We start from the raw sequence: 57,671 nt of genomic DNA on the forward strand, positions 1-57,671 counted from the left end.
TTTCCTTATAATTGTTCAGAAATTTCTCTAATAAATAAAAAATTGTACAAACTTGTCTTAAGGTCTAATGGATATAAAGCTCTATATAATTTAAATAATGATTTTGCTGAGGAAAAAAATTTAATAAATGAGAGAGTTTTTAGTTCTATATTATCAGAGTACGAAATGGACTTACCCCGCTATTTGATGACTTGGAAAACATGGTTGGAGAAAAAGTGATGGCATATATTTTATGGTTGCTTATTGCAATTTTTGCATTGCTATCACGCATTTTCATGAAAAGTTGGTTTGCACCTGGTGCATTTTTTTCAATAATCTGGTGTTTCTACACTTTGCTCCCTTTATTTTTAGTGCCCTCTTGGGAATTTCATCCTTTAGGTTTACTATGGATATTATTTGCCTGTTTTATAGTTTTTACAGGTAGTTTAACAGGATATACTTTCAATTCTCGCTCAATTTCTCAAAATGGAATGATTAGAGAAAAACTATATAATTTAAATAAATCAGCCATTACCTATTCTATCTTTATTTTTACAGTAATGAGTTTTGGTGGGATATTGGTCCTGATTTTAAATGCTGGATATAACCTTTCTTCATTATTTTCATTAACTTATTTATCTGAAATTTCTTATTTTTATTCTTTTGCACGATATACTGACCCTTCTTATAGAGAGCCTATTTTGAGCATTTTTCTATCAAGTTTTACTTATAGCGGTGCTTTTTTGGGTGGAGTTTTATATGCTATCCCGAAAATAAATATTCGGCAGCGTTTATTTTCAATACTTCCTTTGTTAGTTGCACTTCTATATTGTCTGGTAGAGGGAACCAGAGCGAGCATCTATTTTCCTATTATTATGTGGATATCATCTTATATTTCTACAAAAATTTTACATAAAAATAAAATTTCTCTTTTTAGTTTAAAAAATATTTTTTTGTATGTAATTGGAATACTCGGAGCTTCAGGAATTTATATTTTCGTTCAGTTATTAAGGTGGGGACATGAAGAGTTTAATATAAATAATCTCTATAGAGTTTCTCCTATTTTTTATTCTGCTTTTTTAGGTCCCCCTGTATTATTCTCACAATGGTTCTCAGAGCACTGGTATAACATGACAGATGCAACCTTTGGTTTATTTACAAATCCTTTATTAAGGCTTATTTTCTCCAGTCCTCGCTTAAGGTTTGAATCTACATCGCTTGAGGATACTCCAGGTGCGGAATCTACAGTTTTTACTTTGTTTGCTGAGATAATTCAAGATTACACTGTAATTGGAGCTATATTTTGGCTTTTTATTTTAGGATTTTTTGCTGGCTGGACATATCGCCAACTTTTAAATGGAAAAATTATATATGTGCCATTTATGGCAATATTTTATAGTGTTGTCATATGCAGTCTCACTGGCTTTTTATTTTCATATACAACAATAATATTTGCATGGTTTATGTTTTTATTTTGCTATAAATTTGCAATTCACAAAAAGATATGAGCTATAATAGATAGTGCAGAAAAAAAATAGTATAAATCCAAGTATTGTTACAATTTGTGTTAATTATTTAAATGAGGAAGATACTTTATTATTTGTAAATGATTTAATAAACTTAAAAGGATATGAAAATGGAATAGTAATAATTGTAGTAAATAAAGAAGCCTCTCCCTTATTAAGAGGTTTTATGGAAGAGAAAAAAGTTGTAATTAAATATCCAGACAAAAATTTAGGATATTTTGGTGGTGCTAATTGGGCACTTCAAGAATATTTACAAACAGCTCCCTTACCTGAATGGATTATAATATCAAATACTGATATTCGTTTTGAAGATAAGGACTTTTTTTTAAAATTAAAAAATTATTACACTAATAAAATAGATAACATCGGTATTATTGCACCAGATATTGAATTAAAAAGCAGAGAAGGGTTGCCGTCTTCATATAAGCATCAAAATCCTCATATGGAATATCCTCCAAAAAGATGGAAGTTAAATTTTCTTAAACTAATTAGCAAATCTTATATTTTTTATATTGTATTTCAAATATTTTCTTCTTTGAGATATATGATTCTTAACAAATTTTTTGTTCGTAAACTGCCGAATCATCCGATTTCAATTTATGCTCCTTTTGGTGCTTTTATAATATTTCATAAAAACTACTTTGAGAAAGGGGGAAACTTGAATTTTAAAAATTTTCTTTTTGGTGAAGAAATATTTGTGGCTGAAACAGCAAAAAGGCTTGGGTTAAAAATTATATATGATCCAAGGCTAAAAGTTTATCATTATGAACATGGAGCACTAAAAAAACTACCATCCCGAAAACAATTTTTTTATTTTCGGAACGCAATAGATTATATTTTATCCAATTATAAATAATTTTATGTGCGGAATATTTGGATGTATAAATTTGAATGGTTTTTTCACAAAAGAAGATTACCACAGGTTTATTCATTTAACCGAAATGGTTTCATATAGAGGACCAAATGCTTCAGGCTATGTAATATTAAATATAAAAAAATCTGCGAATGAGAATTACTTTGATGCTTTTTTAGGACATAAAAGACTCTCAATAATAGACTTAACTAATACAGCAAATCAGCCAATGGAAGATAAAGGAGTTTGGATTATATTCAATGGTGAAATTTTTAATTATTTGGAGTTAAAAGAAGAGCTGAAGAAAGATGGCTTTATATTCAATACTAACTCAGATACAGAGGTAATTTTAAAGCTTTACAGAAAATATGGAGAATCAGGCTTTGAAAAATTAAATGGTATGTGGGCATTTGCTATAGTAGACTTACCTAAGAAAAAAGTTGTTTTAAGTAGGGATAGGTTTTCAATTAAACCCTTATATTATACACAGATTAATGGGCAATTTTATTTTGCAAGCGAAATTAAACAGCTTTTACCTCTTATACAGAAAAAAGAAATAAATCCCAATATAATGTATAATTTTTTGCAACAAGGGCTTTTGGATTATAATAATGAAACATTTTTCAGTGGAATATATAAGCTTGAGCCAAAGACAAATTTGATTATTCGTCTAATTGATAAAAAGATAGATTATAAAAAATACTGGGATTATACAATTGAAGATATTCCTAATATAAACTATGCAGTAGATAAATTTAGAGAGATTTTTATTGACAGTGTAAAAATTAGACTAAGAAGTGATGTAAAAGTGGGAGCATTACTTAGTGGCGGGCTTGATTCATCAAGCATAACAGTTATTGCAAATCATATACAGAATGGAAATTTTGAATCTTTTTCAATAGTAAGTAAAGATAAAAAATATAGTGAAGAGAAATTTATAGATATTCTATGTAAAACAAAAAACATTAAAAACCAAAAATTGTATTTTGAACCAGATATTGCTTTAAGCACTCTTGAGGAGGTTATATATCACAATGATGAGCCTTTCTGTGGTTTAAGCGTCGTTGCGCAATATAATATTTTAAAAAAAATAAAGGAGGAGACAGACATAGTAGTTGTTTTAAGCGGACAAGGTGGAGATGAAACTCTTATGGGATATCTCAAGTATTTCTTTTTTAATTTAAAAGAATTAATAAAACAGAAATCTCTAATATCCGCTCTTGCTCAAATTTTTTTATCTTTATTAAATCGGACAGTAATATGGCAATTCAATATAAAAGAGGCAAAGAGATATATCCCTTACATTGACAAAGATAAAAATTATTTAAAAATCAAAGGAATTTTAGAGCCAATATGGCAGTGTAACAATATAAGAGAGAGGCAGATTCTTGATATAGATAAATATTCCGTCCCTGCTTTAACACACTATGAAGATAGAAATTCAATGGCACATTCATTAGAAATAAGACTTCCTTTTTTAGATCATAGATTAGTAAATCTACTTTTGAGTCTTCCACCACAAATGAAGATTAGAAATGGATGGACCAAGTATATTCTTAGAAAATCCTTATTTGAGTTACCCAATGATATAAGATGGAGAAGAGATAAACAGGGATTTATCACTCCAGAGGAAAAGTGGTTAAAGAGGGATTTAAGAGAAATTATTGAAAACGCATTCAAAAGAAGTATTTTGGCTGAGTTAGGAATAATAGATAATAAATTATTCTTGAATTACTATTATGATTTTCAAAATAATAAAAGGAATATCTGGTATGCTGATATCACAAGGACTTTTATTGCAGAATTGTGGGCGAGGATTTTTATTGGAAACCAGCAGAAAGTAGAAGAAATGAATGGTAAGGAGGATAAATTTTTATGAATGAGATGAAAAAAAAATTGAACATCTGGCTTATTCAAACTGATGAGCCCTCGCCATTGGATAAAAAGGCTAAAAAGATGCGAACCGGACTTTTGGCTGAAAAGCTTCTTGAAAGGGGGCATAGTGTTCTTTGGTGGCTTAGTGCATTTGACCATTATAAAAAGGATTGGAGGTTTAGAGGGGATAAGGAATTTAAAATAGACGACAGATTCAGTTTTTTTGCAATTAAAGGAACTGGTTATAAAAAAAATATTTCTATATCTCGTTTTATAGACCATAGAATTGTTGCATGGAAGTTTAAAAGATTTGCTCCCAAGATGCCAAAGCCTGATATTATAGTTGCTTCAATGCCACCTCATGATTTGGCTTATCAAGCGGTTATGTTTGCTAAAAAAAATAATATTCCTGCATTAGTTGATATCAGAGATCCCTGGCCTGATATATTTCTTGAACATGTGCCAAAAGCATTTCGTCAATTAGGAAAGTTATTGCTCTATAAAGATTTTCTAATGGTTAAAAAGACAATACAAATGGCAGATGGATTAATAGCAGTTACAAATACATTCCTTGAATGGGGATTAAAATACGCAGGAAGAAAAAAAGGTCCCTATGATAAGCTTTTTTATCTTGGATATAAAAAACCTTGCAACGTTGATATTTCAAAGGTTGAAGAGAAATTTTCATATTTAATTCGTAACCTTAACGATAAGTTTATTGTTTTTTTTGTCGGAACAATCGGAATAACTCATAACCCTTCTATACTATTAGAAGTTGCAAAAAAGATAAACAAGAGTATTCACTTTGTTATTGGAGGCTATGGTGATCTTTTTTATCAAATTAAAGAGACTTCTAAAGAAATACCAAATGTTACATTGACGGGCTGGCTAAATCAGGATGAGATAGAATTTTGGTTATATAAATCAAAAATAGGTGTATGTCCTGTTACGATAGTCCTTGATTTATTTCCAAACAAAGCGTTTACCTATCTTTCAGCAGGATTACCGATTATTTCGGCTTTCCAAGGTGATCTCAAAGAAATTATTGAAAAATACCAGATTGGTTTTTACTATCCGCCAAATGATGTTGATGCACTTGCAGATTGTATTATGGAATTGTATAATAATCAAGAGCTTTATAAAAAGATGTCTGAAAATGCAAAAAGGGTTTTTGATGATATGTTCGATGCGGATAAGATATATACTGAATATGCAGAACATATAGAGAGGGTGGTAAATGAATTCAGAAAAAGCTGATTACTTTCAAATCACAGAACATCCCGGGCTTAAGGCAACAAAGGAACAGGTAGAAAGAATATATCATAGATATCACTTTGCAAGAAAATTTGCTAAAGGTAAAGATGTGCTTGAGGTTGCTTGTGGAAGTGGAATTGGGCTTGGTTATCTTCAAGAAGTTGCTAACTCTGTTACAGGTGGCGACATTGATGAGAAAAATATTGAGATTGCGAGGAAATATTATAAAGATAGAATTAAGGTTGAAATAATGGATGCTCATTCTCTTCCTTTCCCTGAAAATAGCTTTGACCTTGTGCTTCTTTATGAAGCTATATATTATCTTAAAGAACCACAAAGTTTTATCAAAGAGGCATCAAGGGTTTTAAGAGACGAGGGAGTTTTAATCATATGCACTGTAAATAAGGATTGGGAAGATTTTCATCCTTCACCTTACACTTATAACTATTTTTCTGTGCCAGAGTTATACGAGGCTTTAAAGAATGAGTTTAGGGAAATTGAAATGTATGGAGCGTTTAAGGTTGAATACAAGGGAATGAAGGATAAGGTAGTCTCACTTATAAAACGACTGGCTGTTAATTTCAATTTAATTCCTGGAAGTCTTAGTGCAAGGGCATATTTAAAAAGAATCTTTATGGGAAAGCTTTTACCCATACCTGAAGAACTAAAAGAAGGGATGTGTGAGTATTATGAACCAGTGCCTATTTCATTACATAAAAAATGTGAAGAATTTAAGATAATATATGCAGTGGCTAAAAAAGGAGGAAATTGAAATGGAAGGAAAAAGAGTTGTTCCATTTTTTAATTATCCCTATGTTTTTACTTCTTATGAAAAAGAATTTTTATCTATTATAAAGGAGGTTGGAAGAAGAGGAGCTTTTATATTGCAGAAGGACTTAGAAGAATTTGAAAGAAATATTGCTAATTATGTTGGTGCAAACTATGCTGTTGGAGTAGGAAATGCAACAGACGGACTGCATATTGCTCTAAGAGCAGCTGGGATAGGAGATGGTGACGAGGTTATATTTTGCTCTCATACAATGGTGGCAACAGCATCTGCAATATATTTTTCAGGTGCCACCCCAGTTCCTGTTGATTGCAATTCCGAACATTTAATAGATATTGAAAGTGTTAAAAAAGCAATAACTCCACAAACAAGGGCAATAATGCCAACACAGCTAAATGGAAGGGTATGTGATATGGATGCTTTGATGGATATAGCTGAAAAGCATAATTTAATTATAATTGAAGATGCAGCTCAAGCATTAGGCGCTAAGTATAAAGGAAAGTGTGCAGGAACTTTTGGGCTGGCAGGAGTTGTAAGTTTTTATCCCGCAAAGACACTTGGTTGCTTAGGAGATGGAGGAATTGTTTTTACTAATGATGAAGAGATGTATAAAAAGTTAAGGATGCTTCGTGACCATGGAAGAGATGAATCAGGTGAGGTAGTAATGTGGGGATTTAATACACGGCTTGATAACATCCAGGCTGCTATTCTGAATTATAAGTTAGGGCTTTATAATAAAGAGATTTCAAGAAGAAGACAGATTGCCTCTATTTATAATGAGCTATTAAAAGATGTTAAAGAAGTCCTTCTTCCACCAGCACCTGACAGTGACTCTGAGCATTTTGATATTTATCAGAATTATGAGATAGAGGCTGAAAATAGAGATGAATTAAGAAAATTTCTCAGTGACAATGCTATAGGCACTATTATTCAGTGGGGTGGGAAGGCTGTGCATCAATTTGAAAAACTCGGCTTTAATGTTAGGTTATTATATGTTGAAAAGATGTTTGAGAGATGTTTGTTGCTTCCTATGAATACCTCACTTTCTGATGAAGATGTTGTATATGTTGCAAATAAAATAAGAGAGTTTTATGGATATAGTAAAAAATAAAATTAATGATTTTTTGAAAAGAGCTTTTGATATTATTGCCTCAACATCTGGTTTAATTATATTATTTCCTTTTTTGTTGATAATCGCTTATCTTATAAAAAGAGAAGATGGAGGTCCTGTTTTTTATCGGGGTTTAAGAGTAGGGCAATATAGCAAACCTTTCAGGATATATAAATTTAGAACCATGGTGGTGGATGCAGAAAAAATTGGAGGACCATCCACTGCAGATGATGATCCAAGAATTACGAGAATTGGAAAGATAATAAGAAAATACAAGCTTGATGAATTACCGCAGCTTATAAATGTTCTGAAGGGGGAGATGAGCTTTGTTGGTCCAAGACCTGAAGTCCAGCAATATGTTGATATGTTTACAAATGAAGAAAAGCAAATTCTTAATGTAAAGCCAGGAATAACAGATTGGGCATCTTTATGGGATTCAGATGAGGGTGCAATTCTGGCTGGCTCTCCAGATCCTGAAAAGACATATATGGAAAAAATAAGACCCACCAAACTTAAACTACAGCTTTATTATGTAAATAATAGGACTTTTTTTAATGATTTAAAAATAATTTTTCTTACAATATACGCAGTATTGACAAAAAAGTCTTTAGATGCAGATATGCTTTTGAATAAAAATATTATAAAACTAAAATCTGTTGTGCAGGGAGGAAATAAATGAAAACAAATCTTAAAACATTTGAAAAAAAGATTTTAAATTACAGTAAAATAGCAAGACAGGCACGCATAAAAGTTCTTGATATGATTTATAAAGCCCAGACTTCTCACATAGGCAGTAATTTTAGCTGTATTGATATAATGACAGTTCTTTTTGAAAAGGTTGATCTGGATAAAGATAAGGTAATTTTAAGTAAAGGCTGGGCAGCTGCCTCACTTTATTATTTTCTTTGGAGAAAAGGAAGGATTACAGATAAAGATTTAGGTAGCTATTGCATGCCAGGCAGTAAATTTATAGGACTGGCTGAACCTATTATTCCCGAAATTCCAGCAGCAGGAGGCTCAATGGGATTTGGTCTTCCTTTCGGAGTAGGATTTGCTTTATCAAAGAAGATGAAAAATGAAGATGGTATGATATATGTAATAATGTCTGATGGTGAGATGGATTGTGGTACAACATGGGAGTCAGCTTTAATTGCGTCTCATCATAAACTTAGTAATCTTTTAGTTTTTGTAGATTATAATAAACTACAAGCTATGGGAGCTGTAAACGAAATTTTAAACATTGAACCAATAAAAGACAAATGGGAAGCTTTTGGATGGGAGGTAGATGAAATTAATGGACATGACTATGAAGAAATAGAGGAAGCCTTTAATAGTTTTGGAAATTTTGATAGACCAAAGGTTGTTATTGCCCATACAGTTAAAGGTAAAGGAGTGAGCTTTATGGAAGGAAATAATATATATCACTACAAAGCACCTTCAGAAGATGAATATAAAAGAGCCTTGAAAGAATTGATGGAGGATTAATATGGCTGAGATTGTAAAGCTTCAAGATTCAAGAAGAACATTTGTTGAAACATTAAATGAACTCGCAGAAAATGATCCCAGTATTATTGTTATAATTTGTGATGTAGGATTTAATTATTTAGATGATCCTAACAATAAGTTCAAAGTCTTAAACTTGGGAGTAACTGAAGCAAGCTCAATGATTATTGCTTCTGCCTTGGCTTTATCTGGTTTTAAGCCATATATATATTCAATGATTAACTTTATAACTTTCAGGGTTCATGAAATGATAAGAAATGCAGTCTGTTTACATAATGCAAATGTGAAAATTATTGGAGTTAAAGGAAGTGAAAAATATAAATTTCTTGGTTTTTCTCATAATTTATTGTATGAAACAGAGGAAGTAGAATGGCTTGAAAGATTACATGGCATGAAATGCTTTTTACCAAAAAATAATGAGGAAGTAAGGGAAGTTATATTAAAAACCTATAATATGAAAAACCCTTGTTATATAAGACTGTAAAAGAAATTCATAATGAAACTTATTGAAAAAATTCGTATTCAGAATTCTAAGTTTCTAACTCCGACTCCATTAAAAAGATTATGTTTTTTTCTTATTGGAGATGCTTTAATTATTACTTTTTCGCTTTATTTTGCCTTTTTATTCCGTTTTGATTTTATTTTGCCTGATAAATATAGAGAGATTTTTTTTATAGCTGTTTGTTTTTTTATTTTTATTAAAATTTTTATGTTGTGGATTTTTAAAGTCTACAAGATTCCATGGCGGTATTTTTCTCTTGCTGATCTGCCAAAGCTTTTAAATTCTTTAACAATAGCCTCTCTTATGATTGTCCTTTTAGTTTTTCTTCTGAGAAGTTATCAGCAATTTCTATTTTTGCCTAAGAATTTTCAGGAGCTTTCATCCATTCCTGTAAGTGTTATATTTATTGATTGGTTTATATCCTTCATATGTATCTCATTCCTGAGAATATCCAAGAGATTTTACTTTGAGATTTTTAAAAAGAAAAGGAACAAAGAAGGTCTAAGAACACTTATAATTGGTGCAGGAAATATTGGAGAGATGATCTTAAGAGACATTAAAAGGCAAAATTTTAGCGAGTTTTTTCCTGTTGGTTTCTTGGATGATGATAAGAGAAAAATAGGAACTTATATACAGAATTTAAAAGTTTACGATCGTATTGATAATCTTGGGAAAATAATTAAAAGTTTAGGGATAGAGGCTGTAATAATAGCAATTCTTTCACTAAGTCATAAAAAACTTTCAGAGATATATATTTCTGCTAAAAATGCAGGTGTCAACACAATAAAAATAATTCCTAAGCTTTATCAGTTTGAAAAACCTGAAATAAATTTAAAAAAATTAGAAGATTTAAAAATAGAGGATCTTCTCGGAAGGCAGGAAGTAAATATTAATTTTGAAGAGATTAAGAAGTTTCTTCAGAATAAAAAGATTTTAATTACAGGAGCAGGAGGTTCCATTGGTTCAGAGCTTGTGATTCAAGCTGCCCAATTTTCTCCAAAGAAAATTATTTTACTTGACATTGATGAAACAGAATTATTTAATATGGAAGTTAAATTGAATAAATTTTTCCCTGAATTTAAAGACTTTAAATCCATTGTTGCTGATATCAAAGATCATGTAAAAATTGACCAGATTTTCAAAAAATTCCAGCCAGATATTGTTTTTCATGCAGCAGCCTATAAACATGTTCCTATTATGGAGCATAATGCTGATGAAGCAGTTAAGGTGAATATATTAGGAACATATTATCTTGCAAAGGTGGCTGTAAAATACAATGTGGAAAAGTTTATTTTAATATCTACAGACAAAGCTGTTAGACCCAAAAGTGTTATGGGAATGACAAAAAGAGTTGCTGAATATATATGTAAAGCCTTTAATGAATATGGTAAGACTGATTTTATTTCCGTAAGATTTGGAAATGTTCTCGGTAGTAGAGGAAGTGTTTTACCTTTATGGATTGAACAGTTAAAAAATGGAGGACCAATTACAGTAACTCATAAGGATATGCAGAGATATTTTATGACAATTCCTGAGGCTGTGCTGCTTATTCTTCAGGCTTCTACTTTTGGTAAAGCTGGAGAAATCCTTGTGCTTGACATGGGAGAACCTGTAAAAATAATTGATCTGGCTGAAAGATTTATAAAGTTACATGGATTTGAACCATACAAAGATATTGATATAAAATTTATTGGAATAAGACCTGGGGAAAATCTCTTTGAAAATATATTAACTGCAGAAGAAGGAGTGACTGCTACAAAACATGAAAGAGTTTTCATTGCTAAAGAAAATAATAAATTATTGTTGGATGATGTTGAATCATTTCTGAAAAAGCTTGAAGAGATGATAGAAGATGAAAAGGAAGAAAAAAATATGAATATAAAACAAGCTTTATATGAATTCATAAATTCCTGTAAAAGGAGTAATTGATGGAAGAGTTTATCTTGGTGTTTTCCATTGAAGAGCTTCCAGATCCTAAGAATACAGGTGTATTTTCTGTTGAGTATCAAGGAAATGTCATATTAGATAGAATTGTTACTCTTGACGAACAGGGTATAGATGATGCCTGCTTTTTAATAGAAGTGAATAAGAAGAAGCTTTCAGAAATTAAAGAAATTAGATTTTTTAATATTTCAGGGTATGCAAAAGACAAAATTTTAAAATCACTGAGTAAAATCAGAATAAGATAAGGAGAGGAGGATTATTTATGAATGCAGAGGAAACAAAAGAAAAACACTCAGATGAGATTGACCTTTATGATTTGGCTCTTGTTCTTAAAAAACGGATAAGGTATGTTGTGGGTGTATTTGTGCTCGGTGTTGTTATTGCAACTGTGATTAGTTTTCTTATGCCAAATATATATCAGGCAAGGGCAACGTTATGGATTGATTTTTTTTTAACTCAGCAAATGATTGAAAATCTTAAAGCGAATCAATTTGTAAGAGATGGTAAATTATCTTTTATAATTCCGCTACAGCAGGGTAGGTCTCAAGATGTAAATAGTCTCAGTCTGTCAATACTTAACAGCGTTGAGTTTAAAAAGAAAATAATAAATAGATTGAAGAAGACTTACCCTGATAGTGAAGATTTGAATAACATAGAGAAAGCGATAAATTTAGGTAAAGGCGAAGCACTTTTTAAAGCTGATATAGATAAAAAGACAGGAAGTATTATTATTATTACATCAGAGCAAAAAGGAAGAAAACTTGCAGAAGAGATTTTACAGAATGCTATTGAGGAGTGTAGAAAAGAGCTGGATAAAGCCTTTCTTGCCTATTCAGAAGTTCTTGCTTTAGAGAAGGCAAAGACTGATAAAAGCAAAAATTTTATTTTTTATATTGTAGAAAATCCAAATTCCTTAGAGAAACCTGTGAAACCTAAAAGAAAGTTGATTATTGCAGTGTCTGCCATAATCTCACTCTTTGCAGGAATTTTTCTTGCCTTTTTAGCTGAATGGTGGAGTAAGGCAAAAAGAGGCTGAGATTCCTCAGAATTACAAAAAAGATGCGGAATGACACCAATGCTAATTTTTTAATTTCTTTGTAAAAAAGAAAATTTTATGCTAAAATTTCTTTATGAAAAAGAAAGAAATCCTTAAAACTATTATCACAGAATTTCACTATTGAAAGATACAGCATCAAAGATACATTTGTGCTTAAGTATTTCATAAAGCAGGTAGCAGAAACAGTTTCAAAACCACTTTCTATAAATAAAATCTATAACGAAATTAAATCGCATGGTTTGAAGGTAGGTAAAAATATTCTTTATGAGTTCCTTGAGTACCTTGAGAATGCTTTTATCATAAGAAAGATCAAAAAAAAAGAGTCATTCAATACTTTGCTCTGAATTTACGGATAGAAAGGCTTATTTTATTGATAACGGGATTTTAAGAGCAATAAAAGTCTTTGAAGGGCAGGATTATGGCATTCTTTTTGAAAATTTAATTTTTAGAGAACTTTATAGAAAAAGCAAGAGTTTATTTTTTTATAGAGAAGATAAAGAGTGTGATTTTATATTAGAAGACAGCACTCCCATACAGGTTTGTTTTGGCTTTAGTGATCCTGAAGTAAAAAAGAGGGAGGTAAAAGGGCTTTTAGACTGCTGTAGAAGATTTAATTTTAAAAAAGGATTAATTATAACTTTTGAGGAAGAAGATGTTGTAAATGTTAATGGGTATACTTTTACAATAGTTCCCGCATATAAATGGTTGCTTACAAAATGAGTAAATCAATAGAGTTAAAGATGCGGAATGACGGCTCCAATCAGCAATTTTGGACTGGATAGGATAGATACATGAAAAAATTAGGTATAATATAAATAATATAAGTAAAAACTATTCATGGAGGATTTTATGGAGTGGGAAAAGGTAGTAGATAGGATTAGAGATTTGATTTTAGGAGAGATAAAGGAGGAGTTAAGGGATTTTAAAGCAACAGTAACAGGGCAGCTTCAAGGATTTACAATTGCTATTGAATCAATTAATGGAAGGATGAATTCAATTGAATCAAGAATGGGATCACTTGAATCAAGGCAGGCAAATATTGAGTCTGAGCTTAAAGACATTAGACGGTCTATTGATGAGACTAACAAACGTATTGATGAAACCAACAAACGCATTGATGAGACTAACAATAGAATTGATGAGCTTAGGGTAGAACTTAAAACAGAAATAATGATGAATACACAAAGAATTGATGAGACCAATAAACGCATTGATGAAACCAATAAACGCATTGATGAATTATTTTTAGAGGTATCAAAAATCAGAGGAGACCTTAACAAGGCTTTATCTCAGAAAGAAGCTATTGATGATATGAGATTGAGAATTCAAAGGCTGGAAGACAAAGTATTAGTTGCTGCATAAATCTGTCCCGTAAATGTCATCATAATAGGGCTAAAGAATATAAAGGAGATACTCAATGAAAACGGTCATACTTTCAGGAGGCTCGGGCACAAGGCTTTATCCTACAACTCAGGTGCTTAATAAACATCTTCTTCCCATTTATAACAAACCAATGCTTTATTATCCGCTTTCAATAAGCATGCTACTTAAAATAAGAGAGGTATTGATAATCGTTAATCCTGAAGACATTGAGATATACAGGAAACTCTTACAGGATGGTTCACATCTTGGTATGAAAATCAATTACAGAGTTCAAAACTCTCCTAAGGGGCTTGCTGATGGATTGATTCTTGCAGAGGATTTTATTGGAAGTGATACAATTTTTTATCTGCTTGGTGACAATATATTTTTCGGTCATGACCTTTTAAAGATACTGAGTGAGGCAAAGAAAGAAGTGGAAGAAAGTGGTGGCGCATATATATTTGGCTACTATGTATCAGACCCTCAAAGATTTGGAATTGTTGAGTTTGATAAAAATGGTAAGGTAATCTCAATTGAGGAAAAGCCAAAGAAACCAAAATCAAACTATGCAGTGGTGGGTATGTATTTTTATGACAATGAGGCAGTGAAAATAGCAAAAAACATAAAGCCCTCCCTAAGAGGAGAGCTTGAGATAACAAGCGTAAATGAGGAGTATCTTAAAAGAGGTAGCCTTAAGGTGAAACTTCTTGGAAGAGGATTTGCATGGTTTGATGCAGGGACTCATGATAGTTTTCTTGAGGCAGGAGAATTTGTAGCAACGATAGAAAAGAAAACAGGCCTTATGATAGGCTGTATAGAGGAGATAGCATACAGAAATGGTTGGATAAGCAGGCAACAGCTTAAAGAGCTTGCCCATCCTTTAAGGAAAACTGATTATGGAAGATATCTTCTTAAGATTGCAGAGGAGTAAGAATGTTTTTTGAATTTACAAGGCATGCGTATTTAAAATTAAATGAAAGAGACATAAAAGAATCAGAAGTTATGCAGGTTTTTCAACATCCTGAAGAAATTTTTTTAGATACGCAGACAGGAAATATAGTAATGGTCGGAGATAGAATTTCCAAATCCGGTCATAAATTAATAGTTGTGTTTTCTGAAGATATGAAGAAAATTATAACTTTAATTGATACATCAAAAATTGATCTCATAAATAACAGAAAGGAGAGAGGAAGATGGATAAAAATAAAGTAAAGGTAAGATATGATAGAGAAGGAGATATTCTTTACATCTCTTCTGGTGAGGGTTCTATAAAGGATACTGTGGAAATTGGTGAAGATGTTTTTATAGAAATAGGTGAAACAGATGAAATAATTGGCATAGAGATCTGGCAAGCAAGAAGAAATATTTTTAATGAATTATTTAAATATTTAGAAGAGCTAAAACAAAAAGTTTCAGCACAGTAAATATTATGCCTTTTGAATTTATAAAGCTTGAGATACCAGAGGTTGTTTTAATAAAACCCAGGGTTTTTGAAGATGAAAGAGGTTTTTTCCTTGAGTTTTTTAAGTATTCTGATTTTGCAAAGGCTGGCATAGATTATAACTTTGTTCAAGACAATCACTCAAAGTCAAAAAAAGGAGTTTTAAGGGGACTTCATTATCAGCTTAAGCCAAAAGCTCAGGGAAAGCTGATTAGATGCATAAAAGGCAGAATCTGGGATGTGGCAGTTGATATAAGAAAGGGTTCACCAACCTATGGGAAATGGGTGTCTGCCCTGCTTTCAGAGGAAAATAAATATATGCTATGGATTCCGCCAGGATTTGCCCATGGATTTGTAGCATTAGAGGATTGTGAGGTGATTTATAAATGCACCGAAGAATATGACCCAGCACTTGATAAAGGCATAATATGGAATGACTCTGAAATAAGTATAAAATGGCCTCTGTCCCAGCCAGTACTATCAAAAAAAGATGCAATTTTGCCAGAATTAAAAGAGGCAGAGAATAATTTTGTGTATAGGAGGTGATAAAATGATAAAAAATAAGAAAAGATTTTTAGCCTATATTGAATAGGATCTTGAAACAAAACTATATGTTGGTATTATTCCAGGAATTCCTGGAGCTCACACCCAGGCAGAGACATTGGATGAGTTAAGAGAAAATTTAAAAGAAGTATTAGAGTTGTGTCTGGAAGAGTATAAGGTAAAGACTTAGCCATTCCTCTACTTAGAGAAATTTTAAAAGAGATAAAATTAAGCGTTGAAGAGTTTATTGAAATATTAAACAAAATTTAATTGAGTGATAAACAGGAGATAGATTTATGAAACTTCTTATCACTGGTGGAGCAGGATTTATAGGAAGTGAGTTTGTGCGTCAGGCTGTAAAAAGGGGTTATGATGTGGTTGTGGTTGATGCATTAACTTACGCAGGAGACCTTGAAAGACTGAAAGAAGTAAAAGACAGCATTAAGTTTTATCAGGTTGACATATCTGAATATAAGGCTTTAAAGCAGGTTTTTGAAAGACAGAAACCTGAGATTTTGATTCATTTTGCAGCAGAAAGCCATGTTGACAGAAGCATTCTTGACCCCTATACATTTATAAAAACCAACATTGAAGGCACATTGAACCTGCTTGAGCTATCAAGGCATTATAAAGTTCAAAGATTTATAAACATATCAACTGATGAGGTATATGGTGAGCTTGGAAATGAAGGAAAATTTACTGAATCTTCACCCCTTATGCCAAACTCTCCATATTCTGTAAGCAAAGCATCTCAGGATATGCTTGGAAGGGCATACTCACGCACATATGGATTGCCTGTAATTACAGTAAGACCGAGCAATAACTATGGGCAATGGCAGTATCCTGAAAAGCTTATCCCTTTGACGATTGTTAAAGCATTAAAAGATGAGCCTGTTCCAGTGTATGGGACGGGCTTAAACATAAGAGAATGGCTTTATGTTTCAGACTGTGCAGAGGCAGTAATTGAGATAATGGAGCGTGGCAGTGTGAGCAAGATATATAATGTGGCAAGTGGAGTTGAAAAAAGAAACATAGATGTGGTAAAAAGCATACTTGATTTAATTGGCAAGCCTCATTCATTGATAGAATTTGTAAAAGACAGACCAGGTCATGACTTTAGATACTCAATGGATACAACAAAAATTGAGAGAGAGCTTGGCTGGAAAGCAAAGACAGATTTTGAAGAGGGATTAAGAAAGACAGTTCAATGGTATATTGAAAACATTGACTGGGTTGAAAGAAAAATGCAGCATCTGAAAGAATACTGGGAAAGGGTTTATAAAAGTTAAAATGAAGGAATTGATTGAAAAAGAAAAAATATTAAGCAAAATCAGAGATATACTGATAAAATACGGAAATTCAATAAAGTTTGCCTATCTTTTTGGTTCTTTTGCTAAAGATCAATCAGATGAATACTCAGATATAGATCTGGGAATTTTTTTTGCTGAAAACATATCAGATGAAGTTAAAAATTCTGTTAGATTTGAAATTATGGATGCTTTAGAACCATATAAAGTAGACATATGTTATCTTGACAAAGATGACATAGGTTCAGAAATTTTTCTTGAAGCTACAGATGGAATTCCAATCATCATAAACGATGAAGACAGCCTATATGAAGCTCGTATAAAACATATTCATCTATATGAGGAGCTAAAACTTGTCAACATTACCAGATAAAATAAAACAAATAGAAACATTTATCAAAAATGAAATAGATTTTTTTCAAACAATTACAAAGGATATTGATAGAGACCTTTACATAAGCAATCCAATATTAAGAAGAGCGATTGATAAAAGCCTAAATGATATAGTACTTGCTATTGTTGATCTTTCAATGAATGCACTGAGGTTTAAAAAAAGAAATATTCCGAAAACTTACAAAGACATAATTCTTGTTACCTTTGAATTTGTGGGTGATATAGCATATAAAATTGCACCTCTTACAAAATGCAGAAATGAGACTATCCATGGATATATGAATATAAACTGGGAAAATGTAAAAACAGTGAGGAATTCAATTAATGAAATCTTATCATTTGTTGAGAAATTAATTAATTGTGTTAGGCAAAAATGAAAATACTTATAACAGGAGCAAAGGGACAGCTTGCAACAGGATTTATAGAGAAATTTAAAGAAAAAGGCATTGAATATGTTGCATTAAGCCATGCTGAGCTTGATATAACTCAGTTTGATAAAGCTTACAGAGTTATAAAGGAAACCAGTCCAGATATTGTGATAAACTGTGCTGCCTATAACAATGTTGATGGAGCAGAAAAAGAGGCTCATCAGGCTTATAAAGTAAATGCATTGGGTGTTTATAATCTTTCAGTAGCCTGCAAAGACAAATCTATAAAGCTGATTCACTACTCCACAGATTATGTATTTGATGGAACAAAGGAAGGAATGTATATTGAAGAAGACAAGCCCAATCCAATAAATGAATATGGTAAAAGCAAACTTTTTGGAGAAATTTTCATTCAGGAAATTCTTGATAAATACTTAATTTTCAGAACAAGCTGGGTTTATGGAGATGGCACGCAGAATTTTCTCTACAAACTTGAACAATGGGCAAAAGAAAAAGATGTTCTAAAAATAGCGGTTGATGAGTTTTCTGTGCCTACATCCACAAAAACCATAGTTGAAGTTACCCTAAAGGCAGTTAATGTAGGTCTTACCGGGCTTTATCACCTCGTAAATTCAGGCTATGCATCGCGTTATGAATGGGCAAAGGAGTATTTTAGGATAAAAGGGATAAATAAGCTAATATATCCAGCCTATCAGGCTGATTTTAATCTTCCAGCAAAAAGACCGCGCTGGTCAGCTATGAGTAATGAAAGAATTAGCAGGGTATTAAGAATAGATATAAAAGATTGGCGGAAAGAGCTCCAAGAAGTTTTTAACTAAAGTCAGGAGGGGTCCCCAAAAAGTCAAGGACTTTTTGGGGTGCCCAAGTTGATATATCTGTGAACTAAATCTGAAAACAGAATAGGGTGTTTTCAAGGCTTGTGTATTCTTTTGAGATAATCCTAAAGTCTTTTAAACCTATATCATGAGCCAGTTTTTTCAGTTTAGAAACATCTGACGCATAGGGCTTTAGCTTTACTTCATAACCTTTTTCTCTGTTCAAAATAAAATCAATTTCAACTCCTGATTTTCTTTGATAGTAGTTCAATTCTCCTTTAAGTCTCAGATTCTGAAAAATAGCATTTTCAAAGATTCTTCCCTTTTCAAGTTTTGAAATTCTATTTAAAAGTCCGCAATCACATAGGTAAACTTTTGGCATCTTTCTTATCTCAATATCTTTCCCTCTGCTAAAAGGTTTTAATAATTTAATAAAATAAGTTCCTTCAAGAAATGAAAGATACTCTTTTACTGTTACATTGGAAACTCCAAGCTCACTTGACAGCTTTCCTATTTCAATCTTTGTTCCAACTCTTTGAGCAAGAAGCAGGATCATATCTCTTATTGTCTCATTTCTTTTAAAATCGCCAAGCTGTATTATTTCCAGCTGATAAAATGAGCTAAATATATCATCAAGTGCTCTTTGTTTTTCTTCTATCTCTTCTTTAAGCACAACGCCTGGAAAGCCTCCAAATTCAAGATACTCTTCATAAAGAGGCATTAATAAACTGTAAGTGCTCTGAGAAATAGGAGAATTTTCGTTAATATCAAAATTCTTATTCTTAAAATGGAGAAACTCTTTAAAACTTAAAGGGAAAAGCTCAAATATGTATTTTCTACCTGAGAGTGACTCAGTAAATAAATTTTTAAGATAAAAGCTTGCAGAACCTGTAAGAAAAAATTTAGCATTGTAATGGTCAATAAAGTACTTAACTACAGATGGAATTGTCTTTATGAACTGAATCTCATCAATAAAAATAAAAGCTCTTTCAGTAAATTTTAACCCCATAAATTCAAGATTTCTCTTAATTTCATCATAGTTTTCCGAGCTAAAAATCTTTCTATTTATGGGATTTTCAAGGTCAATGAAAATTTTATTCTTATGCTCTATCTTTTCGTAAGCCCACTTTAGCACTGTAGTTTTGCCAGTTCTCCTCATTCCTGTGATAACAATGGCTTCAGTTGACAGAATAAGAGGTTCAATTTTATCAAAAATTGCACGCCACTTTATCATAAGTATAGTTTAAAAAAAGTAGAACTTTTTGTAAAGTATAGTTTAAAAAAAGTATTTAGCTCTATTAATGCCTGTAAGCCAGCCTCAAAAATTTAACCTTTCAAGACTTCGGTATTGAATTGCTTCTGCTATATGAGGAGATTTAATGTTTTCAGAGCCTTCAAGGTCAGCTATTGTTCTGGCAACTTTAATTATCTTTGTATGAGCCCTTGCAGACAAGCCTAATTTCTCCATTGCAGACTGTAGGAGACTGTGGCAGTCTTCATCAATCTTACAAAATTTTTTTAAATGTTTTGTCTTCATGTGAGCATTACAGTATATTCCTTCATCCTTAAATCTTTTTAGCTGAATCTGTCTTGCTCTGATTACTCTTTCACGAACACTGCTTGAGCTTTCTAATGGTGTGTCATCTCTAAGCTCTTGATAGTTTACTCTCGGCACCTCAATATGAATATCAATCCTGTCAATAAGAGGACCTGACACTCTTGAACGATAACGAATTATCATCTGAGGAGTGCATGTGCAAGGTTTAAGACTGTCTCCATAGTGCCCGCAGGGACATGGGTTCATTGCCGCTATAAGCAAAAATCTTGAAGGAAACTGAACTGTGGCATAACTGCGTGCAACGGTTACAAAGCCATCTTCAAGGGGCTGTCTCAGCACCTCAAGAACATTCCTTTTAAACTCAGGAAGCTCATCAAGAAAAAGCACACCATTATGAGCAAGGGAAACCTCTCCTGGTTTTGGGATCTGTCCACCGCCAATTAAACTTATATCACTTGAAGAGTGATGCGGACTGCGAAATGGGCGATTGGTGATCAACCCTTTTCCATCAGGAATCAGTCCTGCAACACTGTATATCTTGGTTGTCTCTATTGCTTCATCAACAGTAATTGGAGGAAGTATTCCGGGAAGTCTTCTTGCAAGCATGCTTTTACCACTTCCAGGTGGACCAATAAAAAGTATATTATGCCCACCTGCTGCTGCAATCTCAAGGGCTCTTTTTGCCTGAAACTGACCCTTTACATCAGCAAGATCTTCATAATGACTAACATCGTCATCAAAATTAATTTCTGTTTTAAAGGGTTTAATTGTTTTTTCACCTCTTAAAAACTCCACTGCCTCTGTGAGATTATCCACAGGGTATACTTCTACATCCTTAACAACTCCTGCCTCAGAGGCATTGCTTTTGGGAATTATAATTTTTTTAATCTCACTATGTTTTAGCTTTGAGACAATACATAAAGTTCCCTTTATGCTTCTTACCTTACCTTCAAGAGAGAGTTCTCCAACAATAAGAAAATCTCTTAAAGCTTCCTTTGGAATATGTCCTTCTGCAGAGAGGATTCCTATGGCTATGGGAAGGTCAAAGGAAGAGCCTTCTTTTCTCAGGTCTGCCGGTGCAAGGTTAACTGTAATCTGTTTTATTGGAAAAGGGAATCCTGTATTTTTAAAGGCAGCTTTTATTCTATCTCTGGATTCTTTGACTGCTGTATCCGGAAGCCCTACAATGTTGAAATGGGGAAGTCCTCTTTGAGCTATATCAACTTCTACTTCAATAGCATAAGGCTCTATCCCTAATAAATGTGCACTTTGAACCCTGGCGAGCATTTCTCTCCTCAAGTTTTTTCTCTATATCATTCAAAATCTGCTGCTTTGACCGATTCCACTTAGGTGCAATAAGAATTTCCTCAGGGGAAGTGGCAAAAAGTCTCTGAATTACAATATCTGGACTGAGTCTCTCAAGAAAATCAACTACAAACTCAAGATACTCTTCGTATTCAAATACTGGAAAAGGCTTTTTCTCATAAATTCTTGCAAGAACAGTGTCTTTTACAACCTGAAGCTGATGAATCTTTAAAAACTTTATTGGATGACGGTTTATTTCATCTGCCATATGAAGGGATTCTTCTTTTGTCTCAGTAGGAAGACCGACTATTATATGAGCTCCCGCAGGAATTCCTTTTTCATGGGTATCATAGACTGCTTTGAGAAATGTGGCATAGTCATGACCTCTATGAATAAACTTGAGTGATTTATCATAAATTGACTGCATTCCGTACTCAATAATTATTAGATGTGTTTTTGAAAGTTTTCCTATGAGTTCAAGCTTTTCCTCATCAATACAGTCAGGTCTTGTGCCAATAGCAAGTCCTATAACTTCAGGAAAAGATAGAGCCTCTTTATAAAGCTTTTCAAGCTTTTCTACTGAAGCATAGGTATTTGTATAAGGTTGAAAATAAACAAGAAAAGCTTGAGCCTTGTATTTCTTTTTTACATGTTCTATTCCTCTTGAAATCTGTTCAGTCAAAGAAATTTCAGGAACACAGCTTGGAGGTCTAAATGAAGCATTATTACAATAAATGCAACCACCATATCCCAGAGTACCATCCCTGTTTGGGCATGTAAATCCCGCATCTACATTTACCTTGTAAACCTTTTTTCCGAATATTTCCTTGAGATATTCTCCAAAGGAGTAATAACGCTTTATCATAGTTTTTTCTAATATATTTCACTAAATTTAGTCAAATTTTTTAACAGGGATATCTTGAAATAAATTCACCGTTATTGCTATTATTTATATAGTAAAGCCGAAGTGGTGGAACTGGTAGACACGCACGTTTGAGGGGCGTGTGGGGAAACCCGTGCGGGTTCAAATCCCGCCTTCGGCATTTTTTTCAAATAAATTCCTCCTTTGTTATTTCTCAATAGCTTCCTTCATTTTTTATAGTTTTGTTGAGAAAAAAGTTGACAAAAGATTTAAAAACCCGTTATATTTCAAAAGTTTTGGGCGATTAGCTCAGGGGGAGAGCGCTTCCTTCACACGGAAGAGGTCGTGGGTTCAAATCCCTCATCGCCCATAGTAAAATCAAGGGTTTGCACCACATGACACACTCCTAAAAATTCCTGACTGTGTCAATTTTTGTGCTACCTGTTTCAAAGTTGTCAAAGATACTTACTGCTTGCTTAGTGTGTTCAGGGGATAAATGGCTTGTCTGATTTCAAAAAATTTTTTGGTATTGTTGACTAAGAAGTCAAGATAGGCTGAAGGCTTAAGGCTGAAGTTTTGATTTTTGAAAACTCCACAATAATTTACCTACTTCCTCTATTAACATCTTGGTCTCCTTAATTGCCGATTCATCTATATAACCTAATGCCACTGAAAATTCTAAAAGATATTCAACCTCTGCAATTGAACCGAGCGATATATCGATAAAGTGAATAAATTCCTTTTTGCTTTTCCTATTATAACCTTCAACTATGTTTGTTGGTATTGATAATACTGCTCTTCTTATTTGTGATGTTAATGCAAATTGTTCATGCTTGGGAAATTGCTCTGTTATCTTATAAATCATCAAAGCAAGTTGATGCGCTTTTTGCCATACAATCAAATTTCTGTAATTTGCCATAAAAAAATTATATCATTAATCACTTCAGCCTTCAGCCTAAAGCCTTAAGCCTGCCTTTAAGTCGCAATCCCTTTTAAATGAGGTCACGATTCCAACATCATAATCCGTGAGGATTACGAAACGGGGGATTGGGAAGTGTCGCAATCCCTTTTAAATGAGGTCAACATAGGCTGAAGGCTGAAGGCTTAAGGCTGAAGTTTTGATTTCTGAAGTGTCAACGTGAATTTCATTAATCACTTAAGCCTAAAGCCTTAAGCCTGCCTTTTGGTCGCAATCCCTTTTAAATGAGGTCACGATTCCAACTTGGGGAGTAACTCCCGAGGGGCAGATGCAAATGAAAGTCGCAATCCCTTTTAAATGAGGTCACGATTCCAACATCATAATCCGTGAGGATTACGAAACGGGGGATTGGGAAGTGTCGCAATCCCTTTTAAATGAGGTCACGATTCCAACTGTCGCAGTTCTCGTACAAATAGAGTCTCCCGATTGGGGTCGCAATCCCTTTTAAATGAGGTCACGATTCCAACTCCTGTTTATTTATGCCCAAAGGAGGAAGAAAAATGATGTCGCAATCCCTTTTAAATGAGGTCACGATTCCAACGGGGGGAAAAATGAAATTTAAAGGATTCGACCTCGACGAGTCGCAATCCCTTTTAAATGAGGTCACGATTCCAACAGCTATCCCTGTAACTCATTGATTTTTAAGATTTTTAAAGCCATATTTTCATAACCCCCTCTTGAAAGGGGCAAAATGTAAGTGATTACTTTAATTTTTTACCCCCTTTCTAAGGTTCCAAACTTGTCAAAGATCGTTGATACTGTAGTGAAAGCTCAAGTTGGTGATAACCTCTTCCAAACTTGAGTTTTAAATTTATATCATAACTCAATCTAATTCGTCAAGTATTTTTTCAGATAGGGTTAGCCCATATAGGTTTAACATTAAGATATTATCGCTCCTTGTTTTAAGATGTGATTCAAAAGTTTTTTAATAGGGGATACAAAACTACCAGTCTCTGATATGCTTTCAATGGCATCTTTATTCCCTACAACGATTAAATGTTTTCTGGCTCTGGAAACTGCTACATTTATAAGTTTTTTTTCTGTTAGAAGTTTACTTCGTTGAAATTCTTCTGCACTGCCACATACACAACTTAAGATTATAATATCTCTCTCTTCTCCCTGAAATGTATGAACAGTTCCTATGGTAAGGTTCTTAAAATTTTTTAGTCTGTTTTTTAATTTCTCCACCTGTAATCTATAGGGTGCTATGATTCCAACCTGTTTTAAATCTATTTGAGCGGCTAGTTCATGTATTAGATCTACAATCTTGTTGATTTCTTCTTCATTATATTTGCTTTGCTTACCTCTTGAATGCCCCCTTACATCTATGAATGTAAGATTTTTCTCAAAAATATTTGATATTGGAGAATGTTTTATGTCTAACCTGTCTTCTGTGGTTTCAATTATCAATCCATAGTTTATTAATTCATTGCAGAATTCTATGATTGATTTTGCACATCGGAAATGTTCTTTTAATCCAGTGTATTTATAGTTGGTTAAGGCTTTTACAACTTCATAGACACTTTTATCACAGGTAAGATGTGGTTCAATGTCAATCAATGGTATATAATCTATGTTTGTGATAACAGGACCAAGTTGATTGTCATCTCCTATTGCGATAAAATGCTTCCCCCTTATAAATAGAGAAAATGTATAACAGAAATGAGTTTGAGCTGCCTCATCAACTATTACATAATCAATTATATCAACATCGGGTTTGCAAACAGCAGGAGATGTAAGGGCAGTGGTAATTATAACTGGAGCAAGCTTAAATAAATAATCCTCTAAGCCCCAGAATTGGCCTTTTTCAATGAAAGCTTTTTTCTCTTCAATCTTGGTAAGCCATTTTTTATCATTTGCCAGTTGCCAATATTTTAGTTCTCTTTTTCTGAAGTAGTAAATCTCTCCAGCTTTTTTAAAGAGTTGCTCTATGTCATTCGTGTTTTCCTGTATAAGATTTTGCACTTCCTCTGCAAGAATTTCAATCTCTCTTTCAAGCTTATTAAACTCTGAAACTCTTTCCAGAAAACTGGATGTGTTCTTTTCACGCAAGTAGATTTCTTTACAACTTAAATATCTTTTATCCTTTAATGCTGGCAGAATTAGTCCTTTTTCCTCACAGAATTGTTCCAGTGCTTCTTTGTATTTCTTCCCTACTAATAAAGAAAATGGGAATAAATTGGCATACCAGGTATTGAGTTTTTTTAACAGGTAGGTAAAGGTTGATAAATGTCCGTAATCAAATTTTTTTATTGATGAAGTATCTTTAAAGTAGTTTTCAAATTCAGCATTAGAGAAGTTCTTTTTTAAGGTATACTTTTCAAAAAAGCTTTCTAAAGTGGCAACTTCTTTACTTAGTTGAGCAATGTTTTCTTCAATCTCCTGAGGAGTTAATTGTTCTAATTCGTTGATAAAAGTAAATAGATGCTCAACAAAACTTTTCACATAATTGCTACTGCCAAGCCTCACATATCCGTGAAGAATTTTCCCTGTTTTAAGATAATGTTTATTTTTTTCATCAAATTCCTTTAACTTTTGATAGACATTATCTACAGCTTTATTGTTTGTGCTTGTTATTATTGTTTTCTTATTATCAAGAATCATATCCGCTGCAAAGATAGCAATAAGATGTGTCTTTCCTGTGCCAGGAGGTCCTTCAATAAGAGAAAACATATTTTTTATCATGCTGTTGTAGGCTTCCTTTTGAGATTTTGTAAGGTTATCATATAGAATGGGAAAAAAGCTTAGCGAAGTATCTTCTGCATTTCTTTCATGTTCATGGTTCCAAAGTAGCGAGATTTTATTTACTGTCTTTTCATCAAGATTTTCTTTTATTTTTTGTAAATCAGATATAATCTTTTTTGTATAATTTTCCGCAGGATAGATATAAATAATGCCCGGTTTTTTTTCATCTAAATCTTTCATATTTTCTTTCGGAATAGTCTTAGAGGGAGGCTCTTCTTGATTCGTCCTTTTAATTAATCTTTCTTTAATTTTTTTAAAACTGTTAATAATTGAAAGAGTTACTATACCAGCTGAAAAAGGCTCTGGAAGAGTTATTACATGTAAATGGCTTAAACTTGCAAATAATTCAAAAATAGTTATAAAGAATTCAAAATCTTTCTTATGATCTTTCCCATCTTTAGGTATCTTTATTTCATCTTTATTAGCAAGATCGGAGTGTTCTTTTATTTTCTCTATAAGTTCCTTGTTGAATTCCATTGATGTGACAGTTAATTTTTCTCCATATAGATTAAGTTCCATTTTTGAGAGGGCATAATAAAGATTTTTATCTTTAACTTTTATCACAGGACAGGCAAAGGCAATTTTTAACTCCGATTCAGCTTCGGCATTAATTTTTTCAATAAGTTCTTTTATCTTGGCTAATATTTCTTCATCTTTTATGATGTGAAAAAGGTCAAAATTTCCATATCCTTTATTTTTAATGCTCTCTAATATTTCGGCAATGCAGTTTTCAGGCAAGAAGACTATATTTTCATTGTCTTCTGGTATGAGAAATTTATTTTTCTCAAAAGAAAGAAAATTTAGATAATGGTCAATTAAATCAATTGCAAGCTTTCTGTTGTCTATAGCCTGCATTGACTTTACCCATTTTTATGAAATTGCTTCCATATATAATCTAAAATCTTTCCCCTCATAGTTCCACCCTCTATTATTTCTTATTTTCTTCACAGTAAACTCCTTCTAAAGCAATATAACCCCAGAGCCAACTGCTTTTCCGTCTGTGTTGTTTCATCCATTATTATCTTATTTGAAGCTGTAAATTCACTTTAATAATTTATCCACTTTTGCTGCTACATCATCGCATGCTTCACTGAAGGCTACTTCAAAAGCACAGGGTATTCCTTTAAAGCAAACCTTGGGCATTTCAGCATTTGCTTTTCCTTCTCCTTCAATTTCTGTTACTGTGTTATGAGCTTGCATTTTAACATAAACATTTCCCAAAATTTTTGTCCTCCAGAAGTTATACTCAGTGGTTACCTTTGTAGGTATTATCCTGATAATTGTTGCACTGGGAGAAATGGGGTCCCCAAAAAGTCTTTGACTTTTTGGGGTGCCCCACTTGTTTGCTTCCTCTTCTTTTAAAACAGCATAGCCAATAAGAGTATTTCTCAGAGACTTTATAAGACAGTTAGAAATATCAGCGCTTACTACTGCTTCAGTTCTCAGTCCTGCCTTTAAATTTGTTGTAAAATCAAACTTTTTAACAATAATTACCTTTTCAGCAAACTGAGGATTAATGACACTGCCAGTTTCCCATTCTACCTTTGTGGTCAAAGGTGCACATCCATAGAGAAGAATTAAAATAAGGATGCAAAAGATTGATGAGGGAAGTAGAGTTTTCATCGATTCCTCCTGAAAATTTTTTAATTAATGGCTGGCACTCTGCCAGCCATTAATTGTTCAATGATAAGATTTTTAAAGAAATGGAAAAAAACTCTGCTAAAACATTCCTCCAATCTGAGTTGCTATTCTTTCTGCAATAGCTCTTGCTGCCTCGTTTTTATCTATGTTTGTCTGCTGTGCTGTGCATACTATTTTGGTTCTGTAAATCTGCCAGTTTGTGTTTACTTCTTGTTTTGTCTGTATAGTTGTAGATGAACCTTGCTGAGCATTGGTTACAATGTGTCCTGTTACTGGTTTATCTGTCTTCTCCCTTAATTCAACATCAACTACTCCTGCGTATGTTTCAACTTTAAGTGCTTTACCAATGAGTGCTCCACCAATTCCACCTACAACTCCACCAATAAGTCCAAGAGCAATGGATGTATCTCTACTTTGTCCTATTAATGCTCCAGAACCTGCTCCAATCAGTGCTCCTTCAACTGCTCCTTCTTTTGTCCCAGTCTGTCTGTAGTAATCCATGTAAAGAACATTAGCCTGGATAATATAGCCTGCCTGAGATGGATCCTGAACTACCTGATAACCTTTTGCTGTAAGTCTGCTTGCTATGAGATTCTGTAACATTCCTGTGTCTACTTCCTGCATGTCAGAAGTGTTGTTTACTGCAACATACACGGTTCTGTTTTTGGCTTTTGCTACAGGATCAAGAAATATTGTGTCTGTCATCTTGAGTTTCACCTGCATGTCAGAATGTTCAATTGCAGTAATCATCTGCCCACAGCCAGTAAGTTGAATAAGAAAAACCAGTGCTAATAATGCTGATAAAAGTTTGATGATTGGTTTTTGTGGCATAGATTTACCTCCTTTTTTTGATTTTTAACTTAAAATTTTTTAATTTTAGCATAATTTTGCTTGTGAGAAACAAAAAAAATGTTGTAACAATATTTCAAAAATACTTGCAATGAAATTTGAAATTTTTTAAAATTACTAAAATGATAAAATTGAATGAGATACTCATTTTCTGAGAGGATGCAATCTTGGAAGAGTTTGAGGTAGTCGCCAAGGGAGGTCTTCTTTACAATATTGGCAGAGTCAGCTTAAGAGCAGAAGGAGTCCATTCAGATAGTAACTTTGTTGATAAGAGTTTGGCATGGATAGAGAGAAATCTTAAGGATGATGCATCTGCTTCAAAAGTTAAAGAGTATTTAAGAGATAAAAAAGAAATCTTTCACTTATGGGAAAGCTCACATAATCTTGTATGTCAGCGTAAGGATATAAAAACCGTCTATAACGAGCCATTTGTATCCCCTTTCTATAAAATAAGAAATCCCAATAACCTTGATGATTCCATAGACAGGATACCTTACTATCAGCTTTTGCCTGAAGAAATACCTATTGCAAGATTTGATAAACCAGTTATAAATCAAGAAAGTTATAAAGCTTTAATAGATAATTTTGAAATGGATTTAAAATTAACTACTCCTCCATACAGTATCAATCTTTTATTAATGCTTATGGAAAAATATCTAAGCAATATCCCTCTTGGCGGAGTTTTCAGCGATGTTTCATTATTTAAACACAGTCTCACTGTGTCTGCAGTCTCTGTATGTTTATATCACTATGTAAAGGGAAGATATGGTAATAACTGGAAAAATTACCTTAATAGTGAGACTCTACAGGGAATATTAAAAGAGAAGCCCTTTCTTCTTATTGGAGGAGATACTTCAGGTATTCAGAAATTTATTTATACAATAAGTTCTAAGGGAGCATTAAGATCGCTTAAAGGTAGGTCTTTTTACATTGAACTTTTAACAGAACATGTGGTGAGCGAACTTATTGATATTTTGAACCTTACAAGATGTAATATTGTTTTTTCAGCAGCTGGTAACTTCTGTATCTTCTCTCCAAACACAAAGGAAGCATTAGACAGGATAGATAAATTAAAGAATAGGATACAATCTTTTCTTTTTAGCGAATTCAGTGGAGAATTACAGCTTCATCTTGAGTATGTCTCCTTTGGAGAAGATGAAATTGAAAACTCCTCTTTAGTATTTGATGCCTTAGGTGAAAAGCTTGAAAAATCAAAAAGAAGAACATGGGTAAACAGACTTCAAGAGATTTTACAACCGAAAAATCCAGATAAAAGTTGTCTTACCACTCAATGTGAAGTGTGTTTTAGAGAGGATTGTTCACTGGTATCTCTACAAAGAGATGATGAAATCATAAAGGTATGCGAACCCTGTTTCTTTCAATATAAACTTGGTGAAGAATTGCTTGAAATTTCAGAAGGTAATGCACCTGTAATATACAGAGTCTCCGCAAAGCCTGCATGTGATTACATAAAGATAGAAAATGCTTTTTATATTTTCAGGCGAAATCGTGATGAAAAACTGGAGAGTTCAGCTATTAAGATTTATCGGATAAATGACCTTAGAGCTAAAAATTATAAAAATGTAAATAACATATTCCTTCCACTGGCTATATATAAAAAGAGTCATTTAAAGGAGTTAAAAGATGCAGTTAATGATTTTGGTATTAATAGACTGGCTGTGTTAAGGATGGATGTGGATAATCTTGGAAAGATTTTCAATTCTGCCATTGAAGAGCGTGAAAGAACTTTTACAAGAAGATCTGAAATATCCAGCCGTTTGAACAAGTTTTTTAAGTATTATCTGAATTTTATTGTTGAGGGAAAAAAATTTGCTTGCTGTGATATTCTTGAAAGAGGTGTGAAAAAAAGGGGAAGAAATCTTATGATTGTTTATGCAGGTGGAGATGATGTTTTTATTATTGGGCATTGGCTTGATGCTATTGAGGTTGCTGTTGATATAAAAAAATACTTTGAACTTTTCACGGGAAATAAATTTCTCACAATCTCAGCAGGAGTTGCAATAAATCATGAAGATTATCCTGTTTATCAATATGCAAATGATTCTGAAAAGCTGGAACAACTGGCTAAAAAAGGCACAAAAGACTCTATTGCTCTTCTTGACAGTAGAAAAATGAGCTGGGATACACTTCAAAAAGTTTTTGAAAGACTGAAATTCTTTAAAAGATTTTTGAACTCTAAATCCGATCATCTTTCAGCAGATGAAGAAAAGCTTCCAAAAACATTCTTTTACAGACTATTTCACCTGGCTAAACGATTTCGTGAGGAAGGGATCCTTGTATTGCCAAGGGCAGGCTATCTTATATCAAGAGCAAAGTTTAAAAATTGTGTTCCTGAAGATATTGCAAGAATGAAGGAGTTTATCATGAATGTCAATGAAAAAGAATGGGAGATAACAGAGTTAGCAACTTTGCTGACTCTTATGCTTATGAGGAAAGGAGGAAAATAAAATGGCTGAAACAAGAGCACATTATGGACAGGGATATGGTCAAAAAAATCAAACACAATCACCTGTCCCTGAATTAAAGAAAGTGATATCCTCTTATACCAGACTTGAAGATTTGCCAGCTACAGAACTCGTTGCAGTGGCAGATAAATTAGGTAAGTATCTGAAGGATATTCAACTTAAAACCACGCAGATAAGAAGATTTCTTGATGGCGTAAGAAAGCTTGACAACCAGTTTGCCAGAGGAAAAAACTTTGACAGAGATATGGTCATTCTTCTCAAGCCCCGTCTTGCCTATGCTGCAGGTCGGCAGAATAGAGTAAAACCCCTGATGGATGTTTTAGCTCCTGCGATTGATAGGGGAGCAGCGTCTTATAGAAGCTTTAAAAAACTTGTTGCCCTCATTGAAAGCATTGTTGCATATCATAAATTTTATGGTGGAGGGGACTGATGAATAGAAATATTATTGGTAAAATTCAAATGACAGGAAGGATAAAGTGTCTTACAGGACTTCATATAGGAGCATCAAAGGAAAATGTTGAAATTGGTGCAATTGATGCCTCTGTTGTTAGAGATCCTGTAACTCGTGAACCATATATTCCTGGAAGTTCTATCAAGGGCAAATTAAGGGCTTTGCTTGAGAAAGCTCTGGCAATTAAACTGGGAATAATTGGAGAACAAAACCGCAGAAATATAGGGACTTCTGGGAATCCTGTGTATATCCATGTTTGCAAAGATGCAAAGAATGCTTATAACTGTCCTATATGCAGACTTTTTGGTTCTACTGGCAGTGATGGTGGTAAGAATTATCCGTCAAGGATTATTGTTAGAGATGCGTATCTTACAAAAGAAAGCGCGGAAGAGCTTTCTCAGATTGATACAGGACTTCAGTTTACAGAGTGGAAGTTTGAAAATGCCATAGACCGTGTTACTTCTTCAGCTAATCCAAGACAGCTTGAGAGAGTACCAAGGGGTGCGGAGTTTGAATTTGAAATAATTTACAATGTGGAAGAAAAAGAAACTATGCAGGAAGACCTTGAGAATCTCCATCTTGCAATTGAGCTTCTGAAGATGGATTCACTGGGAGGACATGGTTCAAGAGGCTATGGCAAAGTGGCAATAGAATTTGAAAGCATTAAAGCTGTCACTGTAGATTATTTGAAATCAGGCAAAGGAGAGACAAAATCAATAGAGAGCCTGAATAAAAAAGAAGAATTGCTATCTCTTTTTGGATGAGGAAGTCAGATGCAGTCATATTTCTATAAACTCCGCTTCAAAGATCCTGTGCATTTTGGAGAGACAGGGATATATCTTGAAAATGTGGTGGAAAACTTCAGCTCTGACTCATTATTTTCTGCTCTGATAAATGCTGTATCGATTTACTATGAAGCAAATGAAGTTCAAAGATGGATTGAAAACTTCATGACTGATCCTCCTTTTCTGTTAAGTTCTCTTTTCATATATAATTTGAATAATTACTTTTTACCCAGACCTTTTGATGATTCCTTTATTTCAGCTGATTTACGAAAAAAAGTGGGTAAGGAACTAAAAAAGATCAGATGGCTTGAGGCTAATGATTTTATCAAATGGCAAATGGGTAAAATTACAAAGCTTGAGGATATTAATTCAATGAAGGAGAAACTGGAATACTACGATAATGCCTTTAAAAAAGAGGTGCGTCCCAGAGTCACCATTGATAGAGATACTTCTCAAAGTAGCATTTATTTCTGTGGTAGCATAAGATTTCAAAAAGAAGCAGGACTATATGGATTGGTTGCCTTCAGAGAAGAAAAGTTCATAGAGGAATTCAAAACTGCTCTTAAACTTCTCGGGCAAACAGGAATAGGTGGTGAAAGAACCTTTGGTTATGGAATGTTTGAGGTTGAAGAGTTTAAGCCTGTTGATGGCGTATTTGAGAAAATTTTAAAATCCGATGCTTCAGCCTATACTCTCCTTTCTCTTTATCATCCCTCTGACGAAGAGATGAATATTTTAGCTCAAAAATTAATTGCCTATACTATAAAGAGAAAAAAAGGATGGATAACATCCGGCAGAACTGCCTTAGCAATTAAGAGAAAATCTGTTGGATTTCTCAAAGAAGGAAGTGTGCTTGCCGAGCCAGTAAGAGGAGCTATGGTAGATGTTACACCAGAGGAAGTTTTTCCTCAGTTGCTTACCCATAGAGTCTATCGTTATGGATATGCTTTTACAGTTCCTCTTAAGGAGTAAAAGATGAATATTTTTGAAACAAGCAAACTTAAACTCATTATAAAATCTCCTGTTCACATTGGTAGTTTTGAACAGAATAAGACAAGATTTGAATTCATAATCTATCAGAATTATCTCTATCCAGTTTCAGAGGATAGACTGGCTAAGTTTTTACAATCAAGAAATCTCATCGGAGATTACTGCGCCAGAGTAGAGGCTGAAGGTCATCTTTTTAGTCTTGCTGATTTTTTAAAAAGCAAAGCTATTACTCTTAATGAAAGCCTGTTAAATGAACTTTCTTCAGGCAGAAAGATCTTGCTTATTGCTGATGCTGCAAAAATGCAGGATTATAGACCTCTAATAAGAGATGGCTTTGGAAATCCCTATATTCCAGGGTCGTCCATTAAAGGTGTAATAAGAACTGCAATTTTATATAAACTGCTAAAGATGTTAAAAGAGAATTCTCCAGATGAGTTTTCAGAGAAAATTGAAAGGCGTATTTCCCAGGATATTGACAAAAAAGTTGATAAAAAAAAGCTTTTTGATTGGGCAAACGTAGAATACTTTGAAAGTATGGTGCTTTTTAATAAAACTAAAACACCTCATACAGACTGGCTTAAAATGCTTAAAGTCTCCGATGCCTATTGTTATGAAAAGTTGCAGACTATACTAATTCCCGTAAATATTTTGAAAAAAGAGGAAATATGGAGATATAAAGAGGAGCAGCAAGGGAAGAAAACTACCATATGGATAGAGTGCATCCCTGAGAATGCTGTTTTTGAATTTGATATCCATTTTGACAGAAGCATGCTTTTTGAATTCGTAAAACAGAATTCAAACATCAGTATACCGATGGATTTAAGCTCAATTCGGGATTGTATTACAGAATGGGCACAGGATTTAATTAAATTTGAGAAAAAATTTCTTTACTCCACTTCTCTGAGGAATTGGTATGAAAACAATGTATGCAATTTTAGAATTGGATTTGGCTCAGGAATGATGGGTACTACAATATTAATGCTTCTTAATGAGCGTTTAAGAGCTAAAATTAGAAACTATGCAGGCATTGACAGAGGAGAAATGCTGGCACCTAAATCAAGAAGAACATTTCAAAGAGGCTCTCAGATGTTTCCTCTTGGTTGGTGTTTGCTTGTCAGTAGCATTTTATGAGCGGGCATTTTAAAGCAACTAAAAAAAATGTAGCAATTTTTGCCCTTGCATTGATATTTTTTGTAAGTATTTTGTATGTTTTCTCCTTCATTGAGTTTTTCCATAATTTTAGTAAAGCAATTCACAGCATAACAATAATCGCTGAATATGTAAAAGTAGCTGGTGAATTAGCATTGCTGTTCCTTGCATTAATAAACAGAAAAACTATTATGAAATGGTTCTTGAAGAGAAGAGAATTCAAAGGAACAGGAGATGAGTTTATTTTTCCAAAGGAGAAGGTTACAGCTATGGTGATTCCAGTAAGCAGGATGGAACAGCCTGAATGGATAATAAGGCATCTGGAACCTGAACGTGTGGCATTTTTATACACAGAACAGAGCAAAAATTATGCAGTGAAATTGATTAAGCTTTTCTCTAATAAAGTTCATTTTATACATACACCAATGGAAATAGAAGCAGAAAAGGATATGATTAGAGATCCAAACGATCCAAGAGAGGCGAAAGAGCTTACAGCGAAATTTCTGGAATACTTTAAAATAAACGGCATTAAAGAAGAAAACATTTTTGTAGACACCACAGGAGGTAAGGTGCCAATGTCTATTGGTGCATTTCAGGCAGCAGAAGAAATGGGAGTATCCTCTATATACATTGTGGGAAAGGCAAATGGTATTATTAAAGATCCGCAGATAAGGGAACAGGGATATCCAATTTTCCTGAGTAAAAAGGAGTAATAAAGGAGCTGCTTGATGAAGCATATACATGTTTGTCTTGTTTCAGATCAGACAATTCCAAATATTCTTGGAATATTTTACTTTAAACCCGAAGAACTTCTTTTTATTACAACGGAACAGATGCAAAGGAAAGGAAAAACAGAGGCTATTATCAATACCATAAAGAGATTAGGAATGGATATACCCTATTATGAAATTTCGGTGCATTACAGAAAGAGTTTGGCTTGAGGGTTAAGAGTTTTTATGTTACAACAGCAGCAAATATTATCAAAAATGGTTAAATCAGAGCTTCTGTCAGCGCAAGGGCAGAGCAGTTCAATACTAAGATAATAAAACCTGATGAACTTACAAACTTTGAACAGATAATAAGAAAAGAACTAAAAATTATGAAGGAATAAGGCATGGCTGAGATAGTGATTGATATTAAAGATTTATATGAAGGAGACCAGGCAAAAATAAAGGATATACATACTTACATAAAAAAAGCATTACAAATTGCAGGAGAAGGGAACGAAATAATACTAACAGGACAAGGACCAATATGGCTTTATTTGAAGCTTGTCCATGCCCTGCATGGGAAGGCTGTGAAACTCATATATCGCAGTCCTGTAACAGGAGATGTTGTAATTTTTGACCATTCTCCCTACTGACTATGAAGATTTTTTATCAAAAATACACTTTCTATATAAAAGCAATTGACCCGCTTTATCTACCTTATTATAAAGGTTCAACCTTCAGGGGTGGATTTGGAAATGTTTTTAGAAAAGTTGCCTGTCCTCTGAGATTAATGGATTGCAAAGAATGCATTATGAAGCAACAATGTGTCTATTCTTATATTTTTGAAACTTATCCAGCAGAAAACTCCATCATACTCAATATGAATAAATACGAAAAAATTCCCCATCCCTTTATAATTGAACCACCTGAATATGAAGAACAATACTTTCCTCAAGGAAAGATCATTTCTTTCAATCTTATTCTCATTGGCTCTGCAATTGATTACATCCCTTACTTTATCTATACCTTTGAGCAACTTGGTAAAACTGGCATTGGAAAAGGCAGGGGTAAATATTCTCTTAGAGAGGTAAGAGTTGATGAAAACATTATTTATAGTAAGGGCATTCTGAAAAAAAGTTATCCTAAATTCATCGAAATACCATCTAAATTTGAGATTACTAATTCAGTAGAAAGGCTGAAATTAAAATTGATAACACCATTACGAATAAAGTATCAGAGAAAATTCGTTACTGAGCTTGATTTTCATATTTTAATCAGGAGTATTTTAAGAAGGCTTACTCTTCTTGCATATTTTCACTGCGGTGGACAGTTACCAGATTTTGCAGTTCAAAAAGTAATAAAAGAGGCAGAAAAAGTTAAAACCATTAATTCCAGACTCAGATGGTATGACTGGGAGAGATACTCTTCAAGGCAGAATTCAAGAATGAAAATGGGAGGATTAATTGGTGAGATAAGTTATGAAGGAAATATTACGCCATTTCTTCCATATATAAAGGCTGCAGAGATACTTCATATAGGCAAAAATACAAGTTTTGGATTAGGTAAATTTATCAGTTGATTTTTAAAACTCTTAGATCCTGTTTTTATAATCAACTCATGCCAAAATTAACTATGAAGCAAACTATTATATATCCTAATTTTTGCTTTTCATACTTTATCTCCAGGTCTTGGAAGCCCCCATTTTTTCCTCTTTTCCCAGAGAGCTTTTCTTGTTATTCCAAGCATGTCTGCAAGCTCCTGCTCAGTGTAAACTGACTGATATTTTAAAATAAATTCTTTTGTAAATTCTTCAATTGAAATAAGAGGAATATCCTTTTTCTTTTCTGAAATGCTTTTCATGTTTCTTACGTGTTCTGGAAGATGCTCAGGCTTTATTGTATCTGAGTCAGCAAACACTACTGCCTGTTCTATCACATTTTGAAGTTCTCTTATGTTTCCAGGCCAGGGATATCTCAGCAGAATCTGTATTGTCTGTGGCTCAAATTTTTTAATGTTTTTACCCATCTTTATAGAAAATCTTCTCATAAAGTGATATGCAAGAATTTCTATATCTTTCCCTCGTTCCCTGAGAGGGGGTATGTGAAGTGTTATTACATTCAGCCTGAAAAAAAGATCTTCTCTAAATTTACCTTCTTTTATCTCTTCTAACAGGTCTTTATTTGTGGCTGAGATAAATCTAAGATCAACCTTTTTAGTGGTAACACTGCCAAGAGGGCGAATTTCTTTGTCTTCAATAACTCGCAAAAGTTTTGCTTGTAGACCTATTGGCATATCACCAATTTCATCAAGAAATACAGTGCCTCCATCAGCTATTTCAAGAAGTCCTTTTTTATCAAAGGTAGCACCAGTGAATGCTCCTTTTACAAAACCAAAAAGTTCTGACTCAAGAAGATTCTCAGGCAGACTTGCACAATTAATTGCTACAAATGGTTTTTTCTTTCTATAACTTGCTTCATGAATTGCTCTTGCAAAAAGCTCTTTACCTGTTCCTGTTTCACCAAGAAGTAAAACATTCGTTGGAGTGTTTGCTATCTTTTTTATCTTTTCAAGTAAAAGTTTAATTTCCAATGATTCACCGATTATTGAAAAAACTTTTTCTTCAGAGGCTGGAATAATTTTTTCAGGTTCTTTTTTTTCTTTTGGTTGCTTGAAAACCATCAGGATCTCATCATAAACAAAGGGTTTTAGAAGATAATCATCCACTTTAAGTTTCAATGCTTTAAGTGCAGAGTTTATTGAAGGATAAGATGTAGTTACAATAGCTTTTACAGAGGGATTTAAAGATTTGATTTTACTTATAAGTTCCAGTCCATCTCCATCTGGGAGCTCTATTTCAACAACTACAAAATCATGAATATAGGATGCATAAGTATTTATCGCTTCCTGAAGTGTTGCTGCTATATCTACAGTAAAACCCCGTTTTTTCAGATAATTACTTAAGCTCTCTCTTAAAGCTCCATCTCCATCTACTATAAGAATTCTTTCACTCATTAAGTATTATCAAGATTTAATAATACCTTGACACTTTCCTCTTCAACATGATGTCTCTGGAATCCTAATCTATCTGAAAGTCCAAGCATATAAGTATTTATTCTTAAAATATCCATCCAAATTCTTTTTACACCCAAGTCCCTTGCAACCTCAATAGCATAACTGCAAAGTGCTTTTCCAACTCCTTTTCCCTGCCATGCATCTTCAACTAAAATTGCCATTTCAGCATCTGTGCCATCAGGGTCCTTTGACAGTCTCACATCTGCAACAATTTTTTCCTCCTTACCATCCTTAACAACGCATACAAAGGCAAACTCTCTATCATAGTCAACCTGACAGAATCTGACCAGATTTTCATGCCTCAAATCAATTGCTCTCTGGAAAAATCTCAAACTTATTGTTCTTTCGGAACATCTTCCAAGCAGAGCTGCAATAAGAGATTCATCTTCAGCCTTAATGGGTCTTACAATTGCCTTTGTTCCATCTTTTAATTCCACTTCTTTATAAAGATGCACTGGATATGGACATATACTTAAGTGGGGTGGGCAAAACTCTCCCTTGATTACTGCCTTTTTCTTTGGTGCTGTTTTATCAAGAATTACGCTGCAGTCAAGGGCAAATATTTCTGAATCAGTGATAAATATAGGATTAATATCAAACTCCTTTATCTGGGGAAAATCTGATATAAGATAAGAGAATCTTACCACAGTCTCTTCAAGCCTGCGTAAGATATCTTCATAGTAGGGATATTTATTAAGGTAACGATAAATTTTTGTCTCTTCCATCAGTCTTTTTGCAAGAGTCTGATTAAGAGGCGGAAGCCCTACTGAGTAATCTTCAAGTGCCTCAAGAAGATTTCCTCCTGTACCAAATAGAATAACTGAGCCAAAGGTTGGGTCTTTTTTGGCTCCAAGAGCGATTTCATATCCGTATGTTATAACCATTGGTTGAACAATAACAGAAGCCTCAGGGTCTCCGTGTTCTTCAGCAAGTCTCTTAAGCCATTTAAATCCTTCTATAGCTTCCAGTTCATCTCTTATATCCAGAATTACTCCACCTTTTTTAAATTTATGTATTATTTTTGGTGTGTCTATCTTTAAAACAATGGGATATCCGATTTCAGCTATTGCTTGCTTAAGTTCTTCAAGATTATTAGCTCTCTTTGTAAGAATCACAGGAATTCCATAGCTGGAAAGAATCTCAGAGGCTTCAAAAAATGTTGGTATAGACCTTCCTTCTGAAATTGCCTTTTCTATTATGCTTTCTGCTTTTTCAGTATCAAATTTAACATCCTTAAGGATTGTCTGAGGAGTTTCAAGAAGTAGTTTCAGGTTAAAATCATAACGATACATATACATAAATGTTCTTACTGCCTGTTCAGGGGTTACAAATGTTGGAATTCTATGGGAATTGAGCAATTCCCTTGCTTCATTGACCAGTGCTGCACCCATCCAGTTGGTAAGCACAGGTTTGTATGGATTTTCTTTTGCTACTTTTATAACGCAGTGAGCTGTCTGAACAGGCTCTGTTCCCAAGGATGGAGTCAACATTACTAATACTGCATCTACATTTTTATCTTTTATTATTATTCTCAAAGCCTTTTCATAGTGGTCAGGTTTTGAATCTGAAACTAAGTCTAAAGGGTTTCTAATAAAACGAGTTGGCACATTGCCTTCAAGTTCTTTTACTGTTTCCTCTGAAAACTCAGCAAGCTCTCCTCCAAGTCTAAGAAGGCTGTCAACAGCAGTAACAGCTGGAGCTCCAGCATTTGTAATTATTGCAAGCCTTTTACCTCTTGGTCTCCGTTGCTTTGAAAGAGTTTCTGTAATATAAAACATATCAAGCATTTCATCAACCCTTACTGCACCAGCTCTTTTAAAGGCAGCATCATAAACTTTGTCTTCACCTGCAAGAAGTCCTGAGTGAGTTAAGGCAACTTCCAGGGATTCTACAAATTTTCCTGATTTTACTATGACTATAGGCTTTGAAAAAGCAAAGGAGCGGGCAGAAGTCATAAACTTTCTTCCATTTTTAATAGATTGCATATATATAACAATTGCTCTTGTAGATGGGTCAACACCGAAAAAATCTATAAGATCAGCAAAGTCTATATCTATGTCAGAACCAAGAGAGACAAAATAACTGAATCCAATATTTTTATCAGCAGCTCTATCTAAAAGAGCAACTGAAAGGGTTGCACTCTGTGCTATCAATGCAATGTTGCCCTTGTTAAGTCTCCTTCTGAAAAGGCTTACATTTAAATTTATTCCTGGTCTGATAAAACCAAGAGTATTTGGTCCCAGAAGTCTGAAACCATATTTTCGGTGAGTTTCCTCTATTTTTTCTTCAAGATGCATTGCTTCTTTAACCTTTGTTCTGAAATCAGGGCAAAGCAAAATAACGCCTTTAACGCCTTTTTGCCCGCATTCTTCAAGAATATCCAGAACATCTGTGCCACATTCTTCTGCCAGAACAACAAGATCAATCTCCTTTGAGATATCACTCAGGTGTTTATATGCCTCAACTCCCTGAACAGAATCTGTTTTTGGGTTTACAGGATAAACAATTCCTCTGTAGCCTTCACCAATGAGATTTCTAAAAACCGTATAGCCAATGCTTCCAGGTGTGTCATTAGCTCCAATCACTGCAATTCTTCTTGGATTAAAGAAATAATCAAGATTATAAATTGACATTTTCCTCTCCTTCCAGAATTCTGCCAACACTAACTACAGTGTCGTCATTAGAAAGCTCTATTAATCTAACACCTGTTGTGGCTCTTCCCTGAGGTCTCAGCTGGGAAACTTTAAGCCTCAGCATTTTGCTACTGCTACAGATTATAACTTCATCCTCTTCTTTAACCTGCAAAGATGCTACAACATTGCCTGTTTTTGGAGAGAGTTTAATGTTTTTTACTCCTGTACCTCCTCTATGCTGAAGTCTATACTCCTTAATTGGCGTTTTTTTACCAATTCCCTTTTCAGTAATTGTAAGAACATAGGAGCCTTCAGATACCACATCTGCAGATACCACTTCATCGCCTTCTTCTGAAAATCTGATTCCAATTACACCTCGTGCTGTTCTTCCAGTTGGTCTTACATCTTTTTCATCAAATCTTATTGACATTCCTTTTTTGGTCGCAATTATTAAATGATTCTGTCCATCTGTCTTTACTACTGAAATTAATTCATCTGCCTCTTCAAGATCTATTGCAATAACACCTTTACTGCGAATGTTTCTAAACTCTTCAAGAGATGTTTTTTTAACAAATCCCTTTTTTGTAAACATCATGAGGAACCCCTTTTCAAGGTCTTTGCATATCAAAGCAGTGGTAATTTTTTCTCCTTCACCTAATTGCAATAGATTAACAATTGCTTTTCCACGAGACAGCCTTCCTGCCTCTGGAATTTGATAAACTTTAAGGCAGTAGACCTTGCCAAAATTACTGAAAAAAAGGATATGGTCATGTGTTGAACCAACAAGCACATCTGTGAGATAATCTTCTGAGAATGTTTCCATTGGAGTAAGTCCCTTACCACCTCTCTTCTGACTGCGATAATCAGAAAGAGAAGTTCTTTTTATATAGCCAAGATGTGTAAGCGTAATTACCATATCTTCCTGTGCAATGAGATCTTCCACATTTATTTCCTTTACTTCAGCTATTATCTGGGTTCTTCTTTCATCACTGTATTTTTGTTTAATTTCAATAAGTTCATCCCTGATAATCTCTCTCACAAGAGCATCATTTTCAAGTATTGCTTTAAGTCGTTCAATTTCTTTCAGAATTGCCTCATAGTCCTGAATTATCTTTTCTCTTTCCAATCCTGTAAGTCTCTGCAGTCTCATATCAAGTATTGCCTGTGCCTGAGTTTCTGTTAAAGGAAATCTGCTCATAAGGCGAATTTTAGCTTCTTCAGGATTCTGTGATTTTCTTATAATGGAAATCACTTCATCAAGATTTTCAACAGCAATTTTTAATCCAGCTAAAATATGAGCCTGATGTTCTGCTTTCTTTAGATCAAAGGCTGTTCTTTTAAGAACAACATCTTTTCTGTGCTTGAGAAATTCCCATAAAGATTCCTTAAGATTTAAAATTTTTGGTTGTCCATCAACAATTGCAAGCATTATTGCACCAAAGGTTGTTTCCATCTGGGTATGTTTGTAAAGATTATTGAGAATTACCTGAGGCATTTCACCTTTTTTGAGCTCAAGAACAACTCTTATACCTTCTCTGTTTGACTCATCTCTTATTTCAGTTATTCCTTCAATCTTTTTTTCTCTTACAAGTTCTGCAATCTTTTCAATAAGCTTGGCTTTGTTTACCTGATAAGGAACTTCTGTTATTACAATTCTTTCTTTAACTGCTTTGCCTTCTGTCTCTGCTTCAAAAAGTTGAATTTCCTTAGGTTTTTTACCTTTTGTCTCTCTTTCAATTTTAACTTTTGCCCTTATTTTAATAAGTCCTCTACCTGTTAAATAAAGGTCTCTAATTCCTTCTATGCCATAAATTGTGCCACCTGTTGGAAAATCAGGACCTTTTACAAAATTCATGAGTTCTTCTAATGAAATCTCAGGATTCTCAAGAAGATTAACCAACGCATCTATGATTTCATGGAGATTATGGGGAGGTATGTTTGTTGCCATTCCAACAGCAATTCCTGAAGACCCATTTATAAGAAGATTGGGAATTCTGGCTGGAAGCACAAGAGGTTCTTCAGTGGTTCCATCAAAGTTTGGAATAAATGGAACTGTTTCTTTATCTATATCCTGAAGAAGTTCTTCAGCTATTTTTGTAAGTCTTGCCTCTGTATAACGATAGGCTGCTGGAGGATCTCCATCAACGGAACCAAAATTTCCTTGCCCATCAATTAATGGATACCGCATGTTAAAATCCTGTGCAAGCCTGACTAAAGCATCGTAAACAGCCTGGTCTCCATGGGGATGATACTTTTTCAGAACCTCACCAACAACACCAGCACACTTTGAATACTTTTTCCCGGCAAGAAGTCCTTCTCTGAACATAGCATAAAGAATTCTGCGCTGCACAGGTTTAAGTCCATCTCTCACATCAGGAAGTGCTCTACCAATGATTACGCTCATGGCGTAATCAAGGTAACTTGTTTTCATTTCTTCTTCAATATTAACTTTTAGAACATCTGGCATACTGGCTCCTTTTTACAATCTTCTGGTATATGAATGAAGATTGATAAATTATTTACAGGAACTGCACGAAGAGGCTCCGCAGGAAGCACATTTGGAATTTCCTTTTTGCACCCCTTTCATTGCAAAGGTTGAAAATTTTTTAGTAACTTCCTCTGACCCGCATTTAGGACAGGAAACATTTTTATTCCCAAAAACGAGTAACTCAAAAGCCTCTCCACATTTTTTGCATTCATACTCATATATAGGCATTATTTCACCTCATAAAGTTTTGATTTGAGCTTTTTTATTATATCATAGCTTGCCTTATGTTAAAAAATTCTTTTAAAGTAAAAGAGTTAATTTATTGAGAGGAGGTCTACTGTGATAAAAACACTCAGAGAAAATGCAAAATATTTTTACTTTTTGTTTTTCCTTGTAATTATCACTTTTGTTTTCTGGGGTGTAGGAACTGTGGATAAACAGCATTCTGCTACAGTGGCAGAAGTAGAAGGACAGAAAATTTCAGCAGAGAGATTCTGGAGAAAATATGAAGAGACAAGAAGGCTTTATAGGGAAGTATTTAAAGATAAGGCAGCAGAAATAGAGCAGAACCTGAAGGAAAAAGTGCTTGAAGACTTAATTAATGAGGAAGTTTTGCTTTATTTAGCAAAAAAGTATGGAATAGAAGCAACAGAAAAAGAAATTCAGGATGCAATTATTAATGATCCGAGATTTCAACGAAATGGAATTTTTCAGAAAGATATATATTTTCAAATTTTAAGACTTAACAGAATTACTCCTGAGCAGTATGAGGCTTCTTTGCAAAGAGATATAACTATTGGAAAAACCTTACAAATTATCATGTTAGCAAAGGATAAAGCTGATATATCTGATGAAGTTTTTCTTAAATCATTTTTAAAAGCTGTTAGAACAAATATTTCAATAAAAATTAATAAAGAAGCCTTATCTTGAGAATATGGAAAAATTTTTTGATCAACTAAGGTGGCAGGATTTAATTGATATAGCCATTGTCTCTTTTATCATTTACAAAATATTTATTCTTGTTAAAGGAACTCGTGCAGCAAGAATGCTCATCGGAGTTGGAGTACTTCTTGCAATTTCCTTAATTTCAAGATTTCTTGAACTTTATACTCTTGACTGGCTTATTCAGAGTTTTTGGACTCAGATAGTGATAATTTTAATAATTCTTTTTCAGCCTGAGATAAGGAAAGCCCTTGCTCAGATGGGAGAGACTCCTATACTTCATAGATTCAGTTCTGCAGAGGAAATGAAAACAATTGAAGAAATAGTTAAGGCAAGCCAGGGGCTTGCTAACAAAAAAATAGGCGCATTAATTGTTTTTGAAAGAAATGTAAGTCTCAATGACTACGTTGAGATAGGTGTTCCTCTTGAAGCAAGGGTTACAAAAGAGCTTTTAATGAGTATATTTCATCCCACAAGCCCCATTCATGATGGTGCTGTAATCATAAAAAAGAATAGAATAGTAGCTGCAGGATGTTTTCTTCCCATAAAGCTCGGAGCAGACTTAAAGAAAACATATGGTACAAGGCATAGAGCTGCTCTTGGTATTACAGAAGAAACAGATGCTGTAGCTGTGATAGTTTCAGAGGAAACAGGAGGTATCTCTTTAGCAGTAAATGGAGAGCTTCTCAGCAACCTTGATATTGAAACTCTGAGAGAGAAATTAACAAATCTGTTTACAACGGAAAGATAAAGGAAATGAGGAGAATTATAAAAAAGCTTTTAGCGGAAAATCTCACATTTAAGTTAATATCCATTGCTTTAGCAATATTTCTCTGGTTTTTTGTTACTTTTAAAGGACAAACAGAAACATCTGTTGAAGTTCCTGTAGAGTTTAAAAATACTCCAGCAGAGATGGAAATTTTGAAACAAAATGTAAAAAAAGTAACAATTGTAATCTCTGCAAGGGAAAGAATTCTTAAAGAATTAACTCAAAATAATATCAGAGTAGTGGTTGACTTGTCAAATACTAAACCTGGTGAAAATTCAATTCCTATAACAAAATCCTCTATTAAACTGCCAAGAGGAATTGAAATATTAAGAATTGAACCATCCCAGGTAAAAGTTTACATGGATGAAAAATCACAGAAAGAAGTTCCTGTAAAAGTAGTTCTCTCTGGTAGTCCTGCCAGAGGATTTTATGTGGCATCAGTAAGCTCTGAGCCTCATACTATAAAAATAGAAGGAGCAAAAAAGGAACTAAACAGAATTCGTGTCATAAAAACCGAGCCAGTGGATATAGAAGGGATCAATGAAGATCTGAAAATTCAAGTAAAAATAGATCCTGAAGGAAAAATTTTCAGAACAAACCAGGACACAGTTTATATAAATGTAAAACTGGGGAGGAAGCGATGACATTTTTTGGCACAGATGGAATTAGAGGAACAATAAATCAGTATCCAATGATACCTGAATTATGCATGAAAGCAGGTATGTCTCTATGTTTTCTTTTAAAACAAAGGATTTCTCACAAGCCAAAAATTCTAATTGGAAAGGATACAAGAATCTCAGGCTATGTAATTGAATCAGCTTTAACAGCAGGAATAACTTCAATGGGAGGAGATGTTTATCTTGTTGGACCAATTCCCACTCCAGCAGTTGCTTTTCTTGTGAAAAGCATGCGTCAGGATGCTGGAGTGGTAATTTCAGCTTCCCATAACCCATTTCCTGATAATGGAATAAAGATATTCTCAAATGATGGCTTTAAGCTGTCTGAGGATATTGAGAGCACTATTGAAAAACTTTTAAAAGATCCTGATTTCCCTCAAAAAAGACCATCTGCAGAGGTTCTTGGAAAAGCTTTTAGAATTGAAGATGCTACAGGAAGATACATAGAGTTTGTTAAATCAACTCTACCAAAAAATTTCAGTTTTGAAGGACTTAAAGTAGTAATTGATCCAGCAAATGGAGCAGCTTATAAAATCACTCCAACACTTTTTAAAGAACTTGGAGCAGAAGTAATAACAATCAATGACAAGCCTGATGGGCTGAATATAAACAAAGAATGTGGAGCTCTTTATCCTGAAGGATTGATAAAAAAAGTCAGAGAAACTCAGGCACATCTCGGAGTTGCCCATGACGGAGATGCAGACAGAACAATTTTAATTGATGAAAAGGGAAGCATTATTGATGGTGATTTTATTCTATCTATATGGGCAATGAATTTGAAAAAAGAAAAAAAACTTAAAAAAAATACAGTCGTTGCCACTGTTATGACAAACAGCGGAGTTGAAAACTATCTCAACCAAAGAGGGATAAAACTCATAAGAACACAGGTTGGTGATAGATATGTTGTGGAAGAGATGCTTAAAGGTGGATACAATCTCGGTGGAGAACAGTCAGGACACATTGTATGTCTTGATTATTCATGCACAGGAGATGGAGCAATAACAGCTGTTCAGATGGCTTATATTATGATGAAAAATGGTAAACTTCTCAGTGAATTAACAAAGGAAATACCAAGGTATCCACAACTTTTAAAGAACATCAAAATTCCTGAGGGAATTTCAAAAAAGGAGGCTATAAAAAAACTTGAAGATTTAAATTGCACAATATCAAAGCTTCAAAAGGAAATAAATGGAAGAATACTTATAAGACCATCAGGAACAGAACCAAAAATAAGAGTTATGGTGGAAGAAGAAGACTCAGAAAGAGCTCATAAGATTTTAATGGAACTGGAAGAGTTGATAAAACAAAAACTCTCCTGATGCCTTTTGTTCCTTGTTTAGTTTCAGGAATTTTTCTTGGATATCTTTTTAGTTATTTCCCTGTAATAACAATAGCTCTTTCAATTCTTTTAATTTTTGCTTTTAAAAATAACAGGCTCATCGCTACATTTCTTGCAATATCAATAGTTCTTGGAATTCTTTATGCAGGTATCACTTACACTAAAGATGATACAGTACCTGAAAACATGAGCTTTACAGGATATTTAAAAAATAAAAGTGGCAATATATACGAGTTTAAGATTATTAACTCTGATCCTGAAATTAAAAAAACTTTCCTGAAACTATACTCAATACAACCATTAAATGAAGGAGAAACTTACGAAATAGAATGCCTTATGGGTAAAAAGCATTTAAATCCCTATCAATATGGAGATTCTCTCTGCTTTTTGAAAAAACAAAAGCTGAAAGAGCACTCTAATAAAACTACAGTTGAGGAAATAAGAGAAAAAATAAATAAAAAAATCTCAGAAAGCATAGATAAAGAAATCTCTGGAACACTCATTGCAATGACAACAGGTGAAAGAACTTTAATTCCATTAGAGATTCAGGAAGACTTCAGAAAAACAGGGCTGATTCATCTGCTCAGTATATCAGGAGCTCATTTTAGTCTTTTATTTACAGTGTGTTTTGTCATATTAAAATTTCTAATTAAAAGGCTTCCATACATTGTTTTGTTAAGAATTACCCTTTACTGGAAGCCTTCTCAATTAGCCATTGTTTTTACCTTTCCTGTTATTTTATGCTACTTTCTTATAGTTGAACCAAACTATCCAAGCACTCGCTCATTTATTATGGCAATACTCTTTATGATAGGAGTTCTATCAGAGAGAAAATCCATGTGGATTTTTACTGTAAGCTTTGCATGTCTTGTAATCTTAATTCTTGAACCTCAGGCAATCAAAGATATTTCCTTTCAACTAAGCTTTCTTGCCACTTTAGGAATTGGCTTTGCATCAGATATTTATAAAAGCTTTAAAGATAAAATTCCAAAAAGAGTTTCATATCCCCTTTTAAGCCTTCTTATAAGTATTTCAGCAACGCTAATTACAGCACCTCTGATAATTTACAGATTTCACTATTTATCCTTGATATCTCCTTTAGCAAACCTTACAGTAGGGCTTTTAATTGGAATGGTTCTTTTTCCTCTTCACCTATTTTTTGTGGCAATTTTTTTGATTACAGGATACTATCCTTTGCCAGAGTTAATTGATTTTATTGGAAAGCTCTCTTTTAAAACAATGCATATTCTTGCCTCTTTTAAACATTCATCAATATGGATTCCTCCAATTCCTCCTGTGGCATTAGTTAATTTCTATATGGCTGTTTTTGTTTTGCTGTTTGGCTTTTATTGTTTGAGAAGAAGCAAAAAACTAATGCTTGGTTTTTCCATGATTTTATTTTTAACTTCTATATTAATCCCTTTTTTTATGCATTTGAAAGATAGAGAAAGCTTGAAAATTACATTTCTTGATGTGGGTCAGGCAGAATCAACAGTTTTAAAAAATCCATCTGGATTTTTTCTTATAGATACAGGGAAAACAGGATGGGAGGCAACTCAGTTTCTTAAAGCCTATGGTGCTGAGGAACTGATATTTATTATTACCCATGAGCAAAAGGATCATGCAGGAGGATTTGAAAGAATTTTGCAAAACTTCAAGATAAAAGAAATATGGGATACAGGATATATTAATTACAATAAAGAGCTTGTCAATAATATTTTAATCAGACATCTTGAAAGAGGAGATGTTTTAAAGGTAGGCAGATGTTCTTTCACAGTACTTCATCCTTATAAAGGATTCTGGAGTCCTTCTCTATCAAAAGACAGTAATGAACTAAGCTTAATATTTAAACTTCAATGTTTTAAAAAAAGTTTCCTCTTTACATCAGATGCTGGAATTAATGCTTTGCAGACAATTCCTGTGAATTACTTGAAATCAGAGGTAGTAAAAATTCCCCATCATGGAAGTAAACACTCTTTTTATCCAGAGTTTTATAAAGCTACAGAGCCTGAGATTTGCATAATAAGTACAGGAAAACAAAATCCCTATGGACATCCTCATAAAGAAGTTATTGAAAATATTAATAAAAAATGCAAAATCTATAGAACTGATGAAGATGGAGCAATTCAGATTAAAGAATTACCAGATGGAAGCCTTAAAGTGCAAACCTTTAAAGATGCTGTGTTTAAGCCATATGATGATTGGGAAAATTTAAAAAAACTTTTTATTTTATGGTAAACTTTTAATGATGATAGCAGTTATTGACTATGGAATGGGAAATATAAGAAGCGTTTCAAAAGCATTGGAAGCAGTGGGAGCTCAGATAAAAATCACTCAAAATTCAGAGGATATTAAAAATGCCAGAGCTCTGGTGCTTCCAGGTGTTGGAGCTTTCCGTGACTGTATAGAAAACCTTTCAGAATTGGGAGTTTTACAAACAATAAAGGAAGAAATTTTTAATGGTAAACCTTATCTTGGAATATGTCTTGGAATGCAAATACTTTTCAGTGAATCTGAAGAGTTCGGATTCTGCAAAGGGCTTGAGATATTTAAAGGAAGGGTTGTAAGATTTAAGCTTCCAAAGGAATACAAAATACCTCATATGGGATGGAATACAGTTAAGTTTAAAAAGAAAAACAAAATAGTTGAGAGCATTCCTGATAAATCCTATTTTTACTTTGTTCACTCTTACTATGTTGTCCCTGAAGATGAAAAAATTATTGCTGGAGTTACAGATTATGGAATTGATTTCACATCTATGATAGTTTATGAAAACATTTTTGCCACACAGTTTCATCCTGAAAAATCACAGAAAACAGGACTCAAGCTTCTGAGAAATTTTGTTGAACTCAGCAGATGAAAAAAGTAATTCTTGGCACAGCAGGACATATTGATCACGGTAAAAGTGCTATAGTAAAAGCATTAACAGGTATTGATCCTGACAGACTCAAAGAGGAAAAAGAAAGAGGGATAACAATTGATCTTGGCTTTGCAAACATCAAATATCCAGACTTGATTGTTGGCATAGTTGATGTACCAGGACATGAAAGACTTATTAAAAATATGCTTGCAGGAGTTGGTGGAATTGATATAGTCATGCTGGTAGTGGCTGCAGATGAAGGAGTTATGCCTCAGACAAAAGAACACCTTGCAATATGTGATTTGCTAAAAATAAAATCAGGATTGATTGCTCTGAATAAAGTAGATCTTGTTGATGAAGAAACAATTGAAATTGCAAAAGAAGATGTAAAAGAAGCTGTCAAAGGAACATTTCTTGAGAATGCTCAAATAATACCAGTTTCAGCAAAAACTGGATACAATATTGAACTTTTAAAGGAAAAAATCAGAGAGCTTGCCTTATCAGTGGAAGAAAAATCAACAGGCGGAATATTCAGAATGCCAATTGACAGAGTTTTCTCTTTAAAAGGCTTTGGAACTGTTGTTACAGGCACTGTTCTTTCAGGTAAAATCTCTGTTGACTCTTTGGTAGAAATTATTCCTGCAGGAATTACTTCAAAAATAAGAGGACTTCAGAGTCATGGACAAAAACTTGATGAAGCCTATGCAGGACAGAGAGTTGGAATAAATCTTCAGGGAGTATCAAAGGAAGAACTTAAAAGAGGAGATGTTGTCACCATTCCTCAAAAACTTAAACCCACCACATTTCTGGAAGTAAAGATAAAGCTTTTAAAAGATGTAAAACCATTGAAAAATGGAGCACCTGTTCATTTTTATCTTACCACATCGGAAACAGTAGGAAAAATAAAACTTTTCAATAAAGCTGAAATTTTACCTGAAGAAGAAGCCTTTGCTTATGTGAATCTACAGCAACCCATAGTTGCAATGGCTCAGGATAAATTTATTTTAAGAAGATTCTCTCCACTTGAAACTCTTGGAGGAGGAGTGGTTCTTGATCCTCAGCCACCAATAAAAAAGAAAGAACTAAAGCCAGAGTATCTTGAATTGCTTTCCATTGGCAAGCTTTCAGAAAAGATAGAAGTCAAAATTAAAAGAAAGGCATTTACTGGAATTTCAATATCTGAGCTTGAAGGCTGGATAAATGCAGATTTAAAGGAGATTAAAAAAGCTGTGGATGAACTTCTGGAAAAACGAAAGATTATAAAAGCTGAAAATCATCTTTTTCACATGGATGTTTTCAATAGTTTCAAATCTTGTCTTTTAAATTTTCTCAAGGAGTTTCATCAAGCAAATCCTCTTAAAGAAGGATTACCAAAGGAGGAACTGAAAACAAAACTTTCTTTTGATAGATCTCCTGAGGTTTTAATGCTTTTACCCTATATTGAAGAAGTTTCACTACAAGGCAATACAGTAAAGCTAAAGTCAGCACAGAGGGAAGAGATTGATCCCATGATAGAGGAAAAGATAATAAAAGAACTTCAAAGAGATTTTCAACCTCCGCTTAAAGAGGAGATTGCTCAAAAACTTTCAATCTCTGAATCAAAACTATCAGACATATTAAAAATAATTGCCAGAAAAGGAAAAATAGTTCGGATAAATGACTCCCTGTATCTTCCAGTGGAAAATTATAATAAAATGCTTGAACTGCTTAAAGATTTCTTTTCAAAAAAGAATGAGATGACAGTTTCTGAATTCAGAACTCTTCTTAATACAACAAGAAGATATGCTATAGCATATCTTGAACATCTTGATTCCCACAAAATAACTCTTCGGATTGGAGAAATCAGAAAAATGGTTAAAAGAGGATAGAATGACAAGAAAAAAACTTGCTCTGATTGTTTTAACTTTTCTCATTGGATGCTTAGTTGGAGCAGTAGCATTTTATCTAATAAGCACACCAAGACAGTCTATCCCTGTTTATAGAAGCTTTGTTGAGCCTGTTAAAAGCTTTGCTGAGATAGTTAAAGCAGTTTCTCCTTCAGTGGTAAATATCTCTACAACAAGGACAGTTCAGAGTCCACCAACACTGGAAGAGCTTTTTGAGTTTTTACCACCTCTTGGAAACTCTCAGGGTAAAAAATGGAAAGAAATGAGCATGGGTTCAGGAGTAATTGTTTCTTCTGATGGATATATTCTTACAAATTATCATGTTATTGAACAGGCAGAGGACATAAAAGTAACTCTCTATGATAGAAGAACATTTAAAGCCACCTTAGTAGGAGCTGACCCAAAAACAGATCTTGCAGTAATCAAAATAAATGCAAAGGATTTACCAGTTGCTCCATGGGGAGATTCAGACAATCTTCAGGTGGGAGATTTTGTTCTTGCCATTGGTAACCCCTATGGATTAACTCATACAGTTACAATGGGAATTATAAGTGCTACAGGAAGAGCAGATGTAGGAATAGCTGATTATGAAGACTTTATTCAAACAGATGCAGCAATTAATCCTGGAAATTCAGGAGGTCCTCTTGTAAACATAAAAGGAGAAATCATAGGAATAAATACAGCAATATTTTCAAGAACAGGAGGGTATCAGGGAATAGGATTTGCTGTTCCAAGCAACATGGCTCGTGTGATAAAAGACAGTCTAATAAAAGAAGGCAAGGTAATAAGGGGATGGATAGGAATAATGGTTCAGGATTTGACAGCAGAGCTTGCAGAAAGATTTAATTTAAAGGAAGCATATGGAGTTATAATTACAGATGTAGCGAAACAGTCGCCTGCTTACAGAGCAGGACTCCAGAGAGGTGACATAATTCTTGAATATGACGGTAAACAGATAACAGAAAGTGCTATACTAAGAAATCTTGTTGCTCAAAGCAAAGTTGGCTCAATCATAAATCTAAAAATTTTCAGAGATAGTCAGATTTATACAATACCAGTGACAATTGCTCAACTTCCTTCAGAGCAGATTCAGGAGACAAAAATCTTAAAAAAATCAACAGGAAAGCCTGAAAATCCTTTTAAAGGATTATCCGTAATTGAGCTTGACCCATCAATGGCAAAACAGATTGGAGTTGATCAGGAAGACAGAGGAGTTGTTGTTTATAAAATTGAACCTAACTCACCTGCTGAAACAACAGGACTTAGAAAAGGAGATCTCATAATGGAGATTGAAAGACAGAGGATACAGTCTGTATCTGATTTTCAAAAGGCAATACAGAGAATCTCAAGATCTGATGTTCTGGTTTTGATAAATAGAAGTGGAAAAAAATTTTATATGATTCTGGGATGATGAGCCTGTTAGTTATTATTTTTGTGATAACTGTGGGTATTGTTAGTTTATCCAGCTTAAGTGATTCATTTTTTGTCAATCCCATTATTAAAAGTTTGACTGTTTTATCAGGCAGTATTTTTTTACTGCTTTTCCTATACTCAAAACTGAAAAAAATGAATAGTTCACAAATACTGTTTGGATTTTTAGGGCTTTTTTTCGGAGTTCTCTCTGGATTTCTTCTCAGTATCCCTCTATTAATTTTATCTTCAACTCTTTACGCAATTGCTTTCATCATTATTACAGGCTTTGGATATGCTGGTGCAATTTTTGGTTTAAAAAAGGCTAAAACAATTAAAATTGGAGATATTTTATGGATAATTAAAAAAGAGGCTATATGGGAAGAGCCAAAAATCCTTGATACCAATGTTCTCATAGATGGTAGAATTGCTGATCTTGTAGATTTAGGCTTTATAAAAGGTACAGTATTGATTCCAAGATTTGTTTTAAGAGAAATCCAGCACATTGCAGACTCACCAGACCCTCTTAGAAGAGCAAAAGGCAGAAGAGCTCTTGATGTACTTCAGAGAATCAAAAGAGCAGAAAAGATAAGATTTGAGATTGTAGAAAAAGACATTCCTGAAATAAAGGAAGTTGATACAAAACTTGTTGAAATTACAAGAATTCTTAGAGGCACACTGATTACAAATGATTTAAACCTTATAAAAATTGCTCAATTAAGGGGAGTGCCTGTGCTGAACATGAATGAACTTGCTCAAGCAATGAGACCTCCTGTGCTTCCAGGTGAGGTCTTAAAGCTCTTTATAGTTAAAGAGGGTAAAGAGCCTGATCAGGGAGTTGCTTATCTTGATGATGGAACAATGGTAGTTGTTGAAGAAGGAAAACAATATATTGGTAAAACTATGGATGTAGTAATTCATAGTGTTTTGCAAACAGGAACTGGAAGAATGATATTTGGCAAACCAAAAATTGAAGCATCATCTTCTGAAACAAATCATGAAATGTAGTGCCATAATTGTTTCAGCAGGCTTCGGAAAAAGGTTCGGCTCTCCAGATAAAGTGTTTTATGAAGTAAATGACAAGCCAATTTTTATATGGGCTGTGCAAGCTTTTGAAAAACTTGAGTTTATCAATGATATCTGGATTGTAACAAGAAAAGATGCAGTCCTAAAACTTCGTGATTATCTGCAAATTTTTAATATTAAAAAAGTTAAGAAAATCGTTGAAGGCGGGAAGGAAAGACAGGATTCTGTTTATAATGCACTTAAATTAATGCCTGAGGATACAGAGATTGTTTTAATTCATGATGCAGCTCGTCCTCTGGTCAGTAAAGAATTGATAGAAAGGGTTTTTAATGCCATGAATCCACAGATTGACGGTGTAATACCAGTAACAAAAATAACTGATACAGTTAAATGGATTAAAAGCAGAAACATTGTTGGCGGGACCCTTAATAGAGAAATTCTCAGAGCAGTTCAAACACCACAGGCATTCTGGTTTAAAAAGATTCTTGAGTTTTACGAAAAAGCTTACAGTGAAGGAGTTTATGGAACTGATGACGCTTTTTTGGTAGAGGGCTATGGCGGCAAAGTTTATATTGTTGATGGTGATGAAAAAAATATTAAAATAACAACAAAGCAGGACATTGAAAAGATGAAATCAATTCTCAATCTAACCGATATTAAAACTTTCAGCATGAATATAAGAGTTGGCATAGGATACGATAGCCACAGACTTGTTTCAGGAAGAAAACTTGTGATTGGTGGAGTTGAAATTCCTTATGAAAAAGGGCTTGAAGGGCATTCAGATGCTGATGTCCTCATTCATGCAATAATTGATGCAATACTGGGTTCTGCAGGAGCAGGTGACATAGGAAAACATTTTCCCGATACAGATCCTCAATATAAGGATATTTCAAGCCTTGTTTTACTTGAGAAAACTTTGAAATTCATAAGAGAGCAAAAAATTGAACCAATCTGGATTGACTGCACAGTGTTTGCTGAAAAACCAAAACTCAGCCCTTATATACCAGCAATGATTGAAAACTTCAAAAAACTTGGATTAAAAGTAAACATTAAAGCAAAAACAGCTGAAGGTATGGGATTTATTGGAAGAGGTGAAGGAGTAGCTGCTCAGGCAATATGCCTGAGCAGTATAAAGTTAGACCCTTAAAATGGCTTTTGGAACATTTTTTACAGATGCAACCCCTGTAAGAAGCATTGCCTGTTTAAGTTCATTCTTTATATTGTCAAAATAAAGCTTAAGACCTTCTCTTCCACCACCAAAAACCGCTACAACAACAGGTCTTCCAATAAGCACAGCATCAGCACCAAGAGCAAGAAGTTTAAGCACATCCACACCAGAGCGAACTCCGCCATCTGCAATAATTGTAATTTTACCTTTAAATTTTTCAGTAATCTCTGGCAGAACCTCTGCAACACCTGGAGTATGGTCAAGAATTCTTCCACCGTGATTTGATACAACAATGGCAGCTACTCCTATATTATACGCAATCTCAGCCTCTCTGATAGTCATTATGCCTTTCAAAATAAAAGGAAGTTTTGTTGCTTTAACGAGTTCTTCAATCTCCTCTGGAGATTTTGGACTTACAGGTTGTCCTTTAAGTGCCATTGTGATAAGTCCTGCTCCGTCAATATCAACTCCCACTGCTATTGCTCCTGCGTCTTCAGCCTGTCTGATTCTTTTGATTATTTCATCCTGTGCTCTTGGTTTAATTATAGGAATTCCTTTACCATTATTTTTTTGAATTGCATTAATTCCACTCCCATACATTGTTGGATCTGCTCCATCACCTGTCCAGCCAATTGTTCCTGCCATAATAGAACCTGCAATTACCTCTTCCGTATAAACTTCTTCTGTAATTGCTCCTCCCATATTATATGTTGTTCCTGTTATAGGAGCAGCCATCACAGGAAGAGAAAGACTCTGGCCAAAAATTTCCAATGTTGTATCAGGTTCTCTCACATTATGAATAGTAGAAAGATTGAGTTTAATCTTATTTAAAGCCTCAATATTAGCTTTGAAAGAAGCGCCAGTTCCAACCCCTCCCATGCCAGGAACTTCTCCTGCACAGGCAATGCCATTGCAAACAGGACATACACGGCAGTAAGGTTTTAACTTTTCTTTTGCATTTTTCTTCACATCCTGCCAGTTCATCTAGTTCCTCCTTAAAAATTTTTTCATAAAATGATATTATAAAATAAATTGGGCGGTTAGCTCAGCCGGGAGAGCGCCAGAATCGCACTCTGGAGGTCAGGGGTTCAACTCCCCTACCGTCCATTTGATTAAAATCCCTGATGGGAAAGCAAAGCCATATCAGGTAAAACAAGTAAGAAATTTAATATTAAAATACAAACTCCATAAGGAGGTGGACGATGTATAAATATGAGATAATACTTTACTGGTCTGAGGAAGATCAGGCATTTATAGCTGAAGTTCCTGAACTTCCAGGATGTATGGCAGATGGTAGGACTCAGGAAGAAGCACTTATAAATGCTCAGAAAGTAATACAGCAATGGATTGAAATAGCAAAAGAACTTGGCAGAGAGATTCCTGAACCAAAAGGTAAAATTGCTTATGCTTAATCAGTTTGTGAAAAGGAAATCATAGCTTCAAAAATACCTCTCTCTTTTCTTTCATCATTTGTTTCACTTATGCAAATGCAACAATTATAATCGCTGTTACAATAGTAGCAAATGTAAGAATAACTTTCTGAATATCATCTGAAGTTAAGCAGTTTGTTGCCTCTCTGCCTAAACCATGATAAGTTGGTTGGGCTTTATAGCCCTCCTTATAGCTTTATTTCCTACAAGAAGGCTAACATATATGTGAAATTTAATATAGTAACCACAAACTCACATAAACAGTTGACAAGAAAATAAAAATTAATTACCATATATAAAATCGGTCAGAAGACCGTTTGAGTTTTAGCATTAAAAAATTTTTATTATCAGTGGTCATGAAGGCCACAGTTTCGGGCAGAAGCCTGAAGCTGTGGCTTTTTTATTTGATTATGATAGCAACTGAAATAAAGAAAATCTCATACTGGAATGAGAATGCAAAATGGTACAGACTATGGCGTGAGCACAACCTATACCATGAGCCCATAAAAAACTTCTTCTTTAAATTCACTCAGCCAGGATTAAAAATCCTTGATATTGGCGCAGGAGATGGAGTTTTAACCTTCCCTTTAATAAAAAGAGGCTGTCATGTAACAGCGCTTGAACCTTCTGAGACAATGCAAAATTATCTTTATGAAAATTCCCTCGCCAATGGTATTAAATTAAAAATTGAACCAAGAAGATTTGAAGAATTAGAATGCCATGAAATCAATGAGTTTGACCTTGCTTTAGCCTGTAACAGTCTTCATCTTACTGAGTATGGAATTGAAGGCTCAATGTTTAAGCTTTTTAGCTCTCAGGT

Annotated in this window: 56 protein-coding genes, 3 tRNA genes, 1 pseudogene and 1 CRISPR repeat array (2 of these 61 running past the window's edge); of the genes and pseudogenes, 48 read left to right on the forward strand and 12 right to left on the reverse strand. The window is 33.9% G+C overall.

Annotated features, from left to right (window positions below; translation table 11 throughout):
- The 24 genes and pseudogenes from ACYQ3X_RS00930 to rfbD form a co-directional block, all read left to right on the forward strand.
- A protein-coding gene (locus ACYQ3X_RS00930) for a sulfatase (RefSeq protein ID WP_460179968.1) crosses the window boundary here: on the forward strand, positions 1-219 show its 3' portion. It extends 1,221 nt beyond the left edge of the window; 219 of the gene's 1,440 nt are visible here — the last part of the coding sequence; its start codon lies off the left edge, out of view; its stop codon occupies positions 217-219.
- The gene (locus ACYQ3X_RS00935; protein ID WP_460179969.1) at positions 201-1,487 is read left to right on the forward strand and encodes an O-antigen polymerase; all 1,287 of its coding nucleotides are present in this window, start codon (positions 201-203) and stop codon (positions 1,485-1,487) included. Before ACYQ3X_RS00930 ends, ACYQ3X_RS00935 begins: the two co-directional genes overlap by 19 nt.
- Before the next feature lie 13 nt (positions 1,488-1,500).
- Positions 1,501-2,361, forward strand: a complete 861-nt coding sequence (locus ACYQ3X_RS00940; RefSeq protein ID WP_460179970.1) for a glycosyltransferase family 2 protein — start codon at positions 1,501-1,503, stop codon at positions 2,359-2,361.
- Between the two features lie 4 nt (positions 2,362-2,365).
- Positions 2,366-4,237 (forward strand): asparagine synthase (glutamine-hydrolyzing), encoded by a 1,872-nt coding sequence (gene asnB, locus ACYQ3X_RS00945; RefSeq protein ID WP_460179971.1) that lies wholly within the window; start codon positions 2,366-2,368, stop codon positions 4,235-4,237.
- Positions 4,234-5,490, forward strand: coding sequence for a glycosyltransferase family 4 protein (locus ACYQ3X_RS00950; protein WP_460179972.1), 1,257 nt, complete (start codon positions 4,234-4,236; stop codon positions 5,488-5,490). Before asnB ends, ACYQ3X_RS00950 begins: the two co-directional genes overlap by 4 nt.
- On the forward strand, positions 5,471-6,259 hold the full coding sequence (locus tag ACYQ3X_RS00955; protein WP_460179973.1) for a class I SAM-dependent methyltransferase: 789 nt from the start codon (positions 5,471-5,473) through the stop codon (positions 6,257-6,259). Before ACYQ3X_RS00950 ends, ACYQ3X_RS00955 begins: the two co-directional genes overlap by 20 nt.
- A gap of 1 nt (position 6,260) precedes the next feature.
- Entirely contained in the window at positions 6,261-7,385 is a 1,125-nt protein-coding gene (locus ACYQ3X_RS00960; protein ID WP_460179974.1) for a DegT/DnrJ/EryC1/StrS family aminotransferase, read from the forward strand.
- Positions 7,366-8,064, forward strand: coding sequence for a sugar transferase (locus ACYQ3X_RS00965; RefSeq protein ID WP_460179975.1), 699 nt, complete (start codon positions 7,366-7,368; stop codon positions 8,062-8,064). The genes ACYQ3X_RS00960 and ACYQ3X_RS00965 overlap by 20 nt, the downstream gene beginning before the upstream one ends.
- On the forward strand, positions 8,061-8,870 hold the full coding sequence (locus ACYQ3X_RS00970) for a transketolase (RefSeq protein ID WP_460179976.1): 810 nt from the start codon (positions 8,061-8,063) through the stop codon (positions 8,868-8,870). The genes ACYQ3X_RS00965 and ACYQ3X_RS00970 overlap by 4 nt, the downstream gene beginning before the upstream one ends.
- A gap of 1 nt (position 8,871) precedes the next feature.
- On the forward strand, positions 8,872-9,372 hold the full coding sequence (locus ACYQ3X_RS00975) for a transketolase family protein (RefSeq protein WP_460179977.1): 501 nt from the start codon (positions 8,872-8,874) through the stop codon (positions 9,370-9,372).
- Between the two features lie 12 nt (positions 9,373-9,384).
- Positions 9,385-11,319 (forward strand): polysaccharide biosynthesis protein, encoded by a 1,935-nt coding sequence (locus tag ACYQ3X_RS00980; RefSeq protein WP_460179978.1) that lies wholly within the window; start codon positions 9,385-9,387, stop codon positions 11,317-11,319.
- On the forward strand, positions 11,319-11,579 hold the full coding sequence (locus tag ACYQ3X_RS00985; protein ID WP_460179979.1) for a hypothetical protein: 261 nt from the start codon (positions 11,319-11,321) through the stop codon (positions 11,577-11,579). The genes ACYQ3X_RS00980 and ACYQ3X_RS00985 overlap by 1 nt, the downstream gene beginning before the upstream one ends.
- 17 nt (positions 11,580-11,596) lie before the next feature.
- Entirely contained in the window at positions 11,597-12,370 is a 774-nt protein-coding gene (locus tag ACYQ3X_RS00990) for a Wzz/FepE/Etk N-terminal domain-containing protein (protein WP_460179980.1), read from the forward strand.
- A gap of 351 nt (positions 12,371-12,721) precedes the next feature.
- Positions 12,722-13,111, forward strand: coding sequence for a DUF4143 domain-containing protein (locus ACYQ3X_RS00995; protein ID WP_460181676.1), 390 nt, complete (start codon positions 12,722-12,724; stop codon positions 13,109-13,111).
- A gap of 129 nt (positions 13,112-13,240) precedes the next feature.
- Complete coding sequence (locus tag ACYQ3X_RS01000) at positions 13,241-13,753, forward strand: coiled-coil domain-containing protein (protein ID WP_460179981.1); 513 nt, start codon at positions 13,241-13,243, stop codon at positions 13,751-13,753.
- 55 nt (positions 13,754-13,808) lie between these two features.
- Positions 13,809-14,684 carry a glucose-1-phosphate thymidylyltransferase RfbA gene (rfbA, locus tag ACYQ3X_RS01005; RefSeq protein WP_460179982.1) on the forward strand — a complete coding sequence of 292 codons (876 nt, stop codon included), beginning with the start codon at positions 13,809-13,811 and terminating at the stop codon, positions 14,682-14,684.
- Between the two features lie 2 nt (positions 14,685-14,686).
- Entirely contained in the window at positions 14,687-14,965 is a 279-nt protein-coding gene (locus ACYQ3X_RS01010; protein WP_460179983.1) for a DUF4258 domain-containing protein, read from the forward strand.
- A complete protein-coding gene (locus ACYQ3X_RS01015; RefSeq protein WP_460179984.1) occupies positions 14,947-15,177 on the forward strand; it encodes a DUF2283 domain-containing protein in 231 nt (76 codons plus the stop codon). Before ACYQ3X_RS01010 ends, ACYQ3X_RS01015 begins: the two co-directional genes overlap by 19 nt.
- A gap of 5 nt (positions 15,178-15,182) precedes the next feature.
- Positions 15,183-15,740 (forward strand): dTDP-4-dehydrorhamnose 3,5-epimerase, encoded by a 558-nt coding sequence (gene rfbC / locus ACYQ3X_RS01020; protein WP_460179985.1) that lies wholly within the window; start codon positions 15,183-15,185, stop codon positions 15,738-15,740.
- A 4-nt stretch (positions 15,741-15,744) separates the two neighbouring features.
- Positions 15,745-15,927 (forward strand): annotated as a pseudogene (locus ACYQ3X_RS01025) (type II toxin-antitoxin system HicB family antitoxin).
- 106 nt (positions 15,928-16,033) lie between these two features.
- Positions 16,034-17,026, forward strand: coding sequence for a dTDP-glucose 4,6-dehydratase (gene rfbB, locus ACYQ3X_RS01030; RefSeq protein ID WP_460179986.1), 993 nt, complete (start codon positions 16,034-16,036; stop codon positions 17,024-17,026).
- A gap of 1 nt (position 17,027) precedes the next feature.
- A complete protein-coding gene (locus tag ACYQ3X_RS01035; protein ID WP_460179987.1) occupies positions 17,028-17,417 on the forward strand; it encodes a nucleotidyltransferase domain-containing protein in 390 nt (129 codons plus the stop codon).
- Positions 17,398-17,814, forward strand: coding sequence for a HepT-like ribonuclease domain-containing protein (locus ACYQ3X_RS01040; protein WP_460179988.1), 417 nt, complete (start codon positions 17,398-17,400; stop codon positions 17,812-17,814). The genes ACYQ3X_RS01035 and ACYQ3X_RS01040 overlap by 20 nt, the downstream gene beginning before the upstream one ends.
- A complete protein-coding gene (gene rfbD / locus ACYQ3X_RS01045) occupies positions 17,811-18,644 on the forward strand; it encodes a dTDP-4-dehydrorhamnose reductase (RefSeq protein WP_460179989.1) in 834 nt (277 codons plus the stop codon). The genes ACYQ3X_RS01040 and rfbD overlap by 4 nt, the downstream gene beginning before the upstream one ends.
- 64 nt (positions 18,645-18,708) lie before the next feature.
- On the opposite strand, the gene ACYQ3X_RS01050 is transcribed toward rfbD, so the two are convergent.
- The 3 genes from ACYQ3X_RS01050 to ACYQ3X_RS01060 all read right to left on the reverse strand — a co-directional run bounded on the left by ACYQ3X_RS01050 (position 18,709) and on the right by ACYQ3X_RS01060 (position 22,369).
- Positions 18,709-19,875 (reverse strand): ATP-binding protein, encoded by a 1,167-nt coding sequence (locus ACYQ3X_RS01050; protein ID WP_460179990.1) that lies wholly within the window; start codon positions 19,873-19,875, stop codon positions 18,709-18,711.
- Positions 19,876-19,959: 84 nt separating this feature from the next.
- Complete coding sequence (locus tag ACYQ3X_RS01055) at positions 19,960-21,486, reverse strand: YifB family Mg chelatase-like AAA ATPase (protein ID WP_460179991.1); 1,527 nt, start codon at positions 21,484-21,486, stop codon at positions 19,960-19,962.
- Positions 21,431-22,369: a TIGR01212 family radical SAM protein gene (locus ACYQ3X_RS01060; protein WP_460179992.1), complete on the reverse strand. Its 939-nt coding sequence runs from the start codon at positions 22,367-22,369 to the stop codon at positions 21,431-21,433. Before ACYQ3X_RS01060 ends, ACYQ3X_RS01055 begins: the two co-directional genes overlap by 56 nt.
- A 96-nt stretch (positions 22,370-22,465) precedes the next feature.
- Here ACYQ3X_RS01060 and ACYQ3X_RS01065 point away from each other — a divergent pair.
- A tRNA-Leu gene (locus ACYQ3X_RS01065) sits at positions 22,466-22,547 on the forward strand.
- A 117-nt stretch (positions 22,548-22,664) separates the two neighbouring features.
- A tRNA-Val gene (locus tag ACYQ3X_RS01070) sits at positions 22,665-22,736 on the forward strand.
- A 192-nt stretch (positions 22,737-22,928) separates the two neighbouring features.
- Here the strand turns inward: ACYQ3X_RS01070 and ACYQ3X_RS01075 are convergent.
- From ACYQ3X_RS01075 to ACYQ3X_RS01090, 4 genes are all read right to left on the reverse strand, one after another.
- Positions 22,929-23,285 carry a four helix bundle protein gene (locus tag ACYQ3X_RS01075; protein WP_460179993.1) on the reverse strand — a complete coding sequence of 119 codons (357 nt, stop codon included), beginning with the start codon at positions 23,283-23,285 and terminating at the stop codon, positions 22,929-22,931.
- 267 nt (positions 23,286-23,552) lie between these two features.
- A CRISPR array of direct repeats spans positions 23,553-23,961; the repeat unit is 36 nt; unit sequence GTCGCAATCCCTTTTAAATGAGGTCACGATTCCAAC.
- A 263-nt stretch (positions 23,962-24,224) separates the two neighbouring features.
- On the reverse strand, positions 24,225-26,945 hold the full coding sequence (locus ACYQ3X_RS01080) for an AAA domain-containing protein (RefSeq protein WP_460179994.1): 2,721 nt from the start codon (positions 26,943-26,945) through the stop codon (positions 24,225-24,227).
- 186 nt (positions 26,946-27,131) lie between these two features.
- The gene (locus ACYQ3X_RS01085; RefSeq protein ID WP_460179995.1) at positions 27,132-27,713 is read right to left on the reverse strand and encodes a hypothetical protein; all 582 of its coding nucleotides are present in this window, start codon (positions 27,711-27,713) and stop codon (positions 27,132-27,134) included.
- Positions 27,714-27,809: 96 nt separating this feature from the next.
- The gene (locus tag ACYQ3X_RS01090; protein WP_460179996.1) at positions 27,810-28,562 is read right to left on the reverse strand and encodes a complement resistance protein TraT; all 753 of its coding nucleotides are present in this window, start codon (positions 28,560-28,562) and stop codon (positions 27,810-27,812) included.
- A gap of 185 nt (positions 28,563-28,747) precedes the next feature.
- Here ACYQ3X_RS01090 and cas10 point away from each other — a divergent pair, with 185 nt between their 5' ends.
- The 9 genes from cas10 (at position 28,748) to cas6 (ending at position 36,730) form a co-directional block, all read left to right on the forward strand.
- Positions 28,748-31,048, forward strand: a complete 2,301-nt coding sequence (cas10, locus tag ACYQ3X_RS01095) for a type III-A CRISPR-associated protein Cas10/Csm1 (protein WP_460179997.1) — start codon at positions 28,748-28,750, stop codon at positions 31,046-31,048.
- Between the two features lies 1 nt (position 31,049).
- On the forward strand, positions 31,050-31,496 hold the full coding sequence (csm2, locus tag ACYQ3X_RS01100) for a type III-A CRISPR-associated protein Csm2 (RefSeq protein WP_460179998.1): 447 nt from the start codon (positions 31,050-31,052) through the stop codon (positions 31,494-31,496).
- Complete coding sequence (csm3, locus tag ACYQ3X_RS01105) at positions 31,496-32,281, forward strand: type III-A CRISPR-associated RAMP protein Csm3 (protein ID WP_460179999.1); 786 nt, start codon at positions 31,496-31,498, stop codon at positions 32,279-32,281. Before csm2 ends, csm3 begins: the two co-directional genes overlap by 1 nt.
- 9 nt (positions 32,282-32,290) lie before the next feature.
- On the forward strand, positions 32,291-33,274 hold the full coding sequence (csm4, locus tag ACYQ3X_RS01110) for a type III-A CRISPR-associated RAMP protein Csm4 (RefSeq protein ID WP_460180000.1): 984 nt from the start codon (positions 32,291-32,293) through the stop codon (positions 33,272-33,274).
- Positions 33,275-33,277: 3 nt separating this feature from the next.
- Positions 33,278-34,423, forward strand: coding sequence for a type III-A CRISPR-associated RAMP protein Csm5 (csm5, locus tag ACYQ3X_RS01115; RefSeq protein WP_460180001.1), 1,146 nt, complete (start codon positions 33,278-33,280; stop codon positions 34,421-34,423).
- Positions 34,420-35,154 carry a hypothetical protein gene (locus ACYQ3X_RS01120; protein ID WP_460180002.1) on the forward strand — a complete coding sequence of 245 codons (735 nt, stop codon included), beginning with the start codon at positions 34,420-34,422 and terminating at the stop codon, positions 35,152-35,154. Before csm5 ends, ACYQ3X_RS01120 begins: the two co-directional genes overlap by 4 nt.
- 15 nt (positions 35,155-35,169) lie before the next feature.
- Positions 35,170-35,382, forward strand: coding sequence for a hypothetical protein (locus ACYQ3X_RS01125; protein ID WP_460180003.1), 213 nt, complete (start codon positions 35,170-35,172; stop codon positions 35,380-35,382).
- Between the two features lie 173 nt (positions 35,383-35,555).
- The gene (locus ACYQ3X_RS01130; RefSeq protein WP_460180004.1) at positions 35,556-35,804 is read left to right on the forward strand and encodes a CRISPR-associated protein Csx3; all 249 of its coding nucleotides are present in this window, start codon (positions 35,556-35,558) and stop codon (positions 35,802-35,804) included.
- Between the two features lie 2 nt (positions 35,805-35,806).
- Positions 35,807-36,730: a CRISPR system precrRNA processing endoribonuclease RAMP protein Cas6 gene (gene cas6, locus ACYQ3X_RS01135; protein ID WP_460180005.1), complete on the forward strand. Its 924-nt coding sequence runs from the start codon at positions 35,807-35,809 to the stop codon at positions 36,728-36,730.
- Between the two features lie 89 nt (positions 36,731-36,819).
- Here cas6 and ACYQ3X_RS01140 read toward each other — a convergent pair whose 3' ends face one another.
- From ACYQ3X_RS01140 to ACYQ3X_RS01155, 4 genes are read right to left on the reverse strand one after another with little or no spacing between them, the layout of a single operon-like run.
- Positions 36,820-38,163, reverse strand: a complete 1,344-nt coding sequence (locus ACYQ3X_RS01140) for a sigma-54-dependent transcriptional regulator (protein ID WP_460180006.1) — start codon at positions 38,161-38,163, stop codon at positions 36,820-36,822.
- On the reverse strand, positions 38,163-40,856 hold the full coding sequence (locus tag ACYQ3X_RS01145; RefSeq protein ID WP_460180007.1) for a bifunctional acetate--CoA ligase family protein/GNAT family N-acetyltransferase: 2,694 nt from the start codon (positions 40,854-40,856) through the stop codon (positions 38,163-38,165). The genes ACYQ3X_RS01140 and ACYQ3X_RS01145 overlap by 1 nt, the downstream gene beginning before the upstream one ends.
- The gene (gene gyrA, locus ACYQ3X_RS01150; RefSeq protein WP_460180008.1) at positions 40,843-43,323 is read right to left on the reverse strand and encodes a DNA gyrase subunit A; all 2,481 of its coding nucleotides are present in this window, start codon (positions 43,321-43,323) and stop codon (positions 40,843-40,845) included. Before gyrA ends, ACYQ3X_RS01145 begins: the two co-directional genes overlap by 14 nt.
- Before the next feature lie 48 nt (positions 43,324-43,371).
- Positions 43,372-43,572 (reverse strand): FmdB family zinc ribbon protein, encoded by a 201-nt coding sequence (locus tag ACYQ3X_RS01155; RefSeq protein ID WP_460180009.1) that lies wholly within the window; start codon positions 43,570-43,572, stop codon positions 43,372-43,374.
- A 111-nt stretch (positions 43,573-43,683) separates the two neighbouring features.
- Between ACYQ3X_RS01155 and ACYQ3X_RS01160 the strand changes: the two genes are divergently transcribed.
- The 10 genes from ACYQ3X_RS01160 to ispD all read left to right on the forward strand — a co-directional run bounded on the left by ACYQ3X_RS01160 (position 43,684) and on the right by ispD (position 55,400).
- Positions 43,684-44,274, forward strand: coding sequence for a SurA N-terminal domain-containing protein (locus ACYQ3X_RS01160; RefSeq protein WP_460180010.1), 591 nt, complete (start codon positions 43,684-43,686; stop codon positions 44,272-44,274).
- A 4-nt stretch (positions 44,275-44,278) separates the two neighbouring features.
- Positions 44,279-45,037 carry a diadenylate cyclase CdaA gene (gene cdaA / locus ACYQ3X_RS01165; protein WP_460180011.1) on the forward strand — a complete coding sequence of 253 codons (759 nt, stop codon included), beginning with the start codon at positions 44,279-44,281 and terminating at the stop codon, positions 45,035-45,037.
- Positions 45,038-45,042: 5 nt separating this feature from the next.
- Positions 45,043-45,699 carry a CdaR family protein gene (locus tag ACYQ3X_RS01170; RefSeq protein WP_460180012.1) on the forward strand — a complete coding sequence of 219 codons (657 nt, stop codon included), beginning with the start codon at positions 45,043-45,045 and terminating at the stop codon, positions 45,697-45,699.
- Complete coding sequence (glmM, locus tag ACYQ3X_RS01175; protein WP_460180013.1) at positions 45,696-47,051, forward strand: phosphoglucosamine mutase; 1,356 nt, start codon at positions 45,696-45,698, stop codon at positions 47,049-47,051. Before ACYQ3X_RS01170 ends, glmM begins: the two co-directional genes overlap by 4 nt.
- Positions 47,051-49,309, forward strand: coding sequence for a DNA internalization-related competence protein ComEC/Rec2 (locus tag ACYQ3X_RS01180; protein WP_460180014.1), 2,259 nt, complete (start codon positions 47,051-47,053; stop codon positions 49,307-49,309). The genes glmM and ACYQ3X_RS01180 overlap by 1 nt, the downstream gene beginning before the upstream one ends.
- A 7-nt stretch (positions 49,310-49,316) precedes the next feature.
- On the forward strand, positions 49,317-49,931 hold the full coding sequence (hisH, locus tag ACYQ3X_RS01185) for an imidazole glycerol phosphate synthase subunit HisH (RefSeq protein ID WP_460180015.1): 615 nt from the start codon (positions 49,317-49,319) through the stop codon (positions 49,929-49,931).
- Positions 49,928-51,799: a selenocysteine-specific translation elongation factor gene (gene selB, locus ACYQ3X_RS01190; RefSeq protein WP_460180016.1), complete on the forward strand. Its 1,872-nt coding sequence runs from the start codon at positions 49,928-49,930 to the stop codon at positions 51,797-51,799. The genes hisH and selB overlap by 4 nt, the downstream gene beginning before the upstream one ends.
- 1 nt (position 51,800) lies before the next feature.
- Complete coding sequence (locus ACYQ3X_RS01195) at positions 51,801-53,228, forward strand: DegQ family serine endoprotease (protein WP_460180017.1); 1,428 nt, start codon at positions 51,801-51,803, stop codon at positions 53,226-53,228.
- A gap of 155 nt (positions 53,229-53,383) precedes the next feature.
- Complete coding sequence (locus tag ACYQ3X_RS01200) at positions 53,384-54,235, forward strand: PIN domain-containing protein (RefSeq protein ID WP_460180018.1); 852 nt, start codon at positions 53,384-53,386, stop codon at positions 54,233-54,235.
- Complete coding sequence (gene ispD, locus ACYQ3X_RS01205; protein ID WP_460180019.1) at positions 54,225-55,400, forward strand: 2-C-methyl-D-erythritol 4-phosphate cytidylyltransferase; 1,176 nt, start codon at positions 54,225-54,227, stop codon at positions 55,398-55,400. Before ACYQ3X_RS01200 ends, ispD begins: the two co-directional genes overlap by 11 nt.
- Here ispD and ACYQ3X_RS01210 read toward each other — a convergent pair.
- Positions 55,389-56,405 carry an alpha-hydroxy-acid oxidizing protein gene (locus ACYQ3X_RS01210; protein ID WP_460180020.1) on the reverse strand — a complete coding sequence of 339 codons (1,017 nt, stop codon included), beginning with the start codon at positions 56,403-56,405 and terminating at the stop codon, positions 55,389-55,391. The two genes, ispD and ACYQ3X_RS01210, sit on opposite strands and share 12 nt — an antisense overlap.
- Before the next feature lie 50 nt (positions 56,406-56,455).
- Here ACYQ3X_RS01210 and ACYQ3X_RS01215 point away from each other — a divergent pair.
- From ACYQ3X_RS01215 to ACYQ3X_RS01225, 3 genes are all read left to right on the forward strand, one after another.
- A tRNA-Ala gene (locus ACYQ3X_RS01215) sits at positions 56,456-56,528 on the forward strand.
- 95 nt (positions 56,529-56,623) lie between these two features.
- Positions 56,624-56,833: a type II toxin-antitoxin system HicB family antitoxin gene (locus ACYQ3X_RS01220; RefSeq protein WP_460180021.1), complete on the forward strand. Its 210-nt coding sequence runs from the start codon at positions 56,624-56,626 to the stop codon at positions 56,831-56,833.
- Between the two features lie 374 nt (positions 56,834-57,207).
- Positions 57,208-57,671, forward strand: partial view of a class I SAM-dependent methyltransferase gene (locus ACYQ3X_RS01225; RefSeq protein ID WP_460180022.1) — the 5' portion only. It continues 283 nt past the right edge of the window; the window shows 464 of its 747 coding nt (coding positions 1-464); the start codon lies at positions 57,208-57,210; the stop codon falls past the right edge of the window.

The sequence above is a fragment of the Thermodesulfovibrio sp. TK110 genome (assembly GCF_054658355.1).

What these genes read in the sequence shown, in the direction of transcription:
- ACYQ3X_RS01060 (WP_460179992.1), bottom strand. Translation starts at nt 22,369, where the DNA reads ATGATAAAGCGTTATTACTCCTTTGGAGAATATCTCAAGGAAATATTC.
- ACYQ3X_RS01145 (WP_460180007.1), bottom strand. Translation starts at nt 40,856, where the DNA reads ATGTCAATTTATAATCTTGATTATTTCTTTAATCCAAGAAGAATTGCA.
- ACYQ3X_RS01080 (WP_460179994.1), bottom strand. Translation starts at nt 26,945, where the DNA reads ATGCAGGCTATAGACAACAGAAAGCTTGCAATTGATTTAATTGACCAT.
- ACYQ3X_RS01210 (WP_460180020.1), bottom strand. Translation starts at nt 56,405, where the DNA reads ATGAACTGGCAGGATGTGAAGAAAAATGCAAAAGAAAAGTTAAAACCT.
- ispD (WP_460180019.1), top strand. Translation starts at nt 54,225, where the DNA reads ATGAAATGTAGTGCCATAATTGTTTCAGCAGGCTTCGGAAAAAGGTTC.
- cdaA (WP_460180011.1), top strand. Translation starts at nt 44,279, where the DNA reads ATGGAAAAATTTTTTGATCAACTAAGGTGGCAGGATTTAATTGATATA.
- csm4 (WP_460180000.1), top strand. Translation starts at nt 32,291, where the DNA reads ATGCAGTCATATTTCTATAAACTCCGCTTCAAAGATCCTGTGCATTTT.
- rfbC (WP_460179985.1), top strand. Translation starts at nt 15,183, where the DNA reads ATGCCTTTTGAATTTATAAAGCTTGAGATACCAGAGGTTGTTTTAATA.
- ACYQ3X_RS01120 (WP_460180002.1), top strand. Translation starts at nt 34,420, where the DNA reads ATGAGCGGGCATTTTAAAGCAACTAAAAAAAATGTAGCAATTTTTGCC.
- ACYQ3X_RS01000 (WP_460179981.1), top strand. Translation starts at nt 13,241, where the DNA reads ATGGAGTGGGAAAAGGTAGTAGATAGGATTAGAGATTTGATTTTAGGA.
- csm3 (WP_460179999.1), top strand. Translation starts at nt 31,496, where the DNA reads ATGAATAGAAATATTATTGGTAAAATTCAAATGACAGGAAGGATAAAG.
- rfbB (WP_460179986.1), top strand. Translation starts at nt 16,034, where the DNA reads ATGAAACTTCTTATCACTGGTGGAGCAGGATTTATAGGAAGTGAGTTT.
- ACYQ3X_RS01140 (WP_460180006.1), bottom strand. Translation starts at nt 38,163, where the DNA reads ATGAGTGAAAGAATTCTTATAGTAGATGGAGATGGAGCTTTAAGAGAG.
- ACYQ3X_RS01195 (WP_460180017.1), top strand. Translation starts at nt 51,801, where the DNA reads ATGACAAGAAAAAAACTTGCTCTGATTGTTTTAACTTTTCTCATTGGA.
- ACYQ3X_RS01155 (WP_460180009.1), bottom strand. Translation starts at nt 43,572, where the DNA reads ATGCCTATATATGAGTATGAATGCAAAAAATGTGGAGAGGCTTTTGAG.
- ACYQ3X_RS01220 (WP_460180021.1), top strand. Translation starts at nt 56,624, where the DNA reads ATGTATAAATATGAGATAATACTTTACTGGTCTGAGGAAGATCAGGCA.
- cas6 (WP_460180005.1), top strand. Translation starts at nt 35,807, where the DNA reads ATGAAGATTTTTTATCAAAAATACACTTTCTATATAAAAGCAATTGAC.
- glmM (WP_460180013.1), top strand. Translation starts at nt 45,696, where the DNA reads ATGACATTTTTTGGCACAGATGGAATTAGAGGAACAATAAATCAGTAT.
- ACYQ3X_RS00965 (WP_460179975.1), top strand. Translation starts at nt 7,366, where the DNA reads ATGGATATAGTAAAAAATAAAATTAATGATTTTTTGAAAAGAGCTTTT.
- ACYQ3X_RS01085 (WP_460179995.1), bottom strand. Translation starts at nt 27,713, where the DNA reads ATGAAAACTCTACTTCCCTCATCAATCTTTTGCATCCTTATTTTAATT.
- ACYQ3X_RS00975 (WP_460179977.1), top strand. Translation starts at nt 8,872, where the DNA reads ATGGCTGAGATTGTAAAGCTTCAAGATTCAAGAAGAACATTTGTTGAA.
- rfbA (WP_460179982.1), top strand. Translation starts at nt 13,809, where the DNA reads ATGAAAACGGTCATACTTTCAGGAGGCTCGGGCACAAGGCTTTATCCT.
- ACYQ3X_RS00935 (WP_460179969.1), top strand. Translation starts at nt 201, where the DNA reads ATGGTTGGAGAAAAAGTGATGGCATATATTTTATGGTTGCTTATTGCA.
- ACYQ3X_RS00970 (WP_460179976.1), top strand. Translation starts at nt 8,061, where the DNA reads ATGAAAACAAATCTTAAAACATTTGAAAAAAAGATTTTAAATTACAGT.
- ACYQ3X_RS00960 (WP_460179974.1), top strand. Translation starts at nt 6,261, where the DNA reads ATGGAAGGAAAAAGAGTTGTTCCATTTTTTAATTATCCCTATGTTTTT.
- ACYQ3X_RS01050 (WP_460179990.1), bottom strand. Translation starts at nt 19,875, where the DNA reads ATGATAAAGTGGCGTGCAATTTTTGATAAAATTGAACCTCTTATTCTG.
- ACYQ3X_RS00980 (WP_460179978.1), top strand. Translation starts at nt 9,385, where the DNA reads ATGAAACTTATTGAAAAAATTCGTATTCAGAATTCTAAGTTTCTAACT.
- asnB (WP_460179971.1), top strand. Translation starts at nt 2,366, where the DNA reads ATGTGCGGAATATTTGGATGTATAAATTTGAATGGTTTTTTCACAAAA.
- csm5 (WP_460180001.1), top strand. Translation starts at nt 33,278, where the DNA reads ATGAATATTTTTGAAACAAGCAAACTTAAACTCATTATAAAATCTCCT.
- ACYQ3X_RS01055 (WP_460179991.1), bottom strand. Translation starts at nt 21,486, where the DNA reads ATGCTCGCCAGGGTTCAAAGTGCACATTTATTAGGGATAGAGCCTTAT.
- ACYQ3X_RS01015 (WP_460179984.1), top strand. Translation starts at nt 14,947, where the DNA reads ATGGATAAAAATAAAGTAAAGGTAAGATATGATAGAGAAGGAGATATT.
- ACYQ3X_RS01035 (WP_460179987.1), top strand. Translation starts at nt 17,028, where the DNA reads ATGAAGGAATTGATTGAAAAAGAAAAAATATTAAGCAAAATCAGAGAT.
- ACYQ3X_RS01130 (WP_460180004.1), top strand. Translation starts at nt 35,556, where the DNA reads ATGGCTGAGATAGTGATTGATATTAAAGATTTATATGAAGGAGACCAG.
- selB (WP_460180016.1), top strand. Translation starts at nt 49,928, where the DNA reads ATGAAAAAAGTAATTCTTGGCACAGCAGGACATATTGATCACGGTAAA.
- ACYQ3X_RS01125 (WP_460180003.1), top strand. Translation starts at nt 35,170, where the DNA reads ATGAAGCATATACATGTTTGTCTTGTTTCAGATCAGACAATTCCAAAT.
- ACYQ3X_RS00985 (WP_460179979.1), top strand. Translation starts at nt 11,319, where the DNA reads ATGGAAGAGTTTATCTTGGTGTTTTCCATTGAAGAGCTTCCAGATCCT.
- ACYQ3X_RS01010 (WP_460179983.1), top strand. Translation starts at nt 14,687, where the DNA reads ATGTTTTTTGAATTTACAAGGCATGCGTATTTAAAATTAAATGAAAGA.
- ACYQ3X_RS01200 (WP_460180018.1), top strand. Translation starts at nt 53,384, where the DNA reads ATGAATAGTTCACAAATACTGTTTGGATTTTTAGGGCTTTTTTTCGGA.
- ACYQ3X_RS01180 (WP_460180014.1), top strand. Translation starts at nt 47,051, where the DNA reads ATGCCTTTTGTTCCTTGTTTAGTTTCAGGAATTTTTCTTGGATATCTT.
- ACYQ3X_RS00990 (WP_460179980.1), top strand. Translation starts at nt 11,597, where the DNA reads ATGAATGCAGAGGAAACAAAAGAAAAACACTCAGATGAGATTGACCTT.
- ACYQ3X_RS00950 (WP_460179972.1), top strand. Translation starts at nt 4,234, where the DNA reads ATGAATGAGATGAAAAAAAAATTGAACATCTGGCTTATTCAAACTGAT.
- hisH (WP_460180015.1), top strand. Translation starts at nt 49,317, where the DNA reads ATGATGATAGCAGTTATTGACTATGGAATGGGAAATATAAGAAGCGTT.
- ACYQ3X_RS01170 (WP_460180012.1), top strand. Translation starts at nt 45,043, where the DNA reads ATGAGGAGAATTATAAAAAAGCTTTTAGCGGAAAATCTCACATTTAAG.
- rfbD (WP_460179989.1), top strand. Translation starts at nt 17,811, where the DNA reads ATGAAAATACTTATAACAGGAGCAAAGGGACAGCTTGCAACAGGATTT.
- ACYQ3X_RS01090 (WP_460179996.1), bottom strand. Translation starts at nt 28,562, where the DNA reads ATGCCACAAAAACCAATCATCAAACTTTTATCAGCATTATTAGCACTG.
- ACYQ3X_RS01075 (WP_460179993.1), bottom strand. Translation starts at nt 23,285, where the DNA reads ATGGCAAATTACAGAAATTTGATTGTATGGCAAAAAGCGCATCAACTT.
- gyrA (WP_460180008.1), bottom strand. Translation starts at nt 43,323, where the DNA reads ATGCCAGATGTTCTAAAAGTTAATATTGAAGAAGAAATGAAAACAAGT.
- ACYQ3X_RS00955 (WP_460179973.1), top strand. Translation starts at nt 5,471, where the DNA reads ATGAATTCAGAAAAAGCTGATTACTTTCAAATCACAGAACATCCCGGG.
- csm2 (WP_460179998.1), top strand. Translation starts at nt 31,050, where the DNA reads ATGGCTGAAACAAGAGCACATTATGGACAGGGATATGGTCAAAAAAAT.